This window comes from Kordiimonas lipolytica, assembly GCF_001550065.1.
In genome coordinates, this window is the sequence record NZ_LRUB01000002.1 from 462673 (window position 1) to 520343 (window position 57671).

Annotated in this window: 47 protein-coding genes (2 of these 47 only partly in view); 28 read left to right on the forward strand and 19 right to left on the reverse strand. The window is 57.4% G+C overall.

Annotated elements, in window-relative coordinates; genetic code table 11:
* On the forward strand, positions 1 to 486 hold the 3' portion of the coding sequence (locus KORM41_RS02345) for a trimeric intracellular cation channel family protein (RefSeq protein WP_068143962.1). Its footprint begins 126 nt before the window's first position; the window shows 486 of its 612 coding nt (coding positions 127-612); its start codon lies off the left edge, out of view; the stop codon is at positions 484 to 486.
* A 6-nt stretch (positions 487 to 492) separates the two neighbouring features.
* Here KORM41_RS02345 and KORM41_RS02350 read toward each other — a convergent pair whose 3' ends face one another.
* Positions 493 to 1569, reverse strand: coding sequence for a DUF2855 family protein (locus tag KORM41_RS02350; protein WP_068143964.1), 1077 nt, complete (start codon positions 1567 to 1569; stop codon positions 493 to 495).
* 140 nt (positions 1570 to 1709) lie between these two features.
* Between KORM41_RS02350 and KORM41_RS02355 the strand changes: the two genes are divergently transcribed.
* The 6 genes from KORM41_RS02355 to KORM41_RS22335 all read left to right on the forward strand — a co-directional run bounded on the left by KORM41_RS02355 (position 1710) and on the right by KORM41_RS22335 (position 7581).
* Positions 1710 to 2534 (forward strand): mechanosensitive ion channel family protein, encoded by an 825-nt coding sequence (locus KORM41_RS02355; RefSeq protein ID WP_082719680.1) that lies wholly within the window; start codon positions 1710 to 1712, stop codon positions 2532 to 2534.
* A gap of 183 nt (positions 2535 to 2717) precedes the next feature.
* Positions 2718 to 4814, forward strand: a complete 2097-nt coding sequence (locus KORM41_RS02360) for a M13 family metallopeptidase (protein ID WP_068143967.1) — start codon at positions 2718 to 2720, stop codon at positions 4812 to 4814.
* A 127-nt stretch (positions 4815 to 4941) separates the two neighbouring features.
* The gene (locus KORM41_RS02365; RefSeq protein WP_068143969.1) at positions 4942 to 5271 is read left to right on the forward strand and encodes a hypothetical protein; all 330 of its coding nucleotides are present in this window, start codon (positions 4942 to 4944) and stop codon (positions 5269 to 5271) included.
* Between the two features lie 121 nt (positions 5272 to 5392).
* Complete coding sequence (locus KORM41_RS02370; protein ID WP_156431860.1) at positions 5393 to 5719, forward strand: SH3 domain-containing protein; 327 nt, start codon at positions 5393 to 5395, stop codon at positions 5717 to 5719.
* A 203-nt stretch (positions 5720 to 5922) separates the two neighbouring features.
* Entirely contained in the window at positions 5923 to 7062 is a 1140-nt protein-coding gene (locus KORM41_RS02375; RefSeq protein ID WP_068143973.1) for an MBL fold metallo-hydrolase, read from the forward strand.
* 48 nt (positions 7063 to 7110) lie between these two features.
* Positions 7111 to 7581: a tetratricopeptide repeat protein gene (locus KORM41_RS22335; RefSeq protein ID WP_068143976.1), complete on the forward strand. Its 471-nt coding sequence runs from the start codon at positions 7111 to 7113 to the stop codon at positions 7579 to 7581.
* On the opposite strand, the gene KORM41_RS02385 is transcribed toward KORM41_RS22335, so the two are convergent.
* Positions 7571 to 8449: a LysR substrate-binding domain-containing protein gene (locus tag KORM41_RS02385; protein WP_068143978.1), complete on the reverse strand. Its 879-nt coding sequence runs from the start codon at positions 8447 to 8449 to the stop codon at positions 7571 to 7573. The two genes, KORM41_RS22335 and KORM41_RS02385, sit on opposite strands and share 11 nt — an antisense overlap.
* 128 nt (positions 8450 to 8577) lie before the next feature.
* Between KORM41_RS02385 and KORM41_RS02390 the strand changes: the two genes are divergently transcribed.
* Together KORM41_RS02390 and KORM41_RS02395 are read left to right on the forward strand one after the other, a co-directional pair.
* Complete coding sequence (locus KORM41_RS02390; RefSeq protein WP_068143980.1) at positions 8578 to 9753, forward strand: acyl-CoA dehydrogenase; 1176 nt, start codon at positions 8578 to 8580, stop codon at positions 9751 to 9753.
* A 27-nt stretch (positions 9754 to 9780) separates the two neighbouring features.
* Positions 9781 to 10998 carry a CaiB/BaiF CoA transferase family protein gene (locus tag KORM41_RS02395; protein ID WP_068143982.1) on the forward strand — a complete coding sequence of 406 codons (1218 nt, stop codon included), beginning with the start codon at positions 9781 to 9783 and terminating at the stop codon, positions 10996 to 10998.
* On the opposite strand, the gene KORM41_RS02400 is transcribed toward KORM41_RS02395, so the two are convergent.
* Together KORM41_RS02400 and KORM41_RS02405 are read right to left on the reverse strand one after the other, a co-directional pair.
* Positions 10995 to 11969 (reverse strand): carbon-nitrogen hydrolase family protein, encoded by a 975-nt coding sequence (locus tag KORM41_RS02400; protein WP_068143984.1) that lies wholly within the window; start codon positions 11967 to 11969, stop codon positions 10995 to 10997. The genes KORM41_RS02395 and KORM41_RS02400 overlap by 4 nt on opposite strands.
* Before the next feature lie 10 nt (positions 11970 to 11979).
* On the reverse strand, positions 11980 to 14352 hold the full coding sequence (locus KORM41_RS02405) for a S8 family peptidase (protein WP_068143985.1): 2373 nt from the start codon (positions 14350 to 14352) through the stop codon (positions 11980 to 11982).
* 181 nt (positions 14353 to 14533) lie between these two features.
* Between KORM41_RS02405 and KORM41_RS02410 the strand changes: the two genes are divergently transcribed.
* A complete protein-coding gene (locus KORM41_RS02410) occupies positions 14534 to 14992 on the forward strand; it encodes a YHS domain-containing (seleno)protein (protein ID WP_068143986.1) in 459 nt (152 codons plus the stop codon).
* A 2-nt stretch (positions 14993 to 14994) separates the two neighbouring features.
* Positions 14995 to 15489, forward strand: coding sequence for a VOC family protein (locus tag KORM41_RS02415; protein ID WP_082719682.1), 495 nt, complete (start codon positions 14995 to 14997; stop codon positions 15487 to 15489).
* Between the two features lie 3 nt (positions 15490 to 15492).
* Here the strand turns inward: KORM41_RS02415 and KORM41_RS02420 are convergent, their stop codons facing one another.
* Complete coding sequence (locus KORM41_RS02420; RefSeq protein WP_231727088.1) at positions 15493 to 16191, reverse strand: potassium channel family protein; 699 nt, start codon at positions 16189 to 16191, stop codon at positions 15493 to 15495.
* A 262-nt stretch (positions 16192 to 16453) separates the two neighbouring features.
* Between KORM41_RS02420 and ggt the strand changes: the two genes are divergently transcribed.
* Positions 16454 to 18202: a gamma-glutamyltransferase gene (gene ggt, locus KORM41_RS02425; protein ID WP_068143992.1), complete on the forward strand. Its 1749-nt coding sequence runs from the start codon at positions 16454 to 16456 to the stop codon at positions 18200 to 18202.
* 70 nt (positions 18203 to 18272) lie between these two features.
* Here the strand turns inward: ggt and KORM41_RS02430 are convergent, their stop codons facing one another.
* Positions 18273 to 21401 carry an efflux RND transporter permease subunit gene (locus KORM41_RS02430; protein WP_068143994.1) on the reverse strand — a complete coding sequence of 1043 codons (3129 nt, stop codon included), beginning with the start codon at positions 21399 to 21401 and terminating at the stop codon, positions 18273 to 18275.
* A gap of 12 nt (positions 21402 to 21413) precedes the next feature.
* Complete coding sequence (locus KORM41_RS02435; protein ID WP_231727089.1) at positions 21414 to 22601, reverse strand: efflux RND transporter periplasmic adaptor subunit; 1188 nt, start codon at positions 22599 to 22601, stop codon at positions 21414 to 21416.
* Between the two features lie 290 nt (positions 22602 to 22891).
* On the opposite strand from KORM41_RS02435, the gene KORM41_RS02440 reads away from it, so the two are divergent.
* From KORM41_RS02440 to KORM41_RS02455, 4 genes are all read left to right on the forward strand, one after another.
* Positions 22892 to 23569, forward strand: coding sequence for an ABC transporter ATP-binding protein (locus KORM41_RS02440; protein ID WP_231727091.1), 678 nt, complete (start codon positions 22892 to 22894; stop codon positions 23567 to 23569).
* Entirely contained in the window at positions 23566 to 25950 is a 2385-nt protein-coding gene (locus tag KORM41_RS02445; RefSeq protein ID WP_068143998.1) for an ABC transporter permease, read from the forward strand. Before KORM41_RS02440 ends, KORM41_RS02445 begins: the two co-directional genes overlap by 4 nt.
* Positions 25951 to 25980: 30 nt before the next feature.
* Positions 25981 to 27186 carry an efflux RND transporter periplasmic adaptor subunit gene (locus tag KORM41_RS02450; protein ID WP_068143999.1) on the forward strand — a complete coding sequence of 402 codons (1206 nt, stop codon included), beginning with the start codon at positions 25981 to 25983 and terminating at the stop codon, positions 27184 to 27186.
* A gap of 175 nt (positions 27187 to 27361) precedes the next feature.
* Positions 27362 to 28885 (forward strand): PAS domain-containing sensor histidine kinase, encoded by a 1524-nt coding sequence (locus KORM41_RS02455; protein WP_156431861.1) that lies wholly within the window; start codon positions 27362 to 27364, stop codon positions 28883 to 28885.
* 75 nt (positions 28886 to 28960) lie between these two features.
* On the opposite strand, the gene purD is transcribed toward KORM41_RS02455, so the two are convergent.
* Positions 28961 to 30241 (reverse strand): phosphoribosylamine--glycine ligase, encoded by a 1281-nt coding sequence (gene purD / locus KORM41_RS02460; RefSeq protein ID WP_068144001.1) that lies wholly within the window; start codon positions 30239 to 30241, stop codon positions 28961 to 28963.
* A gap of 125 nt (positions 30242 to 30366) precedes the next feature.
* On the opposite strand from purD, the gene xseA reads away from it, so the two are divergent.
* The 3 genes from xseA to KORM41_RS02475 are packed head-to-tail and all read left to right on the forward strand — an operon-like array spanning position 30367 to position 33402.
* A complete protein-coding gene (gene xseA, locus KORM41_RS02465; RefSeq protein WP_068144003.1) occupies positions 30367 to 31839 on the forward strand; it encodes an exodeoxyribonuclease VII large subunit in 1473 nt (490 codons plus the stop codon).
* A 54-nt stretch (positions 31840 to 31893) separates the two neighbouring features.
* Entirely contained in the window at positions 31894 to 32715 is an 822-nt protein-coding gene (locus tag KORM41_RS02470; RefSeq protein ID WP_068144005.1) for a M23 family metallopeptidase, read from the forward strand.
* 3 nt (positions 32716 to 32718) lie between these two features.
* Positions 32719 to 33402, forward strand: a complete 684-nt coding sequence (locus KORM41_RS02475) for a TorF family putative porin (RefSeq protein WP_068144006.1) — start codon at positions 32719 to 32721, stop codon at positions 33400 to 33402.
* A 9-nt stretch (positions 33403 to 33411) separates the two neighbouring features.
* Here KORM41_RS02475 and KORM41_RS02480 read toward each other — a convergent pair whose 3' ends face one another.
* The 4 genes from KORM41_RS02480 to KORM41_RS02495 all read right to left on the reverse strand — a co-directional run bounded on the left by KORM41_RS02480 (position 33412) and on the right by KORM41_RS02495 (position 38875).
* Positions 33412 to 35556 carry an ATP-binding protein gene (locus KORM41_RS02480; RefSeq protein ID WP_068144008.1) on the reverse strand — a complete coding sequence of 715 codons (2145 nt, stop codon included), beginning with the start codon at positions 35554 to 35556 and terminating at the stop codon, positions 33412 to 33414.
* A gap of 95 nt (positions 35557 to 35651) precedes the next feature.
* Entirely contained in the window at positions 35652 to 36506 is an 855-nt protein-coding gene (locus tag KORM41_RS02485; RefSeq protein ID WP_068144011.1) for a 3'(2'),5'-bisphosphate nucleotidase CysQ, read from the reverse strand.
* A gap of 29 nt (positions 36507 to 36535) precedes the next feature.
* Positions 36536 to 37879: a TldD/PmbA family protein gene (locus KORM41_RS02490; RefSeq protein ID WP_068144013.1), complete on the reverse strand. Its 1344-nt coding sequence runs from the start codon at positions 37877 to 37879 to the stop codon at positions 36536 to 36538.
* A gap of 108 nt (positions 37880 to 37987) precedes the next feature.
* On the reverse strand, positions 37988 to 38875 hold the full coding sequence (locus tag KORM41_RS02495; protein WP_068144014.1) for a dienelactone hydrolase family protein: 888 nt from the start codon (positions 38873 to 38875) through the stop codon (positions 37988 to 37990).
* A 191-nt stretch (positions 38876 to 39066) separates the two neighbouring features.
* On the opposite strand from KORM41_RS02495, the gene KORM41_RS02500 reads away from it, so the two are divergent.
* Entirely contained in the window at positions 39067 to 40770 is a 1704-nt protein-coding gene (locus KORM41_RS02500; RefSeq protein WP_068144015.1) for a U32 family peptidase, read from the forward strand.
* A 39-nt stretch (positions 40771 to 40809) separates the two neighbouring features.
* Here the strand turns inward: KORM41_RS02500 and KORM41_RS02505 are convergent, their stop codons facing one another.
* The 3 genes from KORM41_RS02505 to KORM41_RS02515 all read right to left on the reverse strand — a co-directional run bounded on the left by KORM41_RS02505 (position 40810) and on the right by KORM41_RS02515 (position 45765).
* On the reverse strand, positions 40810 to 43023 hold the full coding sequence (locus tag KORM41_RS02505; protein WP_068144016.1) for a toll/interleukin-1 receptor domain-containing protein: 2214 nt from the start codon (positions 43021 to 43023) through the stop codon (positions 40810 to 40812).
* A gap of 329 nt (positions 43024 to 43352) precedes the next feature.
* Complete coding sequence (locus KORM41_RS02510; protein WP_068144017.1) at positions 43353 to 44864, reverse strand: UbiD family decarboxylase; 1512 nt, start codon at positions 44862 to 44864, stop codon at positions 43353 to 43355.
* 58 nt (positions 44865 to 44922) lie between these two features.
* Positions 44923 to 45765: a sterol desaturase family protein gene (locus KORM41_RS02515; protein ID WP_068144019.1), complete on the reverse strand. Its 843-nt coding sequence runs from the start codon at positions 45763 to 45765 to the stop codon at positions 44923 to 44925.
* Positions 45766 to 45862: 97 nt separating this feature from the next.
* Here KORM41_RS02515 and KORM41_RS02520 point away from each other — a divergent pair, with 97 nt between their 5' ends.
* Entirely contained in the window at positions 45863 to 46582 is a 720-nt protein-coding gene (locus KORM41_RS02520) for a Crp/Fnr family transcriptional regulator (RefSeq protein WP_068144021.1), read from the forward strand.
* 17 nt (positions 46583 to 46599) lie between these two features.
* On the forward strand, positions 46600 to 47991 hold the full coding sequence (locus KORM41_RS02525) for a hypothetical protein (protein WP_068144023.1): 1392 nt from the start codon (positions 46600 to 46602) through the stop codon (positions 47989 to 47991).
* 9 nt (positions 47992 to 48000) lie between these two features.
* Here the strand turns inward: KORM41_RS02525 and hutI are convergent, their stop codons facing one another.
* The gene (gene hutI, locus KORM41_RS02530) at positions 48001 to 49203 is read right to left on the reverse strand and encodes an imidazolonepropionase (protein ID WP_068144024.1); all 1203 of its coding nucleotides are present in this window, start codon (positions 49201 to 49203) and stop codon (positions 48001 to 48003) included.
* 105 nt (positions 49204 to 49308) lie between these two features.
* On the opposite strand from hutI, the gene KORM41_RS02535 reads away from it, so the two are divergent.
* From KORM41_RS02535 to hutG, 5 genes are read left to right on the forward strand one after another with little or no spacing between them, the layout of a single operon-like run.
* Positions 49309 to 50685, forward strand: a complete 1377-nt coding sequence (locus KORM41_RS02535) for a formimidoylglutamate deiminase (RefSeq protein ID WP_068144026.1) — start codon at positions 49309 to 49311, stop codon at positions 50683 to 50685.
* Positions 50682 to 51407 (forward strand): histidine utilization repressor, encoded by a 726-nt coding sequence (gene hutC / locus KORM41_RS02540; RefSeq protein ID WP_068144028.1) that lies wholly within the window; start codon positions 50682 to 50684, stop codon positions 51405 to 51407. The genes KORM41_RS02535 and hutC overlap by 4 nt, the downstream gene beginning before the upstream one ends.
* A 37-nt stretch (positions 51408 to 51444) precedes the next feature.
* Positions 51445 to 53103, forward strand: coding sequence for a urocanate hydratase (gene hutU, locus KORM41_RS02545; RefSeq protein WP_068144030.1), 1659 nt, complete (start codon positions 51445 to 51447; stop codon positions 53101 to 53103).
* A gap of 17 nt (positions 53104 to 53120) precedes the next feature.
* The gene (gene hutH / locus KORM41_RS02550; protein ID WP_197420928.1) at positions 53121 to 54674 is read left to right on the forward strand and encodes a histidine ammonia-lyase; all 1554 of its coding nucleotides are present in this window, start codon (positions 53121 to 53123) and stop codon (positions 54672 to 54674) included.
* Entirely contained in the window at positions 54671 to 55465 is a 795-nt protein-coding gene (gene hutG, locus KORM41_RS02555; protein ID WP_068144032.1) for an N-formylglutamate deformylase, read from the forward strand. The genes hutH and hutG overlap by 4 nt, the downstream gene beginning before the upstream one ends.
* Positions 55466 to 55468: 3 nt before the next feature.
* On the opposite strand, the gene KORM41_RS02560 is transcribed toward hutG, so the two are convergent.
* Positions 55469 to 55924, reverse strand: coding sequence for a methyltransferase family protein (locus KORM41_RS02560; RefSeq protein WP_068144033.1), 456 nt, complete (start codon positions 55922 to 55924; stop codon positions 55469 to 55471).
* Positions 55925 to 55959: 35 nt separating this feature from the next.
* Positions 55960 to 56379 carry a VOC family protein gene (locus KORM41_RS02565; RefSeq protein ID WP_380084400.1) on the reverse strand — a complete coding sequence of 140 codons (420 nt, stop codon included), beginning with the start codon at positions 56377 to 56379 and terminating at the stop codon, positions 55960 to 55962.
* A 72-nt stretch (positions 56380 to 56451) separates the two neighbouring features.
* On the opposite strand from KORM41_RS02565, the gene KORM41_RS02570 reads away from it, so the two are divergent.
* Positions 56452 to 57018 (forward strand): PAS domain-containing protein, encoded by a 567-nt coding sequence (locus KORM41_RS02570; RefSeq protein ID WP_068144036.1) that lies wholly within the window; start codon positions 56452 to 56454, stop codon positions 57016 to 57018.
* A 3-nt stretch (positions 57019 to 57021) separates the two neighbouring features.
* On the opposite strand, the gene KORM41_RS02575 is transcribed toward KORM41_RS02570, so the two are convergent.
* Positions 57022 to 57671: the final stretch of an amidohydrolase gene (locus KORM41_RS02575; RefSeq protein ID WP_068144037.1), read on the reverse strand. Its footprint extends 682 nt past the window's final position; only the last 650 of its 1332 coding nucleotides appear in the window; its start codon lies off the right edge, out of view; its stop codon occupies positions 57022 to 57024.

Genomic DNA, 57671 nt, shown 5'->3' on the forward strand with positions numbered 1-57671 from the left:
GTTGGCGGCGGAACCCTTCGCGACCTGATGCTGGACCAGCCAGTTTTCTGGATCGAAGGCACGCAGACCATCTGGATCGCACTTGGCGCAGCTTTCCTGACTTTTCTGGGGGCACGCTACCTGGATGGCAAGCGCTTGAAGTGGCTTGCCTGGGCGGATGCGATCGGTCTGTCGCTCTTTTGCGTGGTGGGTGCGGAAAAAGCACTAGACGTCTCAGGCAGCATGCTTGTGGCAACCATGATGGGTGTTGTGACCGGCGTTGCGGGCGGTATCATCCGTGATGTCATCTGCAACGAAATCCCGTTCGTGATGAAAAGAGGCGAGATTTACGCCACGGCCGCCTTCTTTGGTGCCGGGGCTTTCTGCTTGCTGGTCTATGTCGGTGTTGCGGGACCCATCGCGTTATGGCTTGCCATGCTTGGGGCTTTCCTGATGCGCGCCGGCGGCATCGTTAAGGGCTGGACGCTGCCGCAGGCACTGCACTAGTGCGACCTAGAAGCTCAGTATCTGCCCGGCCTTTGGGTCTACGCGGCCATCGACCATGTCTGAATAGATGCTCAGCATCAGGCTGGGGCCTTTGTGGCGCTCAATCTCAATCCAGCTGGCGGCAGGTTTGATGAAGCTGAGCCAGGCTTCAGCCGTATTTTTCTGGAATCCTTCAGGGCCCCAGTCTGCCAGCCGTTTCTGGCCCTGGGACGGGGCAAAAAACATGGTTGGCTTGGCACCGGGCAGGTTCGAATTGTCGCCCATCTCATCCCAGTGGGACGCGCCAACCGCACAGCTATAGACCAGATTGTCGCCGAAATGCGTATGCACATCGGTCCGCACCTGGCCGCTACCGGCCATATCAATATAGATGGTCTTCTTTGACGCATCCAGGCTGGCTACGTCGCCGTATGCCACGGCCTTGTCGTAACAGCCAAGGCTTTCAACGAAGCCAATGTTGCCGGGGGACGTGAGCCCGATCACATGGGTGCCGTCCCGTTTGGCCAATTGGAAGGCTGCGCCGAATGCCGTTTTTGAGGAGGCGCTTGAAAGCACAACCTGCGTGGCACCGAAAAAATCATTGTCTGCCATGAAATCATCGATCAGAAAGCTGGTCATGAACAGGGGGCGGAAGATCATCTGCAGGTCTTCCATGCTTTCTACATAGCCCGGATCAGTGGCGGCATTGACATACTGGTTATAGACGATTGCGAGCTCTGCCCTGTGCGGGCTGCCGTCCAGGAAACCGCCGGGGGTGACTTTTGCGGGCCTCACTACCAGATGCGTGGACATCGGGTAGTATCCGTAGAAGCGTTCGCCTACTTTCACGCCAGGATGGTTGCTGGCTTCCACATCTGCAAAGCCCCAAACCGGGATACGGCCCCAGCCATTTTCGGCCGGGAAAAATTGCCAGTATTTCATCACGTCACCGAAGGCAGCGTATGTCACATTGTTAGCTGTGAAGGCGAACCGGTCCAGCTTCAGCAGCACTTCGCCATCCTTCAAATCAGGCAGGTCGTGGCTTCTGAACTCGGTCTTGTGGAGGTCCGCTTTGGCGACCAGAAAATCGGTGCACTGTGTCATGTGATGCTCTTTTGCCCATGGTTTTTATTTTGTCCGTTAGACATGACCTAGGGTGAAGCTTTTTGCATTCAACTGCTCTTGTCGCTGCCGCGCCAAAAAGGCATACTGCGTTCAATTGGGGATCCTGGAGGACGGATACTATGGAATTTTTCAATACTGACGAGCTTGATACCGACAAGCTGGTGGCGCAGGCCACGGACATGGGCCTTACGATTATCGCTGCCATCCTGGTACTGATTATCGGTCTTTGGCTGGCCGGCGTGGTGGAGCGGCGCCTGAACGCCATGTTCAAGCGAAGTGACAAGATTGATGCAACTGTTTCGACCTTCCTGGCGAGCCTTGCGAAATATGTTGTGATTATATTCACGGGTATCGCGCTTCTGGACCAATTTGGTATCGAAACCACATCGCTTGTGGCCGTGCTTGGTGCTGCGGGTCTTGCGATCGGTCTCGCGCTGCAGGGCACGCTTTCGAACCTGGCGGCGGGTGTGATGCTGCTGATTTTCCGGCCTTTCAAAGTGGGGCAATTTGTGGAGGTGGGCGGTCATGCTGGCACGGTAAAGGGTATTTCCCTGTTCCTGACCAAGCTGGATACCGGTGACAATGTGCGCATCACCATCCCCAACAATTCGGTATGGGGCAGCTCCATCCGCAACTTCAACCATCATGATACGCGCCGCCTTCAAATCGTTTACGGCATCGGCTATGGCGACGATATAGACAAGGCGATGGCTATTATCAAAAGCTGTATCGAGGCAGACGAGCGCTGCATGAAAGACCCAGAGCCGGTGATCGCAGTGACGTCTCTTGGCGAGAGCTCCGTGGATATCATGGTGCGGGTGTGGTGTGCGTCTGGGGACTATTGGGCGCTGAACTGGCATCTTCTGAAAACCGTCAAGGAGCGGTTCGACGCTGATGGTGTCTCGATCCCCTATCCTTGTCGCACCATCTATCAGGGCGAATAAGGCGCAAGACTACATCTTTCGTTTAAAAAAATCGTTCAGGGCAGCCTGTGGTCAGTCAAAACCATTTCATTGGTTGACTGCGCCCGGGCTGCCCTGTTTTATGTCGCGGGTGGGCCCTGCGGCTGGGTGGTGCAGGGCCTTAGGAAAATAAGAATATCTCGTTACAGCTCCTGGAGGGGATCAATGATTAAAGCAGTACTCAAGTCGTCCGTTGCGGCGACGGCTCTGTTGCTTGCGGCGTGCGGCAACAGCGAACAATCGAATGACGCACCGGCGAACGAGCAGGTCGTTGCTAAAGCAGACGTGACGCCTGAACTAGGCAGCTTCGGTGTTGACCTGACCGCACAGAAAACCAGCGTCAAGCCGGGCGACAACTTCTTCGAATATATGAACGGGACCTGGCTCGACACGTTTGAGTTGCCGGCTGACCGCACCAACTATGGCGCCTTCACTGTGTTGGCCGAACGGTCCCGCGACCGGACCAAAGCCATCATCGACGAAGTGACCGCGGGTGATTTCCCGCAAGGGTCCGTCGAACAGAAGATCGGCGACTATTACAACAGCTACATGGATGTGGAAGCGATCAATGCGCGTGGCATTGAGCCCCTGCGTCCGCTGTTGGATGAAATCGCGGCTGTCGAAGACGTGACGGGACTGACCCGCATGTTCGGTCGTGAAGGCATGGACAGCATGATTTCGCCAGTATCCGGCGGCCTTGGCATCGATCGCGAAAACCCGGACTATTATATCCTGAACCTCGGCCTTGGCGGCCTTGGCCTGCCGGACCGCGACTATTATCTGGACGACAGTGAACGCTTCCAGGGCATCCGTGACGCCTATAAAGCCCACATCGCAGAGATGCTCGGCTTCGCGGGCGTAAGTGCGGAAGACGCAGCTGCACAGGCAGAAACCATTCTGGCACTTGAGACCAGGCTGGCTGAGAAACAGTGGGAACGTGCAGACCGCCGCGACCGCACCAAGAACTTCAACCCGACCACCATGGAAGAGCTGAAGGCGAACTACACAGGGTTCGATTGGGACGCTTTCTTCGCGGCAGGCGGCATTGAAGGCCTGGCGAAAGTGAACGTAAGCGGCCCGCAGCCGCTGAAGGATGCTATCGCGCTGGTGAACGAGATCCCGGTGGCTGATTGGAAGGCCTACCTGACCTATCATACCATTTCGAACCACGCGGCGATCCTGTCCGAGGAAATTGATACGGCTAACTTCAACTTCTTTGGCAAGACACTGCGCGGCCAACAGGAACAGCAGGACCGATGGAAGCGTGCAACGGCACGTGTCGGCGCCCTGAATGCCCTGGGTGAGGCTATTGGTCAGGTATATGTGAAGCGTCATTTCCCACCTGAAGCGAAGGCCGAGATGGTCAAGCTGGTGGAGAACCTGCGCACGGCCATGGGCCAGCGGATCGACGGCCTTGACTGGATGGGTGAAGAAACCAAGAAGGAAGCGCATGCCAAGCTTGCCTCCTTCAATCCGAAGATCGGTTACCCGAACAAATGGAAAGACCTGTCGAAGATCGACATCAAGGAAGGTGACCTGTTCGCCAACGCCAAAGCGATCGACGCCTTCAATTATGAAGATCTGCTGGGCCGCTTCAAGCGCAAGACCGACAAGGACGAGTGGTTTATGACGCCACAAACGGTCAACGCCTACTATAACCCGCAGTTCAACGAGATCGTATTCCCGGCGGCAATCCTGCAGCCTCCGTTCTTTGATCTGGGTGCAGACCCGGCTGTCAACTATGGCGGCATTGGTGCAGTGATCGGCCACGAAATGGGTCACGGCTTCGATGACCAAGGGTCCAAATCTGACGCCACAGGCGTGCAGCGCAACTGGTGGACCGACGAGGATCGCGCGGCGTTTGAGAAGCTGACGTCCGTGCTTGGCGCGCAGTATGACCAGTATGAGCCGGTACCTGGCAACCATGTGGACGGCACTTTCACCATGGGTGAAAATATTGGTGACCTTGGTGGCCTGCGCATGGCTTACACGGCCTACAAGCTGTCTTTGGGCGGCAAGGAAGCGCCAGTGATTGACGGCCTGACCGGCGACCAGCGCTTCTTCATGGCCTGGGCGCAGGTTTGGAAGCGCAAGTATGCAGAAGAAGAACTTCTGAACCGCCTGAAGTCTGACCCGCACAGCCCGTCTGAATACCGGACCAACGGCATCGTGCGTAACATGGATGAATGGTACGAAGCCTTCGACGTGAAGGAAGGCGATGCGCTTTACCTGCCGCCGGAAGAGCGCGTGCAAATCTGGTAATCCAGTATCACGAGAAGATTGGGAAGGGCCGGTTTTCCGGCCCTTTTCTTTTGGGCTGTTCCGGGTTTTCACAAACGGCTGATTTCGGCGTCTTTTTTGCGAGACTGATCAAGAGCAGGAGGGAGATATGTCAGGAAAATCACCAGTCACCATCACCGTTGTTACAGAGAACAATACAGGCGGGAATATTTCTGAAGTGAAAGTTACCGTGGGCGGAGAAGTGATCGACAATCTGACCGGCCTCGGCAAAGGCGCAAGTTCGCTGCCAAACCAATATAGCGGCCCTTCCGGCGATTTGGCCTGGACAGTGTCTTTCAGGGATGATGACGGAAACAAGAAAGCTGGCTCTGTCGATAGCGGCGCAACCAAGGCTGACCACAGCGCAAAGGTCATCCTGAATGCAGACGATTTCAATGTTAGTAAGCCAAGCGGTGATGCCACAGGCGACTATGACTAACGCTTTCCAAGCAATGACAGAATGATTGAAGGGCCGGTTTTTCCGGTCCTTTTTCTTGTTCACAAAATCCAAATTGACGCGTCTGCCCGTTAGCGAGCATTTCGGTTAGACGGAGGGCGTCGTGCGACGGCACAGAATGGTCAATATGATCCTGGTAGCGGCCAACAGGACAGGCGGCCCAATAGAACAGGTCAAGATTGCGATTGGAAGCAAGATGCTGGTGTGTCTGCCGAAGCTGGCGGCGGGGGAGATGTCCTTGCCAACGGAGTATAATGGGCCGACCGGGTCTCATGTCTGGCGCGTATGGCTGGTGGATGAAAACGGCAAACGCCGACGGGGCAAGGCCATTTGCCCGGTCACTCGCAAGGATGACAACAGGTGTGCTGTTGTTACCCTGCATCTGGGCGATTTTGTTGTTACCAAACGGCGTTGCCGCGCTGTTTCTTAAACAGTGCTGTTTTTTGAAGCTGAGTGAAAATTTTTGCTTCACAAACATAAATGCCGGGCGTCAGGCGTAATGGGGTATGTTTGTGCAGTATTCGGTTCAGTCGCGCTGTATGCACTTTTTGTCGCATTTTTCTGGTGCCCTCGGGCCTGCTTCCCATATGACTGCGGTTGAATTCAATGTCCAATCGTGGGGGAGGGGCACAGATGACCGATGCTGTTTTGGCGGTTGTTGCTGCAGTATTTCTTTTATCAGTTTCCGCTTTTTCAACAAACGCTGAGCCGAGGGAGCAACCGGAGGTGCGCATGCTGCCTGGCGGCACCTATATTTTATATGGTGGCGCTGACTTGGGGTCCTCCGTTGGAGTGGTTGAAACGCAGGACGGCCTTGTCTTGATCGACACGATGGAAGCCGGTGCCGCAGACCAGCTCGGGCAGGCCCTGCGTCGGCTTTCAAAGAAGCCTGTAAGTCATATATTCAACACGCACGGACACCGGGATCATTCAGGTGGTAATGACGTCTTCCTTCGCCAGGGCGCTCGCCTCATGGACTATCAGGTGCTGATGGCAAGCCGCGATGAGGTGAGTGGATTGGGTGATGCGCTTACGCTTGCACTGGGCGGTGTGCGGATTGAGATTCATGCAATCGCCGCCCACACGTCAGGCGATATCGTTGTTTTTTTGCCGGATCAGAATGTTATCTTCATGGGGGATACATTCACAACAAACTGGCATCCCACCTTTTATGCGGGTGGTGAAACAGGGCAGCTTGCGGTGATCGACAAGGTGCTTCAGCTCGCAGATGAACACACGGTGATTGTGCCGGGGCACGGCCGGGCGGGGAACCGTGACAGCCTGCTTTTGTATCGGTCTGCCTTCCGTCGCTGGATGGAGAAAATACGGGCTCTTTCGCACAAGGGCGCAAGCGTGCATGACATGCAGGCGGACCCCGAGTTGCGGCAAATCTCAGTGCGTTTCCTGCAGGATGGCAGTACCCAAGCGTTGCCTGAATGCGCATACCAGCGCTTCGTTGAGCGTACAATCTCAACCGAGCTGATGCCGACTGACCGGGAAGTTCTTGCGCATCTGGAGGACTATATCGGGGCGTACCGATATGAAGACGGCATTATCCTGCGGATCGAACGCGCTGATGGCGGCGTGCGCGTGACCGAAGGCGGAGCCCTGTCTGGTCTCGCTGTCCCACTATCAAAAACCCGGTTTCATTTTCGCGGGCGACTGGAGGGCGAAGGACACCTGACTTTCCAGATTGACGCCGAAGGCAAGGTTTCAGGTGTCACCTATATGGACGACGCAGAGAGCTGGTCGGCGGTCCGAATCCACAACTAGTGGGGCGCCTGCTTGTCTGGTATCCTTCCCTAAACAATTGGGGATGTTATGACGCGCTCTGCTGTGTGCCGGTTGGCGATGGTTTCAATGTTTCTGCTGCTTTCCGGATGCGCGGGAAGTGGCTTTTTCTGTAAAGCGGACCATGATGATCCGAAAGTCGCCAGCTTGATGCGCGATAGCTGCGCGGGCAACCGTGGTGCCAGCATGCAGTTGGGGTTGTGGTTCGAAGGGCATGATGACTATGAGATGGCGGTGCGCTATTACCGCGTGGCAGCCACGCCGGATATTGGCCAGACCTTTATCTGGGTACCGCCGGCGGGTGATGTTGGCGGGTATGTCATGCCCATCAGCACAGGGCCGGGGACACCCGGTAACGCCGAAGCGCAATATCGGCTGGGGCTGATGTACCGTGACGGCAGGGGCGTGAAGCAGAGTGTTGCGAAAGCGCGCAGCTATTTCCAGCAGGCCGCTGAACAGGGCCACGCTGACGCGAAGGCGATCCTCGCGGCTAACGGCTAGCTTCGCCTAAAAGCCAATCGGTGAAGGTTTTTACCTTCTTCAAGCTGCCTCGCCCTTCGGTATAGGCCAAATAGTATGCATTCCGGCTTTTCACTGGCCCGCCAAACGGGGCAATCAGGCGGCCTGTCGCCAGATCATCCGCCACATACATCAGCGGCAACACGGCCACCCCCAGGCCGGACCGCGCGGCCTCGATCATCATGGTGAAATTCTCGAACTGGGCGCCGCCGCGCGCGCCGCTGTCCGCCAGGCCCGTGCCCTCCAGCCATTCGGTCCAGGCGGTGGGGCGGGTGGTCATCAAAAGCCGGTCATAGTCATTGATGTTGGCGTCTTCCTTGCCTTTCATCAGGGCAGGGGCGACGACAGCGATGATCTCCTCACTCACCACCTTGTGGCTGGTCATGCCTGGCCAATTGCCGTCGCCATACTGCACGGCGACATCCGCGTTCGCGGCCTTGAAGTCATCTGGCGTCAGGCCCGTGACGATGTTGAGCTGGATGTCAGGGTAGGCGGCTGTGAAGTCGCCCAGCTTCGGGATCAGCCAGCGTGAGCCGAATGTGGGCAGAAGCCCCAAGGTCAGCACGCGGTCATCTGCGCCCCAGGTGATAAGTTTCAATGTCTCATTCTCTAGCCCGGCCAGGAGGGGAGCGACCGCAGCGGCATACTGTTTGCCCGCTTCCGTGGGCACAAGGCGTTTGCGCTCGCGCCTGAAAAGGCTTTGGCGTACGAATTCCTCCAGGTTGCCGATCTGGCGGCTGACCGCGCTTTGCGTCAGGTTCAGGGCCTCGGCGGCGCGGGTGACCTGGCCGGTTTTCATGACCTGCTCAAAGCATTCAAGGGCGATCAGGCTGGGAATTCTGCGTTTCATGGCTCAGATTCATGATTATTTGTAATGATAATAGTCCGAAATGTTACTTTATGAGGCCAGAAATTACTATATACATTCACTAAATTCATTAAGTGCCCGCCCGCGCGGGCGTAGTTGAGGGAAGAATAATGTCAAAGCCAGCATTCAATTGGGAAGATCCGCTGCTCCTGGATGAGCAACTCACCGAAGACGAGCGCATGATGCGCGATGCCGCGCGTGCGTACTGCCAGGACAAGTTGATGTCCCGCATCCTTGAAGCCAACCGCCACGAGCATTTTGACCGCGAGATCATGAGCGAGCTAGGCGAGATGGGCCTTCTGGGCGCAACCCTGCCTGAAGAATATGGCGGCGCTGGCGTATCCCATGTGGCTTATGGCCTGATTGCGCGCGAGGTTGAGCGCGTGGACAGCGGCTACCGCTCTGCCATGTCTGTGCAGTCGTCGCTGGTGATGCATCCGATCTATGCTTACGGCAGCGAAGAGCAGCGCAAGAAATACCTGCCGAAGCTCGCAAGCGGTGAGATGGTTGGCTGCTTTGGCCTGACCGAGCCAGACCATGGTTCTGATCCGGGCGGCATGAAATCCCGTGCGGAAAAAGTGGACGGCGGCTTCAAGCTGACCGGCAACAAAATGTGGATCACTAACAGCCCGATCGCGGACATCGCCGTTGTGTGGGCGAAGCTGGATGGCAAGATCCGCGGCTTCATCCTTGAGCGCGGCATGGAAGGCTTCTCCACGCCGAAGATCGAAGGCAAGATGAGCCTGCGCGCATCCATCACTGGCGAGATCGTGATGGACAATGTGTTCGTGCCGGAAGAAAACCTGCTGCCGAATGCAAGTGGCCTGTCTGGCCCGTTCGGGTGCCTGAACAAAGCGCGCTTCGGCATCGCCTGGGGTGCGCTTGGTGCCGCTGAGTTTTGCTGGCACGCTGCCCGCCAATATACGCTGGACCGTTCCCAGTTCGGTCGCCCGCTTGCACAGAACCAGCTGGTCCAGCAGAAGCTCGCGAATATGATGACTGAAATCACGCTTGGCCTGCAAGCCTGCCTGCGCGTTGGTCGACTGCTGGATGAAGGCAAGTCCGCGCCAGAGAATATCTCGCTCATCAAGCGCAACAGCTGCGGCAAGGCGCTGGATATCGCCCGCATGGCGCGCGACATGCACGGCGGCAACGGCATCTCTGACGAGTTCCACGTGATCCGCCACATGGTTAACCTGGAAACAGTGAATACTTACGAAGGCACGTATGACATTCACACGTTGATCCTGGGTCGCGCACAAACCGGCCTCCAGGCCTTTATGTAAGCAAGTCCGAGTTCGGAGTAAGCGATTATGGCAGGCCCTTTAACCGGCATCCGTGTTCTTGATCTCAGCCGCATCCTGGCCGGGCCCTGGGCAACCCAGTGTCTGGCCGATCTGGGCGCGGAGGTGATCAAAGTGGAGCGCCCCGATGTGGGCGATGACACGCGCACCTGGGGCCCGCCATTCTTCGAGGACGGCGACAAGCCGGTCTCGGCCTATTTTATGTGCGCCAACCGGGGTAAGAAGTCTGTCACTATCGATTTCACCAAGCCCGAAGGGCAGGCGTTGATCAAAAAACTGGCTGAAAAATCCGATATCTTGGTTGAGAATTTCAAGGTTGGCGGGCTGGCGAAATATGGTCTGGATTACGATAGCCTCAAGGCAGTCAACCCCGGCTTGATCTATTGCTCGATCACTGGCTTCGGCCAAACTGGCCCCTACAAGGACCGGCCGGGCTATGACGCGCTTATCCAGGCGCTCGGCGGCCTTATGAGCATCACGGGCGAACCTGACGGCATGCCCGGTGGCGGACCACAAAAGGTCGGCGTGGCGGTGACGGACCTGTTTACCGGGCTCTATAGCACCATCGGCATCCTGGGCGCGCTGCACCATAAGGCGCGGACAGGCGAAGGCCAGCATATCGATATGGCATTGATGGACACGCAGGTGGCTGTGCTGGCGAACCAAAGCATGAATTATCTGGTCTCAGGCAAGGAGCCCAAGCGGCTTGGGACCGCGCATCCGTCGATTGTGCCGTATCAGGTGTTCGCTTCCGCCGACGGCCATATGATGCTTGCGGTGGGCAACGACGGCCAGTTCGCACGCTTTTGTGAAGCAGCTGGCATGCCCGAGGTGGCGGCAGACCCACGCTTCAAATCGAATCCCGGACGGGTTGAGAACCGGGAGGTGCTGATCCCGATGGTGGCGGAAGCCATTGCCCGCAAAACGACAGACGAATGGATCGCGCTTCTTGAAGCCCACAATGTGCCGGGCGGCCCGATCAACACCATGGAACGCGTGTTTGATGACCCGCAGGTGGAAGCTCGCGGCATCACGCTTGCGCTCAAGGCTGAAGACGGCTCTGTCATGCCGTCCGTGGCTAATCCCATACATTATTCCGGAACCGAAATAAGCTATGACAAGGCCCCGCCAGCCCTGGGTGCGGATACAGATGCGGTGTTGGCTGATGTGCTTGGCATCACGCCTGAAAGCCTCAAACTTGTGAAAGCCACAAAGGTCCTGGGCTAGTCTTCGCCGAATGTAACACCCGGCATCGCCCGGGTGTTGACCTTCAGCTCAAATACATCAGGGCGGCTATAGTGGCCGTCTGTATCCAGTGCCTGGCATTCCTCAAGCTGCTTTGCCATATCAACTTCCCCCATCACAAGGCCGGTGCGACCATAAACCGGATCCGCGATATAGCTGCCATCAGCGGCAATGATCGCGCTGCCGCCGGTGTGGATTTGTGTGTCATCGTCTCCCGGCATGGAGGCCAGCAAAGATTCGGCTTCAGGGGCGTTTACGGCCAGCGAGTGAAACCCCGCCATCACATCTGCCTTGGTGATCACGGCACCCGCGGCGGCCACGGCGCAGCGGCCCTCAAACGCATAGTGGCGGCTGGCCACATGGTTCATTTCCTTCACCATGGGCCACTGGGCAATATGGATGGCCTCGCCTTTCGCATGCATGGCAGCGCGTGCAAGCGGCATCCAGTGTTCCCAGCATATCAGCCCGCCAAGGGTGCCCCACGGCGTGTCGACGGTGGCGAGCGTGGAACCATCTCCCCATCCCCACACCAGCTTTTCGGTATAGGTGGGCATCAGCTTGCGGTGCGGCACTGGGTTTCCTGCGCCCGGCATGAAATAGAGCGTGCTGTTATAAAGCGTGTTGCCGATCCGCTCATGCGCCCCCATGACCATGTAGGTACCTAAGCGGTCGCAGCTTTCCTGCAGGCGTGCCAGATGGTCGTCGCCAAGCTGGACGCTGTTTTCCGCCAGCAGGCGAAACAGGGTCTTGGCGCCCGGGTCATCCCAGAGGCCTGCGCCAGGCGCAAAATCAAGCCACACTGGGTAGCCGGGCAGCCAGGTTTCCGGGAACACGATGATGTTGGCGCTGGCCTTCGCGGCCTCTTCCATATGTGTGATGGCTTTTTCCACACTGGCGGAAAGGTTCAGGAAAACAGGGGCTTCCTGCACGATGGCGATGGTTGGGTTGGTCACAATGTTTTCCTTAGAATGATTTGGACAGGCCAATAAGAAGGAGGGTGTCGCTAACGTCCGCGACGTGGCCTGCATTAAAGCGCTGACCCGCGTTGGCCTCAAGGAACCAGCCGCCCAATTGCGTGCGGTAGGCCAGTTCAAGCGCCAGTTCGCGTGATGAGGGTGTCAGCGATAGCTGCCGTTCCTTGAATAGCACATTGCCATCAATGTCCAGCCTGTCGCCGACAGTGAGGTGCGCGTTCGCACTTTCAACCCTGAGGGGCTGATGCAGGGTCAGGCTCAGCTGGTCGGTGTCTGTCATAACATCCATGGCTGTCAGCCGCGCCGTGAAGCTGGTGCCCAAAATGGTGCCAACATCGTCAAAAAGGCTACCGGTATGTGCACTGGTTCTGGTCATCGTCGCGGTGCCGCTCACGCTGGCGCTGATGCGGTCCGAGACAAACCATGTGCCGCTTGCGCCAAGCCAGGTGGTGTCTGCGCCGCCTGCAAGTGCCAGGCTGCCTGCTGACCGACTGCCGAGCACGCTGCTGTCCTCATGCGATAGCCCGGCTTCAAGCGCCCAGCTCGCGCTGGTGGTGAAATGTTCGAACCGTGCGCCCACGGACTGTGTGCGGCTATCGTCTCTGAAGGCCTTGACCGGATGACGGTCCGTGCCGCTATCCTGATCGAGCGACAAGCCAACCCATACCATGCTGTTCTTGCCCACCGGCTGGCCGACTGCCATGTAGCTGCCACCGCCACCAGGTAAGGGGCTGCTGTTTGCATCGGTAACCGACAGGGTTTGTCCCGTGCGGTAATCCACCGGCTGACGCCGGAGCGCGTCAGTAAGGCTGCGACCTGTGCCGATGACCCAGGTCGTGTTGCCCAGCGTGCCTGTAAATTCAAAGCTGGCGTCGATGGTGGGATCGAAGCTCTGTTCGGCCTGACCTGTCAGGGCAAAGGTGGGCGCAAAGTCCCTGTCGCGTGCCAGTGAATAATTCAGCGCCATGCCGCCAAGGCCCAGGCTGCTGGCCTGCTGGTCACGCCGCAGGTTCAGTGCGCCCTCCAGTAGACGCTTGTTGGTACTGGCCTGCACGAGGCCTGACGCGTCCATCTGGAAATCGCGGCCGTAGCTATCAAGGATCATGATGTCTTTAAGCCCGGCATGCAGCCCAGCTGCGTCACCGAAAGCACTGCCCAGCAGGATGGCGGCGTCGGCGACAGGTTGCGCACCTGCCTTGACAGCAACCTTGGCTTGCCCCACAGGCTGAAGTGCCGCATCCAGGTTCAAAAGCCCTTGGCCGTATATATTGTCGACCCCGGCTTCACCCAGGTCGGTGGCTGTCTCAAACAGAATGTCCGCAACTTCACGGCCAGTCAGACTGGGCCAGCGATCAAGGATGAGGGCCGCGGCACCTGTGATGTGTGGCGCGGAAAAACTTGTACCGCTTAGAAAATAGAGCCCGGGGCCATTGGCTTCCGTATTCCATGGTGCAACGATCTTTTCGCCTGGCGCAACCAGATAGTGAAAGCGGGCAATGCCGTCACCTGCACGGTCAGAGAAGTCTGAAATTTCGAGGTTTTCATCCACTGAACCCGCAAGGATCAGCGCGCCCTTGCCATTGTTCAGGATGCCCCTTTCCACAAGCCGGTCAATGGCGTTGAGGTTTGATAGTGACGGCTCTGGATCATAGTTGTTGCCAGCGGAACTGACAATCAGCGCACCCGCTTCGATGGCGGTGGTTTCAAATTCAAGGGTATAGCGCTCATCCACGTCCGGTAGGTTGCTCACCACGTCATCTTCATCGAAACCAAGCGATTTGTTGATCACTCTCGCGCCATTTTCATAGGCGTAAAGATAAGGGTTGGAAACGGTATAGAGAATGCCGTTCGACCTCTCCTGATAGCTGCGAACGCCCGAGAAAAAGTCCACCGCGATCACTTCGGCGTCATAGGCCACGCCGTGGGTGTCAGCATCGTTCTTGATACCGGCCGCCACTACAGCCACGGCTTGGCCATGCGGTTGAGTGGATGCGGGCTTGTCAAACTGGGCTTCGTAGATTGCGCGTAGGTCTGGGTCTATGCCGCGGCTGGCACTGTGGAAGTTCACCTCATTTGAGGCGAAATTGAAATTGAAATCCACCAGCCCGATGGTGACACCGTCGCCGGTGTAGCCCTTGGCATAGGCGCTGGCTGCGTTGATGGCCTCAAGTCCCCAGGATCGATCATATTCCTCAGTTTTAAAGTCTTCGGGGTTTCCGTCCAGCGGGGGCTGTTCGGGTGGCTCTACAATCGTCGGAATGACGGGAACCAGCCTTGGCGAGCTGGACCCTCCACACGCTGCCAAGGTTGTGGATAAGGCTATAAGCCCGACCAGATTGAGCCAACTGATGCGACGCAGCATACGGTTCCCCTTTAACCCGCTTCCTACCCTGTAACTTTAGATGAATAAAAGCCTTGCACAAGCCAGCTGAACAAAATTTGAATGAACTCCAATGCCTACTACACGAATAGTTGACGCTGTCTTGAAGTGCGCCTCCGCATCTCCGCTGATAGACAAACAAAAGCACAGACAGGAGCATACCATGAAGCGCATTATACCATTATTGGCCGCGATCATATTCGTTACAGCCCGTCCCGCTTGGGCCGGGGAGGACCCCATCTATACCGGCATTTTTAATAACCGGGCCGCGGGCGGCTATGATGTGGTGTCCTATTTTACGGACGGCACGGCGGAAAAAGGCAGCAAGAAATATCAGACAGACTATATGGGCGCAGAATGGCGGTTCACATCAGAAGACCATCTCAATGCGTTCCTGGCTGAGCCCACAAAGTATGCGCCGCAGTATGGTGGATACTGCGCCTGGGCCATGGCACGTGGGTACACAGCGAAAGGGGACCCCGAGCAGTGGCGGATCGTGGATGGGAAGCTCTACCTGAACTATGACGCGTCAGTGAAGGCCAAATGGGAAGCCGACATACCGGGATTTATAACGAAAGCTGATGTGAACTATCCCAAGCTCGTGGACCTGGAGGAGAATTGAGAATGCGGATTTCGCACTATCTGGCCGGTATCTGGCTCCTGGTGGCAGGCGCTGCCCCAATTGTGGTCGCCGAGGCGCCGACCCTGGGGGTCAATCATATCGGGCTTGCGGTGTCAAAACTTGATGCGTCGGCATCCTTTTTCGTCGATACGCTCGGTTGGCGCCGGGCCGGTGGCGACCCTGACTATCCAGCGATATTCGTCACCGACGGCAAGGCGTTTGTTACATTATGGCAGGTGGAAAATCCGTTGGAAGCCGTGCCATTCAACCGCATGAAAAATGTCGGCCTGCATCATATGGCCATGACCATGGAAAGCCTGGAAGCGCTTCATGCCCTGCATGCGAAGCTTTTGCAGACAGAGGGTGTCACCATAGAGTTCGCTCCGGAATTCATGGGGCAGGGGCCCACCACGCATATGATGATCCGCGATCCTTCGGGCCTGCGGCTGGAGTTTGTTGTACCCGCCAGCCGGATGCCCAAGGCGGAAGGCGAGTAAACGTCAGGTCCATTCACCTTCGGTTGGGATCTTGATTGTCGTGCCGCAATGTTTACAGTGCACGGCGTCCGGGTCATGCCGGTTCAGACCGCAGGTTTCGCAAGCATATTGCACCTTTGTAGGCCTGAAGATTGTTTGTACCAGGCGCAGGAACAAAGCCACGCCAAACACCATGATGATCACAGACACCATGCGGCCCAGTGTATCGTCCATGGTGATGTCGCCAAAGCCTGTGGTCGTCAGGGTCGCAACTGTATAGTAAAGCGCGTCCAGATAGTTGTTGATGGACGCGTTCCGCCCCGCTTCTAGCACATACACAACGGCAGTGATGACAAACACGAAAATGGCAAGGTTGACGCTTGAAAGGATAACCTGCTCATTCTGCCGGAACCAGGAGGATTCCTGCCGTATGGTCTTCAGCATATGGTAGCTGCGCATCAGGCGGAGCATGCGCACCACGCGCAGGAAGCCAAGGTTGTCGATGAAGAGCGGGGCAATCAGCGAAAAGATCACGATCAGGTCTGCGAGCGAACTGAAGCTGACAAGGAAGCGCAGCTTACGGCGCGCGATATAAAGCCGGGCGGAAAACTCCACAAGCAGGAATAGGGCGATACTGTAGTCGATGATATACGTGGCGAGGCCACGCTCCAGCAGCGATGACAGGATGAAAAAGGCGATTGTCAGCAGATCCAATGCCAACAAGGCCAGTCGAAAGCGGTGAGCCCGTTGATCTGCCCCGAAATATAGATGTGCCAGTTTTTCTTTCACCCTGGTTCCTCCCTTGGACGAGCTTGTGCGGGCTGTTCGCGCTAGCAGAAACCTGCCCCATCAGAGCGAACCCTGCAAGTGTCTTGGCGCTGTCCTAGTGCTGCGATTGACGGGCTGCGGCATTGAACGATACACTCCCAACACATCTGGGAAGTTCGTCAAATATACGGGACAGCCGTATCAGAGGGAGTTTTGTATGCGTATGCTGCGTATTTTTGTGGCCCTGGTAGCCGCGTTTGGGGTGATGGCTAGTGCCACTTGGGCCGACACAAGTGCCCCTATCATTGTTTATGACACCCAGTTTCACCCAACCATAGCCCGGAACGGGATGGTGGTGAGCCAGGAGACTTTTGCTTCTGAAGCAGGCAGAGAAATCCTTGAAAAGGGCGGTAATGTGGTGGATGCGGCGGTGGCCACGGGGTTTGCCTTGGCCGTTACCCACCCACAGGCCGGTAACCTGGGTGGCGGCGGCTTCATGATGATCTACCTTCGGGCGGAAGACCGGGTGATAGCGCTGGATTACCGCGAGATGGCGCCCGCGGCGGCCCACAGGGATATGTTCCTCGATGAAAACGGCGATGTAGATGACAATCTCGTACAATACACGATGAAGGCCAGTGGTGTCCCAGGGACAGTGATGGGCCTGACGACAGCCCTTGAGAAATACGGCACCATGTCCCTCGCGGATGTGATGGCCCCGGCTATCAGACTTGCGGAAGAGGGCTTCCCGATGACATGGGCTTTGAATGAGTCGCTCGGGCGCTATGCAAAGCGCCTGAAGGCAGACCCGGAAAGCGCCAAAAACTATTTTAAGCCGGATGGCTCCCTTTATGAAGCTGGGGAGATTTTCCGCCAGCCTGATCTGGCAGAAACGCTGAAAATTATCGCAGCCAAGGGTGCTGCCGGGTTTTATGAAGGCCCGGTTGCCGACAAGCTCATCTCGGCAATGGAGGCGCAGGGCGGCATCATGACCCATGAAGACCTGAAGAAATATCGCGTGGTCGAGCGTACGCCACTCACGAGCAGTTACCGCGGGTATCAGATTGTTTCCATGCCGCCGCCATCGTCTGGCGGAGTGCATGTGATACAAATGCTGAATGTTCTGGAAGGCTGGGACATGAAATCGCTTGGCCATAATAGTGCGGCCTATATTCACCGGCTGACGGAAAGCATGAAATATGCCTATGCGGATCGTTCAAAATATCTGGGAGACCCGGACTATTTCGATGTGCCGGTCAAGACGCTAACCAGCAAAGAATACGCAGCTGATATCAGGGGCAAGATCAATCTCGATCGCGCAACACCCTCGACAGAAATCGCACCCGCGCAAAACCTTCCGGAAGAAAGCAACGATACCACGCATTTCTCGGTGATGGACAAGGCAGGCAACATGGTTTCCAACACCTACACGCTGAACTACACCTACGGCAACGGTCATTCGGTGCCAGGTGCGGGGTTCCTGCTGAACAACGAGATGGATGATTTTTCTGCTAAGCCGGGTATGCCGAACGGCTATGGCTTGCTGGGTGGGGAAGCCAATTCCATCGAGCCGGGCAAGCGCCCCTTGAGTTCCATGACACCGACTTTCCTTTTCAAGGATGGAGAGCCGGTTATGGCGACCGGCAGCCCAGGCGGGTCTACTATTATCACAGTTGTTTTGCAGACAATCCTGAATGTGATGGAGTTTGACATGAATGTGCAGGCCGCAGTCAACATGCCGCGCATTCACCACCAGTGGTATCCTGACCGTTTGTTCCTGGAACCGGGTCATTCGGTTGATACTCGCCGCATGCTGGGGCAGATGGGGCATAAGGTGAAGACGGGGGCCAATGAAGCTTGGGATACCGTTCTTGGCTCTGCCCAGTCCCTCGCCCGTTCGGTGGATGGCCTGATCCTGGGGGCCGCTGATCCGCGCAGACCGGGCTCCTTTGCCGCTGGGTACTAGCGGCAGCTTCACAAAGAGAAAGGCCACCGGACATCCGGTGGCCTTTCTTTGTTTCGCCATGCTGTGCAGCCTATTCGGCCTGTGCAGGTGCTTCTTTCTTGGGTTTGCCCTGGAAAATGCGTTTTATCGCCGCCCATAGGCGCCGGAACATGGCACCGATGTCCAGCCCGATAGCGAACAGGGCCGGTACCATCAGAAGCGTCACAAAGAAGGCAATCAGGACGCCGCCTGCCAGTGCAACAACCACCGGCTTCAGGAAGGCCGCCTGGATCGACTGCTCCAGCATCATTGGTACCAGACCAACGAAAGTAGTGACAGACGTCAGCAGGATTGGGCGGAAGCGAGCAACGCCTGCTTCCACGATCGCCTCAATTGGCTTCATGCCTCGTTCGCGTAGCTTGTTGCAATAGTCCATCAAGACAAGGTTGTCGTTGATCACAACCCCTGCAGCGGCCGCAATACCGAAGTAGCTGAAGATGCCCAGTGTCATGTCCGTTGCAAGGTGGCCCAGGAATGCGCCCACAATCGCATATGGGATCGCGATCATGATCGCAAAGGGTTGCCAGTAGCTTTTGAAGGCTACCGCCAGCATCATATACATGATGAAGAAAGCCATGCCGTACAGTTTGGCGATCTCGATCAGGAATTTCTGCTGTCCTTGCGCCTGGCCAATTGGCTCACGGTTCACGCCGGGATACTTCTTCTCCCAAGACGGGAAGAAATTTTTCTCAAGGTCCTTCATGATGTCATCACGAACGCTTGTCTTGAGATCGGCACTGACACGGGCCGCACGGCTCATGTTCCAGCGGTTGATCGCGGTAATGCCTGGGGCATATTCGAGATCTGCAATTGCCAGCAGCGGCACCTCTTTACCATCAGACGTCCGAACACGGAAATCTTTCAGGCTTTCAATGGTGCGACGGCTTTCCCGTGGATAGCGAACCATGACTTTTACGTCCTGGCCCTCACGTGGGATGCGCTGTGCTTCAACGCCATAGTATGCCTGGCGAACCTGTGTCGATACATCCGCAAGTGTCAGGCCAAGCTTTTCGGCGCCGGGCTTGAGTTCAAGGCGGATTTCCTCAGACGCACCGGAAAGGTTGTTCCGCACATCATAGAGGGCATCATAAGTGCGCAGCTGTGATTCAAGATCGTCAACCGCATCGCGCAGGATGTCGAGGTCAGGGTGACGAACCGACAGCTCAAAGCCCGGGCTGTTGTTGCCGTCCTGGTATTCCACGGAAACAGACTTGGCATCAGGTACATCGCCCATCAGTTCGCGAAGGCGGATAGCAGCCTCTTTTGTCGTCATCTCCCGTTTTTCTGGTGGAGCCAGCTTCACAATCGCCAGAACGCTGTCACGGCGAGACCGGGTATACCAGTTCTCAATAAGGTGGCCTTCCCCATCGCTCAGCTGTTCAACCTCTTCCACCAGAGCCTTTTCGGCGTTCTGAAGCTGTTCGAGGATTTCCAGTGCCCGATTATAGGACGCCCCTTCCGGCATGGTCACATTGACCCTGATTTCGTCGCTATCGAATTCCGGATCCCAGCCTTGCTTGATATAGCCTAGGCTGTTGAGCGCGAAGCCGACGATCAGGACAAAGATGAAGATAGAGAACGTCAGATACCGGCGATTTACAGCCCACTCGCCGATGCCGCGATAATGGCGTTGGGCGAAGTTGGTGATGCCACCGGAAATCTTCTTTTGGAAGCGGCTGAAACGACCCAGATTGGTGCGGGGTTTCAGGTGCGACAGGTGAGCCGGCAGGATCAAGAGCGATTCAACCAGCGAGAAGGTCAGCGCCGTTACCACAACCCAGGTAATGTGCCGCGTGAATTCAGCGGTGTTGCCACCGACGGCAACCCAGGGCAGGAAAGCGATGATGGTGGTCAAAACGGCGAAAATCACCGGTTTGGCCACAAGCTGTGTGCCGAATACAGAAGCGGTTATGCCGCCTCCGGTTTTCTGGCTTTCAGAGTGAATGCTTTCACCTACGACGATCGCATCATCAACCACAATCCCCAACACCAGAAGGAAGGCAAAGGTGGACAGCATGTTGATGGAAACACCAAGCGCTGGCAGGAACACGAATGCACCCGCATAAGCGGTGGCGATACCGATGGATACCCAGAAGGCCACAATGGGCCGCAGAGTGAGCATCAGCACGATCAGAACGAGGATGAGACCCCAGAAGGCAGAACCGCCGATGGTTTCCATCCGCCCCTGGAAGGCTTCGTTATTGTCGGTCCAGAGTGTCAGTTTCGCACCCGTGGGCAGGCTTTCTGTACGCTCCTTGATCCATTTATTCACGGACTGTGACGCCGTCACGATGTCCATGGTTTCTGTGGTCATTACCTGCAGAAGCACAGCAGGCTCACCGTTCAGGGTTGCCAGGATTTCATTATCCTCGAACCCGTCAATAACGGTTGCCACGTCGCCAACGCGAATGGTGCCACCGTCATTGGTTTGGCGAACAATGATGGAAGCGAAGTCATGCTTGTTGTCAGCCATGTTCCGCGTCGTAATATTGAACTCACCGGCACTGGTGCGAACCGTGCCGCTTGAAGAATTCAACGAGTTATTGCGGATTGCGTTGGCAACTTGGGCAAAGCTCAGGTTGTAGCGGCGAAGCTGCTCTTCGCTCACCTCGATTGAGACTTCTTCGTTGCGAACGCCAAACAGTTCAACAAGGTTCACGGCATCAAGCTGAGCCGCTTCACGGCGTAGCTTTTCAGCCAGCCGTTTCAGTTCACGTTCCCCAAGGTCACCGTGTACTGCAATGCGGATATATTCGTCCCTGTTGACCCACTGCTGAACCCGAGGAGGTTCAATGTCACGTGGGAAACTGGAAATGGAATCGACCCGGATCTTCACGTCGTTCATGAACTGGGTGAAGTCGACATTCTCTTCCGCAAGGATGTAGATGCCGCCGAAACCTTCCTGGGACGTTGACCGCACCCACTGGATGTTATCCAGGTCGCGAACCGATTCCTCGACCCGCGCGACAATCTGTTCCTCAATCTCAACGGGGCTGGCGCCAGGCCAGGCCACTTCGATTTGCAGACCAGGAAAACGGACGGTCGGGAACATTTCCCGTTCCATGGAGAAGTAGCCAACGATACCGGCCAAGAAGATACCGATCATCAGCAGGTTGGCAGCAACGGAATTGCGTGCCCACCATTCAATAAGCTTATTCATGCTGGCCCCCTCTTAACGCGACGCGTTATCTAGGTTCTGTGCGCTACGCTCGATGGCCTGTACAGCCATACCTTCATACGCGGCGCGGACAGGCGACGTGACAACTTTATCGCCAGGCGCCACGCCTGCCGACACAAAGACACGATCCACAGATGTCGACAGGACTTCGACAGTCTTGATTTCAAGCTTGTTGTCTTTGATCACATAGACCTTGTCTTCGCTCCTGAGAGCGTCGCGAGGCATCACCAGAGCATTCTGTGGCACAACCCCTTTGATCTCGGCATTGACAAACAGGCCGACAGCCATTGGCATGCCTTTTTCGTCTACTGAAAGGCCATAAGGGTCCAATACTTCGGCGACCGCATACATCAGTCGGGTTTGTTGATCCACCGAGGCATGGGTGCGCACAATGCGGCCCGTCCAAGTGTGAGCTTCACCGCCCATTGTCGCGCTGAAAGTCACAGCGGGCGCGTTGTCAGCGGTTGCGACGAAGCCAAGTGGCAGGTCAAGCTCAGTCAGTTGGCTATCGGTCAGCGGCAGGCGAACTTCCACTTTATCTGTTGCGAACACGCGGCCCAGTTCAGTGCCGACATTCACGAATTGGCCAACACCGACCTTGCGTTCCAGAACGCGGCCCGCAAAAGGCACCTTGATCTGGGTGCGGTCCAAATTCAGTTTGGCTTTTTCAAGGTCAGCTTCAGCTGCACGCAATTTCGCCTGGGCTTCGGCAACCTGTGGCTGGTTCAGGGCGAGGGGCGTTGGCTCGCCATCCTTAACCCAATCCTGCCACTGCTTTTTCTTGATGCGCGCATCTGCGAGCTCTTGCTCAAGCCTTACGCGGGCTTCAGCAACCCGGGCTTCCGCGCTGGTTACTGCCAGGCGGTAATCTGAGTCATCAATCTGGATCAGTGTGTCGCCTGCATGAAACCCGGCGCCTTCAGCAAACGACTCTGAAATCGAAATGATGCGCCCCGACACTTGTGGTGTCAGGTCTACCTCTGTTTTCGGGCGAACCTCGCCCTGTGTGCGCACAGACAAGGCAACGCGCTCTGCACGTACTTCGTCAACGTGCAGCGAAACGGGTCGCGGCGCTTCTTGTTTCTTTTCCGGGGCATCTTTGGCTGCAGCAAGTACCATAACAGAACCAATGGCAGCCGCCAGCACCATTCCAGGTGCGGCAATCTTAAGAATCTTCCTCACGTCATCCTCGCGTTTTTTCTGTGTGACTTGCGTCACTTGTCGTTATTGTGTGGCTTATGCCACTTATATATCGTGGCTTATGCCACTTGTTCTATGGTTTCCCATATATACTAATAAGATATAGTTTGTCACGGCATTAATTTTAAGGGGAAAGCGGAAAAAGGGGCGAACTTTGTGCGACTTTTCGTCGTCTTTAGCAGGTGAATGCCATGCTTTAAGTCTGCTATGGTATGGAAGATTCAGAATGGGGCCAGATGCTGAATTCCGGGACATGCTTTGAAGTTACAGGCTTGACCAAGATTTATGGGGAAGGCTCGGCCCAGGTGCGCGCGCTCAGGGGTGTGGACCTGACAATCGAGATGGGCGAAGTGATCGTTCTTCTTGGGCCATCCGGCAGCGGCAAATCCACCCTTTTGAACATCCTTGGCGGGCTTGACACGCCAACGGACGGACACGTTCTCTATAAGGGCAATGATTTGACCACCATGACCGACCGGGAACTCACCAGCTATCGGCGTGACAATATCGGGTTCGTTTTCCAGAACTACAATCTGATGCCCGGGCTAACGGCCGAGGAAAACGTGGAACTGGTGACCGAAATCGCGGCCCATCCGCTGAAGGCCGCAGACGCGCTTCATCTGGTTGGCCTTGGCGAGCGGCTCAAGCATTTCCCCAGCGAGCTTTCGGGCGGCGAGCAGCAGCGTGTGGCCATTGCGCGCGCCATCGCAAAGCGCCCTAGTGTGCTGTTCTGCGATGAACCAACCGGGGCACTTGATTCGACAACAAGCCTGAAAGTGCTGAATGCGCTGAACCGTGTCGTGGAGGAACTTGGCACCACCATGCTGATGGTGACCCACCACCAGGGCATTGCGCCGCTGGCGCACCGGGTGCTGCATTTCAAGGATGGCAGCATCGACCGCGAAGTGGTTAACGAGACGCGCGCCAAGCCGGAGGATATCCATCTATGATCCGCAGCCGTCTCATCACGCTTTTCAAGCCACTGAACCGCAAGCTCCTGCGCGACATCAATCTGATGTGGGGCCAGGTGCTGGCCGTCAGCCTTGTGCTGGGGTGCGGGGTGGCCATCTATGTGATGATGAATGGCACGTTGGCATCACTCAAGGATACGCTGACGGCATACTATAGCCGCTACGCCATGGCTGACGTTTGGGCGCCCGCGCGTCGCGCGCCCCTGCAGGAGCTGGAGCATCTGAAGAACATCCCTGGCGTGCGGCTTGCCGAAGGCCGCATCGCTGTGGGCGGGATATTGGATATGCCGCTTGAGGCGGAGCCTGTGCGTGCAAAAATCGTGTCCCTGCCGGATGGCCGGATGCCGCGTATCAACTCGCTTTACCTCAAGGCTGGAAGCCTGCCCGAGCATAGTTCCGAGCAGGTGGTGATAGCGGACGACTTCGCCGAAGCTCACAATCTGCGTGTGGGTGATCAGATCGCGGCGACGCTCTATGGTGTCAGGCGAACGCTCAAGATTTCCGGCATTGCGCTGGCGCCTGAGTTTATCTACTCGATCGCGCCTGGCGAAATGATCCCCAATGCCCGGCGCTATGCCATCATGTGGATGGGGTATGAGGCACTGGGGCATGCCTACAATATGGATGGCGCCTTCAATGAAGCTGTCTTTCTGTTGGATCGCAGCGCCAGCGTGCCTGAAGTGCTGGCAAAAATCGACGTTGTTTTGGACCGCTATGGCGGTATCGGCGCCTACCACCGTGACGATCAGCTGTCGGACGAATTCCTGCAAAGCGAGTTTACCCAGCTTGATACGCTTGGCGGCTTGTTGCCGCCGATCTTCCTGGGGGTGGCCGCTTTTTTGCTGAATATGGTGGTGACCCGGATCGTGGAGCAGGAGCGCGAACAGATCGGCCTGATGAAGGCTTTCGGTTACCGCCCGGCGGCGATTGTCTGGCACTATTTGCGTTTTGCTGGAATCATCGTGCTTCTTGGCGTGCTCGGGGGCTGGTTTGCGGGATACCGCATGGGGGGCGGCATGGCCAGCATCTATCAGGACTTTTACAAGTTCCCGATTTTGATCTTCGATCCCGGTGTGGGGATTTATCTGCGGGCGGCTGTGTTCGCTGTCGTTGCTGGCGTGCTTGGTGTGCTGCTGGCTGTCAGGAAGACCATTTCGCTCAGGCCTGCGGTTGCCATGGCGCCGCCGCCCCCGACCGACTACAGCAAGCTTGGCTCGTTCGCCTCAAGGGCGCGCTGGATGGACCAGGGGATGCGCATGATTGTGCGTCACATCGCGCGCTGGCCCGGCCGTTCGTCCCTGACCTGCCTTGGGGTGGCCATGGGCATGGCTATCATGATCGGTGCGCAAAGTGGCCAGGATGCGGTTAACCTCATGATCGCGACACAGTTCGAACTTGTCAGCCGGCAGGATCTTACGGTTGCTTTCACCGAAAAACAGGACCCGGTGGTTATCAATGACCTGATGGCGCTAGACGGCGTGATCGCAGCGGAACCTTTCCTGTCCGCGCCTTCAACTATCAAATATGGCCACCGTTATCGCCACCAGGGGGTGATGGGGGTGGTGCAGAACGCTGATCTGAATGTGTTGATCAATGAGAATGACCAGGCTGTCAATCCCGCCCCCCGTGGGGTGACCTTATCCGACAGCCTGGCAACAGCGCTTGCTGCAAAACCAGGTGATATGGTGACGATTGATTTCAAGGATGGGCTGAGGAAATCAGAACGTCTGCCGGTGATGAAGGTGGTGCCCACCTATCTGGGCACACCCGCCTATATGGATATCGATGACCTGTCGGCGCTGTTGCGGGAAGGCGACCGCGTGTCAGGAGCTTATCTGATGGTGGATGCGCGCGAGCAGAACAGAATCTACAGCCTGCTGAAGGATATGCCCACAGTGGCGGCAGTGTCGACGAACCAGTCGTCGCGGAAGTCCATGGCTGACACGATGGATGAAACCATGGGCACCATGACCTTCTTCAACTCGCTCTTTGCTAGCCTGATCGCCATCGGCGTGGTTTTTTCAGGTGCGCGCATATCCTTTTATGAGCGCCAGCGAGAGATTGCGAGCTTGCGCGTCCTTGGTTTCACGGTTGGCGAAGTGAATGCCGTCCTTCTGGGTGAACTGGCGGTGCTGACCTTCCTGGCGCTGCCGATCGGTGCCTTCCTGGGGTATCAGCTTGCGCTCTTTATCCATTCGAGCATGAGCAGCGAGCTGTTCCGCGTTCCGACAACAGTTTCCAACTGGTCGTTTGCATATGCGACGACCGTGATTATTCTGGCAGCGGTCGTATCTGCCGCCGTGATTGCAAGACAAGTGGCCAAGCTGAATTTGGTTATGGCCCTGAAAACGCGCGAATAATGATAAAGCGTGAACGGAGAGGAAAATAAAATGGCTGCACCGCGTGCGCGCACAATCATGTTTACCGCCATGGGGGCACTTGTCCTGGCGTTTCTGATATTCGCTTTCCGGCCTGAACCCTTGCATGTGGAAGCGGGAGCCGCGTCACGTGGGCCAATGCAGATTTCAATCACGGATGATGGCCGCACGCGGGTGAAGGAACTTTATGTGGTTTCGGCACCGATTGCCGGGCGGGTGCTGCGGCTTGAGCCGGAAGTGGGTGACCGTGTGGTTGCCGGTGAAACGCTTCTGGCGACTATGCTGCCCTCAGGCCCTGCCTTCCTTGACGAACGCCGCCAGAAAGAGGCGGAAGCCGCAGTGGAAGCCGCGCGCGCGGCGCTTGAACTTGCGCAGGCCAGCGTCAGCAAGGCAGAGGCCGAGGTGGATTACGCGCAAGCTGAAATCAAACGCACAGAAACGCTGGTGGCCAGCAATACGGCTAGCCCGGCAGCTCTTGACCGCGCGCAGCTCGCGTTCCGAACGGCGGCTGCCCAGCTTGATACTGCCAAATCCAGCGTCCGTATGCGCCGGGCCGATGTCGCGGTGGCGGAAGCCGCGCTCATTGGGCCGGACCAGGCAGACGGCGCGGGTGGCGGTGTGGTGCAGATCAATGCGCCGATTAGCGGAGCTGTTCTGGCGCTAAGCCATGAAAGCGAAGGTGTTGTCGCTGTCGGAACCCCGCTTCTGGAACTTGGCGACCCGCAAGACATTGAAATCGTGGCAGACTTTCTGTCGCATCAGGCAGTACAAGTTAAGCCCGGTGCGCACGTGATGGTGGAAGGCTGGGGTGGTGAGCCACTGTCGGGCCATGTGCGTCTGGTGGAGCCCAAAGGATTCACAAAGTTTTCGGCGCTCGGCATTGAAGAGCAGCGGGTGAACATAATCATCGATTTTGACGATGCGTCACGGGAACAACTGGGCCAGCTCGGGCATGGGTTCCGTGTCGAGCCACGCATCATTTTGTGGGAAGGGGAGAATGTCCTCCAGGTGCCCACAAGCGCCCTGTTTCGCAAGGGCGAAAGCTGGGCGGTTTTCCGTATCATCGACGATACGGCAGTGCTGACCGAAGTTGAAGTTGGTCGCATGAACGACCGCGAGGCTGAAATAATGGGTGGACTAACTGACGGGGAAACCGTGGTCCTGCATCCTGCGGATGTCCTCGAAGACGGCATGTCGGTAACTATTCATGTTCAATAACAGATGGTTACTGGGCATTCTGTTCAATGATAAAGCCTGTCAGGCAAATGAACTTAAGTAACCATTGTCATTGCAATTTTCTGCCCTGAATCTATGATTTCTGGTGAACCAGTTGTGAGGATTCAGGGTGACGACCAGTTTTCAGAACAAAAAGGGCCAGCCGAAGGAGGCGCACTTGGACACAGACCAGGGCGTAACGTCGTCTGACGACCTCTCCGCAGTAATGGATTTGCTGACGGAAGGCGTGATCGTACGCCGCGAAGCAGAGGTCCTTTTTGTCAATGAGGCCTTGCGAAGGCTAATGGGCTTCGAAGGCCCGAAAGAAGACATGCTGAAAGAGCCGATGGAACATTGGCTTCACCCCGAAGACTATAAGCGGATCGAAGACTATTACGCCCAGCGCATTGGGGGCGGTGATGCGCCTGATAGCTATGAAGCCCGGATACTGAGGGCGGATGGTGAGGTTCGCTGGTGTTCCTTTCGCGCAGCCCAGATCATATGGGAAGGAAAACCGGCGGTCACAGCATCGCTGACCGATATCACCGACAAGCGTGAAACCGAACAGGCCTACGCCCAATCTGAACGCAAGTTCCGCAACATCTTCAACCTGACGCCCGAGGTGATGATCATATCAAGCCTCGTGGACGGGAAGATACTGGATGTGAACCCGGCATTCCTGAATGTTTTTGGGCGTCGGCGCGATGATGTGATCGGCAAGACATCGGCTGAGCTGGATATCTGGGCAGATACTACGTTCCTTGGCCGCTTTGTCGAGGAACTGAAGATGAATGCTTCGATGACTGACGTGCCCACCACAGTAAAAACGCGTGGCAACCTGATCCGTCATTTCCGACTGTTTGCGCAAAAGATCGAGCGCGACGAAGAGCCGATGCTGTTGATGATTGGTCGGGATGTCACTGAAGATCTGACGCAGGCACAGGAGCTTCAGCGCAGCAAGGATTCAGCCGAACTCGCGAACCGCGCCAAGTCTGAGTTTCTCGCGAACATGAGCCATGAGCTGAGAACGCCCCTGAACGCGATCCTTGGGTTTGCGGAGATCATCAAGGAAGAGATGATCGGCCCTTTGGGGACACCGCGATACGCTGAATATGCCAAGGATATTCACGAAAGCGGCACGCACCTTTTGTCAATCATCAACGACATCCTTGACCTGTCGAAGGTGGAAGCTGGACGCCTTGAAGCCTACCTGACCTGGGTTGACCCGCTTGAAAACCTTGAGATGTGCATCAACCTGGTGCAGCAGCGCGCCCGCGAGGCGGAACTGAAGCTGAGCTATGAATTTGACGATGACATTCTTCTGGAGGCTGATGATCGGCTGATCAAGCAGATCGCCCTCAACCTTCTGTCGAATGCGATCAAATTCACAGAACCTGGCGGCAGTGTGGTGATGAAACTTGAGAAAACGGCCCCCGGTGGTCTGTGCCTCAGTGTTGAAGATACGGGCATCGGCATGACGGGGGAGGAGATCAAGATCGCAAAACGCCCGTTCGGCCAGGTGGACAGCAGCCTCAGCCGCCGTCACGAAGGGTCGGGTCTTGGCTTGCCGCTGATCTCTGCTTTTGCAGAAAAGCTTAGCGCCACCATGACGATTGACAGCCAGCCCGGTGTCGGCACGCGCGTCAGTATTGTCTTCCCGCCTTTCAAAGTGCGCTCGAAAGGCAAAGACAAAGACGATTAAGGCGCTTTTGCGTGGCAATGCAGCAATTTAAAAAGCCGGCTTCTGAGGCCGGCTTTTGTGTGTTTTGGATAGGGGCTACTGGGCCTTTTCGCGCTCAACCGCCCGCCAGCCGATGTCGCGGCGACAGAAGCCACCGGGCCAGTTCACGGTGTCGACAGCTTCATAGGCTGTTTTCTGCGCTTCGGTCACAGTTGCGCCAAGGGCTGTCACATTCAGCACACGGCCACCGTTTGCCACCAGGATACCTTCTTCAAGCTTGGTGCCCGCATGGAACACGGTGGCGCCGGTTTTCCGTTCGGCTGCCTTGATGCCGCTGATCTCATCGCCCTTTTGGTAGCTGCCGGGATAGCCCTTGGTGGCCATCACCACGGTCAGCGCTACATCATCGCGCCATTCTACTGTACAGTCGTCCAATTCGCCCTTGGCGCTTGCCAGCAGCAGCGGAACGAAATCACTTTTCATCCGGGACATCAGCACCTGGCACTCAGGGTCGCCGAAGCGTACGTTATATTCGATCAGTTTCGGGCCCTCTGCTGTAATCATGAGCCCTGCGAAAAACACACCCCGGAAGGGATGGCCCATGTCGGCCATGGCCTTGACGGTGGGGTTGATGATCTCATTCATCACACGGTCGCACATATCGTCTGTCATAACCGGTGCCGGGCTGTAGGCGCCCATGCCGCCGGTGTTGGGGCCTGTATCGCCTTCGCCCACGGCCTTGTGATCCTGGGCGGTTGCCAGCGCCAGCGTGTTTTGCCCGTCGCACAGCACGAAGAAGCTGGCTTCCTCGCCGGTCAGGAATTCTTCTACCACCACTTCGGCACCGGCATCACCAAAAGCGCCGCCGAAAATATCGTCGATAGCAGCAAAGGCTTCTTCAACTGTTTGCGCCAGGATGACGCCCTTACCCGCCGCAAGGCCATCTGCCTTCACGACAATCGGGGCACCCTGTTTTTCAACATAGGCCTTCGCGTCTGCAGCCGATTTGAACCGGCCATAGGCGGCGGTAGGGATGTCATATTTGGCGCACACGTCCTTGGTGAAGCCTTTGGAGCCTTCAAGCTGCGCGGCCCCTGCGGTGGGGCCGAATGCCAGGATGTCGGCCTCCGTCAGTGCATCCACAAGGCCTGCGACCAGTGGGTCCTCGGGGCCGACCACGACAAAATCAATCGCCATCTCGCGGCAGAAACTGATCACAGCGTCAAAGTCTTTGGCGTCCAGCGGTACGCAGGCAGCTACATCGGCGATGCCGCCGTTACCGGGCGCACAATAGAGCGTATCCACCAACGGGCTCTGGGCAATTTTCCAGCAAAGGGCATGTTCGCGGCCACCTGAGCCGATGACGAGAATGTTCATTTTTTATCCAGTCATATGATGGTTGCTTGAAGGCTGCCCCCTTGTATCATAGGTTCCTGAGCACTCAAGCCTGAACTGGGGCAAATCCATCAGGTGCGGCAAAAAAGTAAGGGAGCATCGCGGCAATGTCGAATGACGACACGCCAGCTGGCGCGCCATCAGGCGCACGCAACGTCTTTGAATATAGCGTCTCGGAACTTTCGGGCGCCTTGAAGCGTTCGGTTGAGGACCAGTTCGGCTATGTGCGCGTGCGCGCTGAGCTTTCAGGCGTCAAGCGCCCGGCTTCAGGGCATCTCTATTTCGCGCTGAAGGATGATAAAGCCGTGCTGGATGGTGTCTGCTGGCGTGGTGTGGCTGGGCGCTTTGCCTTCAAGCCGGAAGACGGACTTGAAGTCATCTGTACCGGCAAGCTGACAACATACCCGGCGCGCTCCAAATACCAGATGGTGGTGGAGCATATGGAGCCCGCAGGCGCGGGTGCGCTGATGGCGCTTCTGGAAGAACGCAAGAAGAAGCTAGCGGCTGAGGGCCTGTTCGATCCAGCGCGAAAGAAGCCGATTCCCTACCTGCCGCAGGTGATTGGTGTGGTCACGTCACCTACGGGCGCAGTCATCCGCGATATCCTGCACCGCCTGAATGACCGTTTCCCACGCCATGTGCTGGTCTGGCCTGTGTTGGTGCAGGGCGAAGGTGCCGCGGACCAGGTGGCCAATGCGATCAAAGGGTTCAATGCTATCGACGGTTCGCGCGACATCCCACGGCCGGACCTTCTGATCGTGGCGCGCGGTGGTGGCTCGATCGAGGACCTGTGGTCCTTCAACGAAGAAGCCGTGGTACGTGCCGCGGCAGAGAGTGATATTCCGCTGATATCCGCCGTGGGGCACGAAACTGACACCACGCTGATTGACTATGCGTCTGACCTGCGCGCGCCAACGCCGACAGGGGCGGCAGAGAAGGCCGTGCCGGTGCGTGAAGACCTGCGCTTCACGGTGGCAGACCTTGGGCGCCGCCTTGCAGGACTAAGGGTAACCATGCTGCGGGACCGGGAAGAACGCCTGCGCGGCCTTGCCCGTGGTCTGCCAAGCCCGCGTGATATCCTGGGGCTGGCGCAGCAGCGCTTCGATGATCTGTCGGACCGTTTGCCGCGCGGTCTTGTGGCGGCTGTGCAGCAAAAATCCATTCAGCTCAATCGTCTTGTGGGCGGCTTGAGCGTGGGGCGCTTGAAGCAGCTTGTGACCTTCAGGGGTAAGGAACTGGAAAGCACATCAAAACGGTTGACGCCAGCCTATGCCCGGAAGCTGGAAGATCTGGGATCGCGCCTTGCAGCCAGTGGCCGGATGCTGGACAGCCTGAGCTATGAGCGGGTGCTTGAGCGCGGCTACGCACTGGTGGAGGACGCAAGTGGGACACCGGTTTCGAAAGCGGCAAGCCTTGCTGCAGGGGATCAGGTGACCGTGCGCTTCGCGGATGGCACCAGCGACATGCAGGTTCTTGGTGGCGACGCGCCCAAGCCGGTTCAAAAGCCGAAGCCTGCGCCAAAGAAAAAGCCTAAAGCAAAAACGCCGGGCGGCGATGACCGACAGGGCTCGCTACTTTAAAAATCGGCGGCAAATGCCCAACTTTTGCCGTCTTCACAAGAGAAACAGGGTCTCATGATCAAGATTGTCCAAATATGTGTTGCCGTCCTTCTGTTCACCGTGCTGTCGCCGCTCGTGCACGCGGTTGAGCTGCAGGGGCAGCTGGTGCAGGGCGGCCTTGTTTGGGGGCAGCTTTCCCCAGGCAGTGAAATGAGCCTTAACGGCGAGCCCGTGAAGGTTGGCCAGGAAGGTCATTTTGTTTTCGGCTTTGGTCGGGATGAGGGGCCAACGGCATCGCTTGTGATCCTGCACCGCGACGGCAAGCGCGAGGAACGTACGCTCAGGATCGAGAAACGCGAATTCGATATCGAACGCGTTGACGGCCTGCCGCCCAAAACGGTTACGCCGCCGCCTGAATGGCGCGAACGCCGTAAGGTAGAAACCGGGAAGGTGCGTGAGGCCCGCAGCTTCCTGGCGGACAATATGCATTGGTCGCGGGGGTTCATCCGGCCCGCTGAAGGTCGGCTCTCCGGCTTCTACGGCAGTCAGCGCATCTTGAACGGCAAGCCCAGAAGCCCCCATTACGGTCTGGATATCGCGGGGCCCACTGGCACGCCGGTCCATGCCCCGGCGGGAGGTGTTGTGCGGCTCGCAGTGCCTGATTTTCTTCTGGAAGGCGGTATCGTGATCATCGACCACGGGTTTGGCGTTACCTCCACCCTGTTTCATATGAACAGCGTGGATGTTAAAGAGGGCGCCTGGATACACCAGGGTGACCTGATCGGCACCATCGGAGCCACCGGACGCGCGAGTGGCCCCCATGTGGACTGGCGGGTGAACTGGAAAAATGTGCGGCTTGATCCGCAACTACTGATTAGTGACAGCATCGAGGACTAAAAAATGAAAAAGACAATCAGCTGCCTTGGATTATTGCTGGCGGCCTCAACCGCAGCCACCGCGCAAGACGATGAAAGTCTTGCGATTGACGGCTATGTCGGCGTTCTGAGCGACTATCGCGATAGGGGGCTGAGCCTTTCTGACAAGGACCCTGTCCTTGTGGCCTCCGTGGGCGCCTTTCATGATAGCGGTTTTTACGGCGGCGTTGTGGGTGGCATCCTTGGGGACGGCTTTGCCGGCGAAACCAAGGCCGAGTTTTATGCCGGTTACCAGATGGACACCGGTACATACATCTATGATTTCTCGGCAGAGCTCGACAGCTTTCACGGTGATGGCAACAGTCGTTTCTTCCCCGAGTTCAAGGCAACCATGGCGCGGGACTTTGGCCTGGCCTTCATTCGCGGCGGTGTAGCTTACGCGCCGGATGGCCGCTGGAGCGACCCAGACCGCGACAGCTTTTATGTCTACTCGGACCTTGAAGTGCCGATCCCATCCGTGCCGGAACTGACGCTTATCGGGCGACTTGGCTATGACATGCGGCAGGACCGGTCGAATGTATGGGACTGGGGGCTTGGGGTCAGTGCGTTCATCGACAATGTCGAGCTCAGCATCATGTATGAAGACAGCGGCCGTGAGCATGACCTGGGCGAAGGGGCCTTGGTTTTTGGTGCGCGCTTCTATTTCTAGTCTGAGCAGTTAGCTGGCGGCTTTGGAGCGCATGCTTGCGAGCGTGCGCGACGCCGGGAAGCGCATGGTCACCGTTGTGCCCACACCTTTTTCCGACGCGATGTCCAGTTCCCCGCCGTGCAGTTCCATCAGGCTTTTCACCAGTGGCAAGCCAAGGCCTGTGCCTTCGTGGCTGCGTGTCATGGTTGATCCGGCTTGCCCAAAGGGCGTCAGGGCGATCACCACTTCGTCCGGGCTCATGCCGATGCCGTTGTCTTCAACCGCAACATAGAGGCAGTTGTCCTTGTCAACTCCCGCCCGCATGTTGATATGGCCATTCGCATTGGTGAATTTGGTAGCATTCCCAACTACGTTCAGAAGGACCTGCTTAAAGAGCCGCCTGTCCCCGTGCAGGATCGGTAGGTCTGCAGGAACATGAGTTTCCAGAGTGATGTTTTTGGCTGTAACCCTTGGCGTCATCAGTTTGGAGATATCGTCAAGTAATGCGCTGATATCGACCGGCTGTTCCTTCAGGACAAGTCGGCCCGATTCCACTTTCGACAGATCGAGGATATCGTTGATGATATCGAGAAGAAGCTTGCCGCTTTCATTGATATGGTCGACATATTCTTCATATTGCGGCGCGCCCAGCTTGCCGAAGACCTCATGTTCCATCATCTCTGAAAAGCCGAGGATCGCGTTCAGGGGCGTTCTGAGCTCATGGCTCATGTTCGCCAGGAATTCTGATTTGGCCTGGTTGGCCGCTTCTGCCTGAAGCATGCTGCGCTTCAATGCCCGGTTGTGGCGCTGCTGCATTACCAGAACGGTCACCGCCGCAATGGCCACCAAAAGCGCGAGTGCGATGGCAAGCCGGGTGTAGGCTTCTTCGGCGTCCGCGAGTGCTGCTTCGGCTTTTTGTTTCGCCAGCATGGTCTCCAGGCTGGACCGCAAATCTGTGATGCTGCTCTGGAACTGATTGAACTGGGAGTTCAGAAGTTCCCGGCGCGCTTTGTTCAGGAGCTCAAAACCTTCTTCATATCTGCCTTCCGCCTGAAGAATATAGGCGCTGGTGAGCATGTCCTGCCCGCTGGGGCCATCCTGGCTGTAGTCGGGGTGCTCCTTGTAGAAGTCCTGTACCATCTTCTGGTAGGATTTGGCGGTTTCTGCGTCTCCCAGTCGGGCGTAGCTGACAGCCAGCAGGTCATAGAAAGAGGTATCGAAGCCGGAATCGCTTGAATAATTGTTCAGCGCTTCCTTTGCCAGCGTTATGCTTTCTTCGTAGTTTTCCTCGTCATAGGCAATCCAGGCAAGGCCGAACAATACATAATAGTGTCCGGAGTCCCGACCGGTTTGCTCAATGACTTTCTCAAGGCCCCGATAATACTGCTTCGCAAGCTGGTTTTCTTTCAGGTTATTCAGTGTAGAGGCGATATTGAAAAGCGCGCTTTCGCGGTCAAAGGCAATGCCTTCTTTCTCGGAAATCTCCAGCGCGTTGCTATAGTTTTCGATAATGGCGTCAATTTCATCTACGCCCGAATATGTATAGGCCAGCACCAGATAGGCCAGCATGCGCATGCGGTTGCCGCGCGGTGTGTCGGGCAGCGTTTGTGCAGCCTGCGACATGGTGGAAAGCCCCTCCAGGAAGTTGCCCAGCTCGGGGCCTAGGATTGCCAGCGTTGCATCGGCGAAAAAGACGCCAAGGTCATCGCCCTCTTGCTCTGCAAAGGCCCGGGTTTCAAGAATCTTGTCGCGTGCCTGATACAGCTCGCCTATTAGTGAAAGGTAAGTGGCGTGAGCCAGGTCGCCATAAATCTTGAGCTCCGTATCCTTCAGTTCGGCAGCCAGCGCCTGAGTCTCCCGCGCCGCTTCTTCAAGTCCATCAGGTTCCGCGATGTCCATATAGTGGAAGACCAGCTCTTTCAGGACCTCAGCGCGGTCATAGGGGGCGAGGTCCTTTTCAAGGCGGTTTTTCAGAAGCGCAAGGTGCAGGTGGGCATCGGATGACCGCGCGGCCACGATTTTAGGAAGCAAAGTTTCAGCACGGGCGCGGGCCTCGTCGCTCAGTTTGCTGGTTGCCAGGGATGGCACAGCCAGAATAACGATGGCCGTAAAGATCGCTGCAAGCCAAAAGCTGAAGCGTGTACCAAGCCAGGATCTAAAGAAGAATTCTGTCATCCAGCACCAAATTCCAGCGAGCCCCAAACCACCATACCTACCTGCATACACAAAAAAAGGAAATTGAAGGTTAACGTGGCCGAAAGATTCAGAGATCAGGCGGCGACATGGCGCCAGGCGGCAAGGGCCGGTTCCACACGTTCCATGATGGCGCCCCTCAGGCCCGGGGTGCTGGCCACGATATGGTCATGCAGTGGCTTTTTTCGGTTGAACAACAGGCCTTTGCCTGTACCGGTTGTCAGTTGTCCGCCTGCTTCCGACAGGATCAGGTCTGCGGCCGCCACGTCCCAGTCGTTCTTGGGCCTGAGTGTCACGCAGCAGTCAAACTGCCCGTCCGCGATCTGGCAAATCCTGAGAGCGATGGAGTTGGCCTGTTCTGTGTGCATGGACTTCGGCCATGGCTCCGGCCATATTTTTTCCGACTTGAAGGCGCATGGGTCGCCCATCATACGGGCTTTTGTCAGGTCTGATTGGCCGCTCACACCAATGTTCATGCCGTTCTTCGTGGCGCCGCGCCCTTCCTCGGCAAAATAGAAGGCGTCTTTCACCGGCGCATAAAAGGCTGCCAGAATAGGCTTCTGGTCCTGCACCAGGGCAACGGATATGCCCCAGTCGTCACCGTTCCTGAGAAACGCGCGGGTGCCGTCTATTGGGTCAACAACCCACAGGCGGCCACACCTGAGCCGCTCCGGGTGGTCTTCGGTTTCTTCCGACAACCAGCCATAGCCCGTGCGGTTCTGCATCAATGTGGTGCGCAAAAACTCATCAACAGCCATATCGGCTTCGGATACCGGGTTGTTGGGTGATTTGTCCCAGGCGTGACAATCGCGCGAGAAATAGGATAGGGCGATCCGGCCTGCCTCTTCGGTCACAGAGCGGATAAGCTTTGCATCGTCCGTGCGGTCCCACGGACAGGTATCTTCGTCAAAAAGTTCGCTACTTGTGCTCACACTCTGTCTCGGCTTGGCCTCAGCCTGGTTTATCCTGCCCCCGCGACGGTCATTCCTTCAACCCGAAGGGTCGGCGCGTTGATGCCGTAACGGAATGACAAGTCTGATGCTGGCACAAGATGCCTGAACATTTCCTTAAGGTTCCCGGCAATGGTGAATTCGCTGACAGGCTCCGCGAGCTCGCCATTCCTGATGCGGAAGCCCGCGGCTCCCCGGCTGTAGTCTCCGGTCACGCCGTTCACGCCCATGCCGATCAGTTCGGTCACATAGACGCCATCCTTGATGTCTGCGATCAGGTCCGACGGGCTCACCTCACCGGGCGCCATATAAAGGTTGCTGTGCGAAATGCCGGGTGCCGAAGACGTGCCGCGGCTCGCGTGCCCCGTGACCTCAAGCCCTAGCTGGCGTGCGGTGGCGGAATTCAGCATCCATGTCTGCAGGATGCCGTCTTCCACGATGGCACATTCGCCGACACTTACACCTTCGCCATCAAACATGCGCGACGAAAGCCCGCGTACCTTCAGGGGATCATCGATTATGGTGATGCCAGTGGCGAAAATCTGTTCGCCCATCTTGTCCTGCAGGAAGCTGCTTTTGCGCGCGATGGCACTGCCGTTCACGGCGCCGGAAAGGTGGTTGACGAAGGATTTGGAGATGCGCGGGTCGAAGACAAGCGGCATGCGGCCGCTGGCCATCTTCTGCGCGCCCAGGCGTTTCACTGCACGCTGGCCGGCTTCTGTGCCTACCCAAGCGGCGCTCTGAAGGTCGCTGAAATGCCGTGCGCTTGTGAATTCATAATCGCGCTCCATGCCCGTGCCTTCCCCTGCGACGGCGGAGGAGGAAATGGAAAAGCTTGACCCCTGATAGTGGCCGGAAAAGCCATGGCTGGTGACAAGCGAAATGGCCCAACTGCTTGTGCCCGCGCTTGCGCCTGAACTGTTGGTGACACCTTCGACCGCACGGGTCGCGTCTTCCGCTTCGCGGGCCAGGTCTGTCAGCTGTTCGGCGGAAACGTCTGTGGCGTCATAGAGATCCAGCTCCGCCAGGGGGCCGGTGTGCAGCCTGTCCTCGGGTGCCAGGCCGCAATATTCGTCGTCCGGCACGGCTTTGGCCATGGTCACCGTGCGTTCCACCAGTGCCTTCAGGCTGGCCGGGCGCCGGTCACTTGTGGACACCATTGCCTGCTTCTTGCCAATCATGACCCGAAGGCCGATGTCTTCGCCTTCCGACCCGTCCACATCCTCCAGTTTGCCCTCGCGCCAGGACACGCTTTTCGACCGGGCATCGACCGCGACGGCATCGGCGGCATCGGCACCCGATTTCATCGCGCTTGAGACAAGGTCCTGAAGCAGGTTGAGGGTTGTATCGGTCATGAAAAATCCTTGGGAAATAAGATCAAAAACATGGCCGACACTAAGCCATAGAACGCGCTGGCGTTCAATGTTGTTTTGGGCTGTTTTAGGTTGATGCGGGCGAAAAGCCTACACTAGGTGCTCTGCGAAAAACGCCAGCGTGCGTGCCCAGGCAAGCTCGGCGGCCTCTGCGTCATAACGGGGCGTGGTATCATTATGGAAACCATGGTTCGCGCCTTCATACATATGCATAGTGTAGGCCTTATTGTTTGCCTTAAGCGCCGCTTCATAATCCGGCCAGCCCGCGTTCACGCGTTTGTCCAGTTCGCCAAGGTGAATAAGGAGCGGGGCGTTAATGTTTGGCACGGCCTCGGCGCTCACGCCGCCGCCATAAAAGGGCACGGCCGCCTTCAAGCTGGGCACTTCCGCGGCAAGCCGGTTTGACACACTGCCGCCGAAGCAGAAGCCCACACAGCCGACATTGCCGGTGGTGTTGGGGTGTTTCTCAAGGAAGCTGACCGCGGCCTTGAAATCCTCGACCATCTCGTCGCGGTCGCGCTGGCGCTGCATCATGCGGCCATCGTCGTCATTACCCGGATAGCCGCCAAGCGGATAGAGCGCGTCAGGCGCCAAGGCCACATATCCCGCAACCGCCAGCCGCCGCGCCACATCGCGGATATAAGGGTTCAGGCCGCGGTTTTCATGGATCACCACCACGCCGGGACGGGGGTTGGTGTCGCAGGCGTCAATGGGGCGCACCAGATAGCCCATCATGGTGCCCGCCCCGTTCGGGGACGGGTAGAGAATGTCTTCGCCCACAATGCGCATGTCGTCTGGCTTCACCTGTTCGGCCAGCGCATAATTCGGGAGCAGGCTGTTCGCGAGAGCCGTGACCGTGAGGCCGCCGACGGCGAAGCGGCCCAGCCGGTTCATGAAGGTGCGGCGGTCGATAAAGCCGTGGGCATATTTGTCATAAAGATCCAGCACTCCCTGCTGTGGTGTTATCTGGTCGCTCATTGTTCTGTCCTCCCATCCCTGTCTCGAGGGGTAGCATATCATACAATCCCTGATATGCGGTACGGTGTCGCGCATGGGTCTGGATCAGCCAAAAAGCTGGAAAATCTGCGGAAAATGGCGTATGACGCGCCCCAACCGGCTCCTTGGGGTGCCAGAAAGCTAACGTGCGAGCGATGAAGAAGAGTGACCAAATGAAACTGAAAACAGCTACAGGACGCCGGTCTGAACTGTTGATGCCTGCGGGCAACCTGGAAAAGCTGAAGGCTGCTGTTCTCTATGGCGCTGATGCGGTTTATCTGGGCACGCCGGATATGAGCCTGCGCACCAAATCCGCTTTCTCGCTCGAAGACGTGGTTGAAGGTGTGAAGTTCGCGCACGAACACGGCAAACGGGTTTACCTCACGCTCAACCTCTTCTCCCATAACAAGGACATCACCAAGCTGCCGCAATATCTGGAGACGGTACGCAAAGTGGCGCCTGACGGCCTGATCGTGGCAGACCCCGGCGTGTTCATGTTTGTAAAGGAACAGGCGCCTGAGCTTGAACTGCATATCTCAACGCAGGCGAATGTGTGTTCCTGGCAGTCGGTCAAATTCTGGGAAGACCTGGGCGCGGGGCTTGTGGTTCTGGGGCGTGAAGTGTCGTTCGAGGAACTGAAGGAAATTCGTGAAAAATGCCCCGGCATCAAGCTTGAAGCCTTTGTTCACGGCAGCATGTGCATGACTTATTCGGGGCGTTGCATGCTCTCTAACTTCATGGCGGAACGCGGCGCCAACCAGGGTGCATGCGCCAATTCCTGCCGCTGGAAATACAAGGTGCATATGCGCCTGAAGGACGGCACAGTAAAGGAACTGCCGCTCACTGAAGAAAACCTGGAGCTGTTTGAATTCCTCATTGAGGAGGAGTACCGACCGGGGGACCTGCTGCCGATTGAGGAAGACCAGCGCGGCACCTATATTCTGAACAGTAAAGACCTGTGCATCATGCCGAAGCTGAATGACCTGCTTTCCATCGGCGTCGACAGCCTGAAGGTCGAAGGGCGCGGCAAAAGCCCCTACTATGTGGCCATGGTGGCGCGGGCTTACCGCATGGCGATTGATGCCTGGTACGAAGACCCTGAAGGCTGGTCCGCTGACCCATTCATGAAAGAGCTGACCACCGTGCCATCGCGCGGCTACACGCTGGCGTTCCACGACGGGCGGCTCACGAACTATGCGCATGGGTTCGAAGATACCTACACGCTTGCGGACCATGAATATGCGGGTCTTGTGGAAGACGTGACCGACGATGCCTTTATCGTACGGGTCAAGAACAAGCTGGTTGCGGGTGATGTGGTGGAGTTTGTGCCGCCAAGTGCGCGAGAGCCCATGCTCCTTAGGGTCTATGAGTATGAAAATGCCGAAAACGGCAAGATCACCACAGAGGTGCACGCGGGCAACACGCCGCTTATCCGCCTGCCGTTTAATCTGTTCGATCAGGAGACAGTGGAAAGCTTGCAGGCGGATTTCCCACCCATGACGATCCTTCGGAAAGAAAAGGCGTTGACGGACGATCAGTGGGCGCGCTTGAAGCTGGACGCCGAGGCGAGAGCGCTTGAGCAGGGCCGGGGCAATGCAGCGGTGTATGAGCAAAAGCGTGGGGCGCTGCAGGATGCGCTGGATGAGCGCCGGTCGGAACTGCGCCTCCGCACACCGCGGCGCGGTACTGAAGGCTGTTGCGGCAAGGGCTGTAATGGCTGTCTGGTGTTCTGGCACGACGACAAATACGCCAAGGCTCGCGAGATTCTGGCGAAGAAAAAGCAGGGTGAGATGCTGGCCCGCAAGCTGACGGACGAAGATATCGCCGCGCTTGAGGCGGAGCAGGCCGCAGATGAAGCCCAATTGGCTGCAGGCTGACCCAAGGACGGGCAGAGTTAGGAGAGCCCGCTGGGGGCGTTATTCGCGCCTGTCCAGTTGCGGGTTGTTAACCACATATTTGGGGCTGCCGACCTGGAAAAGGATAGGCTCATCATACCCCATGGCCTCCAGCTCTGCTTGAATCCCGCGTGCCATGTCGCGCATGTTGGCGCCTTCATAGCATTGGGCCAGCATCGCCTTGGTCGGGGGCGATAAGCTTGCGGGGCTGTTTTCGGCACGGGAGGCAAAAGCAAGCCAGGTTTCCTGAGCCTTTTCAGGGCCGCCTAAATCCTGCTGTAGCCACCCCGAAAGGAAGGACACTTTCGCTTCCAGTTCAAGGGACTGCGGCATCCGGTGGAAATGATCAGCTTCCGCGTTCAGGCTTTCACGCACTTTCGCCAACAGGTTATTGGCTTTTTCAGGCCTTCTTTCTGCCAATGCCAGCTGCGCTTCAAGATAGTGCCCTTTATAAGAGGCCAGTCGCCGCTTGCTTCTTGAATTGTCCCGGTTCAGTGCTTCCGCCAGTTGCTTTTGTCCAACAGCCAGGGGGGCGACCGCCTTGTAATGTTGCCCAGTCTGAATATAGAAAGCCGCCAAATTGATATAGGCTTCACCGGAGTCAGCAAGCCACATGGTGTTTGCAGGATCTGTGGTTGTGAGCAGGTCAAAGCCTGATGCACCCGCTTCCATCAGATGCTGGCTCTCCACGGTCTTGCCCTGCTGCAGCAGCAGTTTTGCGATATATTGTTTGGTCATCAGGCCGCGCCTCTTGAACCGGAGGTTTTTCGGTTCGCGCTCTATGAGCATGTCGAATATGGCCTGCCGTTCTCTGAAGGCCTTCAGGGCAGCATCATACGCGCCCCGAAGCATGTGAATTTTGCCGAGATAATGATAGCTGCTGGCAAGGTCAACATAGGCGCGGTTGCTGTGGGGCGCTGCCTCGGCCAGTTCTTTTCTTGTGGCCAGGCTTTGTTCTGCTAATGGGAGTGCTTCTTCAATGTTGCCAAGCGGGCCAGCCAACAGGTCGGCCAAAACGCCCTGGGAATCGGCCACTTGTTCGCGGGCGTTGGCGCGCCTCTCGGCCTCCGTGTCAGGGCCGTTCGGATGAGCCGGTATGATGTCCTGCTGTGAATGAAGCCTAAGTCTCTCACGGTAGTCTGCTTCCGCGAGCTGGTAATCTCCCGTTCGGGCAGCTAGATAGCCGCGAAAGAACAGGATGATACCCATGCGAAATTTCAATAATTCCTCATCAGGCCTTTGTGCGATCAATTCACTGACAATGTCGAAAGCCTGGTCAAACTGTTCCTTGGCTTTGTCGCTGTGCCCCTGGCGGTCATAGGTCTGTCCCAGCCGCAGCATGGCACCAGTCAATCTGATAGCTTGCCCGGGAGAGAGCGTGTCAAAGTCCTGTTCGGTATAATAGTTTTTGACCTTGGTGACGATTTGTTCGGCAGATTTCAGGTGCCCAACTTTCAGCAGATCATAGTAGGCGGTTTCCAGCATGAAGAAAGCCATGCTTTCGGCGTCAGAACGCCGCATTTTCGATATTTCGCTCATTTCCTCGGCAATGGTCTGGAGCTGTTCTGCTTCCTGCCGCGCCATGCTCGCTTCATAGGTCAGGGCGCCCATCACTGACATGCCAATGAAAGCCGCTGCTGTGACTGCGATCATGTTTCTTTGTCTGTGCTGTTCTTCCCGGCGCACAAGGTCATTGAGGCCCACGCCGATCATGCCTGCCACAATCTTTTGCAGTCCCAGTTTCTTGCCGTCACCTTCAGCGCGCAGGTCGGCGGCAAGCCCTTCTGCTGACAGTCCCGCTTTTTTACCGTCTTCTGTGAAGCTGTGCAGCAAGGCTTCCGGGAAGCATTCTTGTTCGGGATTGTCCGCGAAAGGCATGCCGTCCACGATCATGCACAGGACCTGTCCATCGCCGTGAGTTTTCTTGAACTCAATGATCTCGCGATTAACGAGCTTTGACTTTGCGGCCCTTGGAGAACACAGCACGATCAGGAACTCGGATGCCTTGAGCGCTTCAGACAGCCGGTCTGTCAGGCGGTGTGCAGCGGGTAGTTCATCCCGGTCACGAAAGATGGGGGCCAGGCGTACTGGCACTTCGCCCAAGTCTGTTTTTTGGCCAACGAGGGACTTCGGAACCTTATAGGATTCGAGCGATTTCAACAGCCATTCGGCCCAGACCTTGTCGGCGTGACTGTAGCTGATAAAAGCCTTGTACCGAAATTGTGATACAGACATTGCACCCCCATGCATGTGCGTTTTTAAGCGCTTATCGGTCGACCGATAAAAACAACCTTTGCGGCCTTTTAAGGGCCTGCTGCACTTATTGATGACAGATTAGGGCGTGTGGCTCAATTCAGGATTGCGCGAAGAATGGCAGTTTTTTGCGCCATAGAGCTTATATTGTTCGTTTACCTAAAAGTTTACCTTGTTTTCTGCGGTTTTCCTTAAGGCTGACGGATAAGATGAATCAAGATAATCTATTGGTGTGTCAAAAACGGTAAAAGGCTTTTGAACTGGTGGTGCTGGGAAGGGGCGTGCGAATCTGCTGAATTGAGGGGCAAAGGCTACTTCTTCCAGATTTTCGGGTTTTCGCCTGGGATGCCAAGGCTGTTCCAGATGGCGTCGACCTTGTCGACCACCTTATCTTCCATGTAAATCTCGGTGCCCCATTCGCGGTGGGTTTCATTGCCCACCTTGTTGGTGGCGTCCATGCCCAGCTTGCCGCCAAGGCCGCTTTCAGGGCTGGCGAAATCAAGATAGTCGATCGGTGTGTTCTCCACCGTCACGATATCGCGCACCGGGTCCATCCGGGTTGAAATCGCCCACATCACGTCTTTCCAGTCGCGCGCGTCGATATCATCATCCACCACAATCACGAACTTGGTGTAGACGAACTGGCGTAGGAAGGACCAGACCCCCTGCATCACGCGCTTGGCGTGGCCGGCATAGGCCTTCTTGATGCTGACGACCGCGATCCTGTAGCTGCAGCCCTCCGGCGGCAGCCAGAAATCTGTTATCTCCGGGAACTGCTGCTGCAGAAGCGGGATGAACACTTCATTCAGCGCCTCGCCCAGAATCGCAGGCTCATCCGGCGGCCGACCTGTGTAAGTGCTCAGGTAAATCGGGTCTTTCCGCATGGTGATGGCGGTGATGGTGAAGACCGGGAATTTCTCAACGCTGTTATAGTAGCCCGTGTGGTCGCCATACGGGCCCTCATCGCGGTAGTCATCCAGGCTTACAAAGCCCTCAAGCACGATCTCCGCCGTCGCAGGCACTTGCAGCGGCACGGTCTTGCAGTCCACCAGCGGCACCTTCTTGCCCCTCAGAAGCCCTGCGAACTGATATTCCGAAAGCGTGTCCGGCACCGGCGTGACAGCCGCCAATATGGTGCCTGGGTCCGCGCCGATGACAACAGCGGCAGGCACGGGCTCGCGCTTTTCATCTTTCCAGCGCTGATACTGCTGGGCACCGCCCCGGTGCTTCAGCCAGCGCATCAGGGTCTGGTTCTTGCCCAGCTTCTGCATCCGGTAGATGCCAAGGTTATAATTGTCTTGGGCTTTGTCAGACGGGCCTTTGGTCACCACCAGCGGCCAAGTGATCAGCGGTGCGGGCTCGCCCGGCCAGCAGGTCTGGATCGGCAGCTTGTCGAGGTCGATATCGTCGCCGGTCAGCACCACTTCCTGCACGGGCGCTTTCTTGACGCGCTTCGGCTTCATCGAAAGCACCTGCTTCGCCAGCGGCAGCAGGTCAATGGCGTCCTTGATACCGCGCGGCGGTTCCGGCTGCCTGAGGAAGGCCAGCGTTTCACCCACTTCGCGGAGCTCATCCGGCTCGCGGTTCATGCCCCAGGCCACGCGCTCAACGGTGCCGAAAAGGTTCACCAGCACCGGCATGTCGGATTTTTCACCGCGTTCGTTCAGCACATTTTCAAACAGCAGCGCCGGCCCGCCAGCGTGGAGCACGCGGGTTTGGATTTCCGTCATCTCCAGTTCGGTGGAAACGGGTTCCTTCACGCGTACCAGACGGCCTTCGGCTTCCAGCCTGTCGATAAAATCTCTGAGTGAATCATAAGCCATAGAAGGGCTTATAATAGAGCTCGCAAAAAAGCGCTATGGCGAAATTGTCGCGCGCCTTCTATTCCGCGGGCGTTGGCGCTGTGGGCGCTGTTTCCTCAAACGGCGTGGTCTCATCCCGCACCAGGGGCCACAGAAGCTGGGCACCGGCGCTCATCGGCGTAAGGTTTTCAACGCCATATTCCCTGGGGTAGCTGCGGGTGATTTTGGCGGTGCCGAACAACACGTCCCAGAAGAACAGCAGGTTGCCGAAATTGCCCTTGTAGTTGGTCGCCGGGTCGGCGGAGTATTTGCCGTGGTGGGAAAAGTGGGTCGATGGCGTGCTGATGGTGCGTTCCACCACCCACATCAGGGGCGACAGCCATTTGATGGCATAGAGCTTCTTGTCCCAGCAGACATTCGAATGGGCACCATAGATCACCAGCAGCTTGAAGATGATATAGACGGCATAGATATGGCCAAGGCCAAGGTAGATCAGCGCGCCCGCGAACCACAGCGACGGCATGAAGGCGTAATAGAGGATATTGTTCCGGTACACGATACGGATGCTCATATATTCCGCGTTATGGTGCGACCGGTGCAGGCCATATAGCCACGGGAAGGTGTGCGAGGCACGGTGCCACCAATATTGCATCAAATCGTCAAACACCAGAAACAGGGCGACGCCTGCGTATATGGGCGCGTCTGCCAGCGCGCCGGCGGCGTCTGGCGCGATCCAGCCGCTCACATATGTGGAGGCCATCAGCACAGCTGGCTGTGTGGCGGCCAAGAGGAATATGCTGCCAATGATTTCCACCCACTTGTCTTCGGGCTTTTCATTGGCGTGAGAAAAGAACGTGGAGCGTAACGCTTCAGCCGCTGCGAAAGCGAAAAAAATTGCAAAAAGAATAAGCCCGTATGGCATGTGTCACGTCCCTTCCAATGCGGCCAGTGGCCTTCCCCTGATGTGCACAATAACCTTTATTCTTGGCCAGGAATGTTAACTAGTTTACATTCTGTGCATGAGCTTCATTTTCAATTTCGGCATTCCCGGCCTGATGGAGGTGCTGCCGCCTGAGATGCGGGCGCGCTTCGATGCCATTGGCGCCGTAAAGCGCTATCACCACAAGCAGCATATCCAGAGCAGGGGGGACCGGACAGCCGGCTTTTCGGTGATAAAGTCGGGATCGGTTGTTTTCGGCAAAAGCGACAGGGAAGGGCGTTTTATCACGACAGCCGTTCTGGAAGCCGGGCAGTGCTATGGTGAATTCACCGTGTTTGGCGGCTTGCCGCGCACCCATGACGGCTACGCCGAAGGCGAGACGGTCATCAGCCATTTGTCCAAGGCCCAGTTCGACCAGCTTCTTTTGGATGAACCAACGCTTGCAGCACCCATCATCTCGCTTCTGACGGTCCGGCTGCATCACATGCTGGAATGGGTCGATGACCTGAGGCGCTATCCGCTCAAATACCGGCTGGGGAAGGCGCTCTTGTCGATGGTGAAGGGCTCGGGGGATGCTTTTATCGCCGCAACTCAAAGCGCCCTTGCGGACCTGATGGGCGTTAGCCGTGTGGCTGTCGCGCAGGTGCTGGCGGACTATAAAGCCTTGGGTTTTGTCGCCACCGAATATGGCGGCGTGCGAGTGCTGGACAGGGGCGGCCTCAGGGCTTGGCTGCAAGGGTTTGAAACCATAGACCCGGTTGTGCCGACAACGCCCCTCTTTACAGACGCAGCGCTTTAGCTTGCGGTGATGATCCTGTGAGGGGGCACGCCGCCAACATAATAGGCCAGTTCGGCGGGCTCGCTGATATTCAAGGCATGCAGGTTTGTCCTGTCTGCGCCGATCTGCTACATGTGGCTGAAGTCAGACTGATGGGGGATATGATGCGATCACTGTGGTTGGGCTTGAGCCTGATATTCGCAGGTTTCTCTGCATGCGCTGCAGATGAGGCCATCTTTGAGCGCAAGGTACCGATGATGATCCGGTTGACTGTCTACGTGGCTGGAGGGTCGGTCACGCTGAGCCAGCCTGCTTCGTGCCAGATGGAAAAGAAGCTGTTGCGGAATGGTTGGGTGCAAAGCGGCAGAGATACATTTGACGCCCCTCCCATTGAGCATGAGTTTGCAGATGGGTCCGGTTTAATCATCGATTTCCCCCATAACGTCTGTAACTGGGAAGTAAAGTCGGTTCGATCAGCCTTTCATCATACTCCAAAAGGAGCCAAGCGGAGCATTGGCCGGATTCTAGCGAATGTACGTTGGGTGGATAATATGTATGCACCCAGAGAAGTGGAGATATTGACCCCGCACAGGGTGGATGGTGTGCCGCCCGGACATTTGTTGGGTGTTGATGTTTCTTTCGAGTGGGATATTGATGGCGATCCCGAAGGGGCCGATTTCAAGAAAATTGCGGACAGATTTTTGGAAACTGGCGAGGCACCACAAGAAAAATCTGTCCAAGCTTTTAAGCGACCTCAGGTGCCGGTGGTTGTAACGCCAGCCTTGCGTCCAGCACTAAAGCCTTATCTGGCTCTTCGCAATTCGGCAGACGCATGCAAGGCGATGGAGTTAGGATTCTTCTCGCTGCCGCTTGTCGTATATGAAGATTATATCTGGCGTCGGAATGAGCCGTTCTCTGAGGCGCTCTCGCGTATTACGGGCGATGTCTGGTTGACTCCAGAGCGCAATCCCGCCTTGTTCAAAGGGCTGGCTGCAGTACAAGAAGGGAAAAGAGGGCGCCCTAATTATTATGTAGATTTTGGGCTGCTGCGTTTATTGATGGATCGTCAGAAAGAAGGAAAGGAAACCGCTTTGCCATATGTTTGGCCACGTTATGACGCAGATGTATGGCTGGTGGAGCAACGCACCCGAAACGAACGATTTTTCAAAGTATCCGATCAGCCACTTGTTTCACGCAATAGTAGGATGACCACCTACAAAAAATTCCCGAACCATTTGTCGTGTACCGCTCCGCTAGATGCGCTTCCTGGGCGGGAAATAGTATTCGGTGGGCGCGAAGACCCGGTGATAGGCCTGAAGGCGCATCTGGCCGAGCCGCACCAGAAAATCTGGTTCTATGAGGCTGGAAGCAGGCGACTGTTCCAGCTCACAAATGCCACTGCAACCGGTGTCGGGGCTACCCTACATTAGGTGGGCGGCCTAAGATGCCCGGATAATCTTTTCGGGCGGCACGCCGCCGACATAATAGGCCAGTTCTGCGGGCTCGGAAATGTCAAACAGCAGGATGTCAGCCTGTTTGCCCACTTCAAGGCTGCCAAGTTCAGCTTCCAGACCCAAGGCCCGTGCGCCATTCAAAGTGATGCCACGCAGAGCTTCTTCTGGTGTCATGCCAAAAAGTGTACATCCCATGTGCAGCATCAGCTGCAGCGACAGCACAGGTGAACTGCCGGGGTTGGCATCTGTTGCCAGGGCCATCTTCACGCCGGCCTTTCGCATCATCTCTACCGGCGGGCGCTTGCTTTCCTGCAGCACATAGAAGGCGCCTGGCAGCAATACGGCAACGGTGCCACTGTCCGCCATGGCGCGTACGCTTGTCGCACTTGCATATTCCAGATGGTCGGCTGATAAGGCCTGATAACGGGCAGCCATTGCGCCGCCTGAAAGGTCTGATAGCTGATCCGCGTGCAGCTTCACCCTGATGCCATGCTTTTTCGCGGCGTCGAACACGCGCGCCGTTTGCTCCGGGCTGAAAGCGATGCCTTCGCAGAAGGCGTCGACCGCGTCGGCCAGCCCTTCTTTTGCGATCGCGGGGATCATCACATCGCACACATGGGCGATATAGCCGTCTTTATCATTCCTATATTCCGGGGGCAGGGCATGGGCGCCCAGGAAGGTGGTGCGCAGGCGCAGGCCGACCTCTTTCGCGGCAGCCCTGGCGGCCCGCAGCATCTTGACCTCGTCTTCAAGCGTCAGGCCGTAGCCGGATTTGATTTCAACCGTGGTCACGCCGTCTGCGGCCAGCCGTTTCAGGCGCTTCACCGCAGAGGCTGTCAGCTCTTCCGCGCTTGCAGCACGAGTGCCCTTTACAGTCGAGAGGATGCCGCCACCCCGGCGCGCGATCTCTTCATAGGACACACCGTTCAGGCGTTCTTCGAATTCGCGGGCGCGGTTACCGCCATAGACAATGTGGGTGTGGCAATCAACAAACCCAGGGAATGCCCATATGCCGTTACCGCTGATTTCCTCAACAGCAGACGCGCCAGCGGGCAGGTCAGTCACCGGGCCAACGAAGGCGAGTCGGCCATCCTTGACACCAATCGCACCATCCATGATGGCACCGTAGGGCGCGCCGCCCTCTGTCATGGTGGCGACGTTGATGTTGCGCAACAGCGTGTCAAACATAGGCTTTCCCTTAACCTTCCTCCCCCAGCCTTTTCGAGTATCACAAGATTCGATTGACAGAAAGTATCACTTGTATGAACTTGTATATACAAGTTGGAGAGGGCGATGCAAAAACATTATTTTTCCGAAGGTCTGGTGGGCAAGGATTGGCTTTTTGATATCTGCCTGACCGTGGCGCCGGACGGCATGATCACCGCGCTTGAAAGCGGGGTGAAGGCCCCTGCGGGCACGCCTGTACACGGCCCTGTGCTGCCGGCCATGCCCAACCTCCATAGCCACGCCTTCCAGCGCGCGTTCGCTGGCCTTGCCGAATTCCGTGAAGCCGGCGCGTCTGACTTCTGGAGCTGGCGCACCGCCATGTATCATTTCGCCCGCCACATGACGCCCGAGGCGGTCGAAGTGATCGCAAGCGCCTTGTATGTGGAGATGCTGAAGGCCGGCTATTCCGCGGTGGGCGAGTTCCACTATTTGCATAACGCGCACGAGGACCAGTCGCTTGTGATGTCCGAAGCGGTCCTGAAGGCGGCGGACAAAAGCGGTATTGCGCTCACACACCTGCCGGTTCTTTATCAGGCGTCCGACTTCGGGGGCGAGCCGCCGCTTTCCGGGCAGGCACCCTTTATCCACACCACTGATGATTTCACGCGGCTCCTGAAGGTCCTGAAGCCGCGCTTTGATGGCCGCCACAGGCTGGGGCTGACGTTCCATAGCCTGCGTGCCGTGCCAGAGGAAAGCTTCGCGCCCGCGATTGACGCAATCGAGACGCTGGATATGAAAGCGCCTATCCACATCCATATCGCCGAACAGACCCGCGAAGTGAATGCCTGCATGGACTGGGCGGACAAGCGCCCGGTTGAGTGGCTGCTGGACACCCAGAATGTGGACGAGCGCTGGTGTCTGGTGCACGCAACCCACGTGGTGGAAGCCGAGTGGCGCGGCATGGCCGAACGTGGCTGTGTTGTGGGCCTGTGCCCCACAACGGAAGCCAATCTGGGTGACGGCATTTTCCCGGCGCATGAATTCATCAAAGCGGGCGGTCGCTTCGGCGTCGGGTCCGACAGCCACATCAGCATTGATGCCCGTGAAGAACTTCGCCTGTTGGAATACGGCCAGCGGCTGGCGCGGCAGGCCCGCACGGTCCTGACGGGCGCGGAGGGCGGCCATACGGGCGAGCATTTGTGGCGGCAGGCGGCAAAGGGCGGCGCGCAGGCGTTGGCGCAGCCGATTGGCGAGATTGCTGTGGGCAAGCGCGCAGACCTGATCGTCCTTGATCGGTCCGCCCCCATGTTCGCGGGCGCGGCCTACAGCCAGATTGTGGATGCTTTAGTGTTCAGCGGCCAGTCGAACCCCATCACGGATGTGATGGTGGCGGGCGACTGGATTATCCAGGATGGCAAGCACCCGCAAGAAGACGAGATCTTTGGCCGCTACAATGAGACCGTGGGCCGCATCGCCCGCCTGATGGAAGAGGAAGGCGCATGATCCCGGTCCCTCGTTACGAGCAGGTCAAGCGCCATATCATGGATGCCATCGAGGCAGGTGATTATGATGCGGGCGACAAGCTGCCGAGTGAAAATGAGCTGGTGCGCGAACTGAGCGTATCGCGCATGACGGTCAATCGCGCGCTTCGGGAACTGACGGAAGAGGGCCATATCGTTCGCCGCGCGGGCATGGGCAGCTTTGTCGCTGACCGCCGCATGCGCGGCCATGCCGCCGATATCCTATCGATCCGCGGCGAACTGGAAGCCCGCGGTGAGGAATGGTCAGCCACTGTTCTGTTCCAGGAAGAAATCGCGCTGACAAAGGATGTGGCCGTCGAGATGGGCCGAGCCGCGGGCGACAAGGTTTTCTACCTGCTGATTGTCCACAAGGGCGACGACATGCCGATTGAGCTTGAAGAGCGCTGGGTAAACCCCGAGATCGCGCCCGAGCTTCTGGCACAGGATTTTACGGCTTCTACGCCAACGGATTATCTGCTCGCGGTGGCACCGCTTCTGCGGGCAGAGCATGTGGTGCGGGCGGTTGCACCCACAAACAAAGAACAAAGGCTGCTTGAGATTGAGGCAGGCATTCCCTGCCTTGAAATCAGCCGCCGAACATGGACCGGGGAGCGGGTCGCGAGCTATGCGCGGCTACTTTACCCCGGTGACCGCTATGAACTGACGGCGCGATTCTCCCCCGTGGGTGCGCCGGCAACCCAATAACAACGAAGAATATCCGTTCAAAAGAAGGGACAAGAATATGAAAAACCGCCCTGATATCCATGCGCCGCACGGCGCGGAGCTGACATGTAAAAGCTGGGCTACTGAAGCGCCCATGCGCATGCTGATGAACAACCTGGACCCAATGGTGGCCGAAAACCCAGAAGAACTTGTGGTTTATGGCGGCATCGGCAAGGCTGCGCGTAACTGGGAATGCTATGAGGCCATCATCGCCACCCTGCGCGGCATGGAAGAAGATGAAACGCTTCTGGTGCAATCGGGCAAGCCGGTGGGCGTGTTCAAAACCCACACAGATGCACCGCGCGTCTTGATCGCCAACTCCAACCTGGTGCCACACTGGGCGACGTGGGAGCACTTTAACGAGCTCGATAAAAAAGGCCTGATGATGTACGGCCAGATGACGGCGGGATCGTGGATCTACATCGGCAGCCAGGGCATCGTTCAGGGCACCTACGAGACGTTCGTTGAGATGGGCCGCCAGCACTTTGGCGGCAGCCTGAAGGGCAAATGGATACTTACGGCGGGCCTTGGCGGCATGGGCGGCGCGCAGCCGCTTGCAGCCACCATGGCGGGCGCAAGCTGCATGGCTATCGAATGCCAGGAAAGCCGTATCGACTACCGCCTGAAGACTGGCTATCTGGACACCCGCGCCGACACGGTCGAGGAAGCGCTGGCGATCATTGAAAAATCCCACGCGGAAGGCAAAGCCATCTCTGTTGGTGTGCTTGGGAACGCCGCTGAAATCCTGCCAGAGATGGTGAAAAAGGGCATTCGCCCGGATGCGCTGACGGACCAGACATCGGCGCACGACCCCGTGAACGGCTACCTGCCGATTGGCTGGACGGTTGAGGAATGGTTCACCAAGCGTGAGACCGACCCTGCGGCTGTGGCCGCTGCGTCGAAGCCGTCGATGGCGATCCATGTGAAGGCGATGCTTGAGTATCACGCGATGGGCGTGCCCACCGTGGATTACGGCAACAACATCCGCCAGGTGGCGTTCGACGAAGGCGTGAAAAACGCATTCGATTTCCCGGGCTTCGTGCCGGCTTATATCCGTCCGCTTTTCTGTCAGGGCATTGGCCCGTTTCGCTGGGCCGCGCTTTCGGGTGACCCGGAAGATATCTACAAGACCGACCAGAAGGTGAAGGAACTGATCCCGGATAACCCGCACCTGCATAACTGGTTGGATATGGCGCGTGAGCGCATCCAGTTCCAGGGGCTGCCAGCACGCATTTGCTGGGTCGGCCTCGGTGACCGCCATCGTCTGGCCCTCGCGTTCAACGAGATGGTCAAGAATGGTGAGCTGAAGGCTCCTGTGGTGATCGGCCGCGACCATCTGGATAGTGGTTCTGTGGCGAGCCCTAACCGCGAAACTGAAGCCATGATGGACGGCTCTGACGCGGTAAGCGATTGGCCGCTTCTGAACGCGCTTCTGAATACGGCGTCGGGCGCTACGTGGGTCAGCCTCCACCACGGCGGCGGCGTGGGCATGGGCTTCAGCCAGCATTCGGGTGTCGTGATCCTATGTGACGGCACGGAGGCTGCCGCCAAGCGCGTTGGCCGTGTACTGTGGAATGACCCGGCGACGGGCGTGATGCGCCACGCGGATGCGGGCTATGACATTGCCAAAAATTGTGCACGCGAGAAGGGCCTGAACCTTCCGATGCTCGACAAGTAGAGAGTGGGGACACGAACATGACAGTGCATAAAATGATCCGCAAGGCAGGCCATTTCAGCCTGCAGGACCTACGGCATATCTATGAGAAGCCAACAGAGCTGACGCTCGATAAGTCCGACCAGGCGCGCATTGATGCCGCCCGGCAAACGGTGACCGACCTGATCGACCGGGGCGACACCGCCTACGGCATCAACACCGGTTTTGGTCTGATGGCCAACACGCGCATCAAGGCATCGGACGTTGAGAAGCTGCAGGAAAACCTGGTACTTTCCCACGCGACTGGCACGGGTGAGCCCTTGAAGGACGGTGTCGTGCGGCTTGTACTCGCGCTGAAGTCCACCTCTCTTGCGCAGGGCCATTCCGGTATCCGCGGTGAGGTGATCGATGCGCTCTTGAAGCTTCTCAGCCACGGTGTGTACCCTGTGATCCCAGCGAAGGGGTCTGTGGGCGCATCGGGTGACCTGGCGCCCTTGGCACACATGTCTGCGGTACTTCTGGGGTACGGTGACGTGCGCCATGAAGGCAAGGTGATGGACGCGAAAAAAGGCCTGGAGATGATCGGCCTCAAGCCGCTGAAGCTTGGTGCCAAAGAAGGCCTCGCGCTTTTGAACGGCACGCAGGTGTCGACCGCACTTGCACTTTCGGGCCTGTTTGAGATCGAGAATGTCTTCGCTTCAGCTATGATCGCGGGCGCCATGAGCGTGGATGCCATGAAGGGCTCTGACGTGCCGTTCGATCCGCGCATCCATGCGGTCAGGCGCCAGCAGGGCCAGATCGACACGGCGGCCATGTACCGCAGCCTGTTGGCTGGCAGCGATATCCGCACCAGCCATGAAGACTGCGAGAAGGTGCAGGATCCATACAGCCTCCGCTGTCAGCCACAGGTGATGGGCGCGGCCCTTGGTGTGATGCGCCAGGCGGCGGACACGCTGTTGACCGAAGCCAATGCCGTGACCGACAACCCGCTGATCTTCCCGGACGAGGGGGATATCCTCTCTGGCGGCAACTTCCACGCTGAACCGGTGGCCATGGCGGCCGACATGCTGGCGATTGCCGCATGTGAGATAGCAAGCATTTCCGAACGCCGCACGTCTCTTCTCGTGGACCCGAAAATGTCCGGCCTGCCGGCGTTCCTGGTGGAAGACGGCGGCCTGAATTCGGGCTTTATGATCGCGCAGGTAACAACGGCTGCGCTGGTGAGCGAGAACAAGACGCTGGCGCACCCCGCAAGCGTGGACAGCATCCCCACATCGGCGGGGCAGGAAGACCATGTCTCGATGGCAACTTTCGCCGCTCGCCGCCTGCATGACATCGCTTTCAACGCCAGTGCGGTGATTGCTGTGGAGCTTTTGGGTGCGGCGCAGGGGATCGACTTCCACCGGCCACTCAAGTCCAGCGAGCCGCTTGAGGCGGTCTATGGGCTCATTCGTGAACGGGTAGATTTCTACAAGGAAGACCGTTACTTTGCCCCTGATATTGAGGCCGCGCGGGAATTGGTGGCCTCCGGTAGCCTGAATGGCTATGTGGAGACGCTCCTGCCGTCCGCAAGCTTTGGGAGCCAAGCGCTTTGACGCAAGTCTTTGACCTTAAGAGGGGGCATAGCCCCCTCATTATCTCCATGCCGCACAGCGGTGAGGAGCTCGGGCCGTACGCAAGCCGGATGACAGCCGACGCGCTCAAGATCGCGGATACGGATTGGCACCTGCCTGCGCTCTATGGCTTTCTGACCGGCATGGACGCCACGGTCCTGCATGCGCATTATTCGCGCTATGTGATCGACCTCAACCGCGATCCATCGGGCAAAAGCCTGTATCCGGGCCAGAATGTCACCGAACTGTGCCCCACCACCACGTTTGATGAGCAGCCTGTCTATCTGCCTGGGGAAACCCCGCATGAGGCGGAACAGCGCGACCGTGTGGACCACTATTGGAAGCCGTACCATAATGCGCTCGCTGCCGAAATTGAGCGGGTGCGCCATATCCACGGCTATGCGCTTTTGTGGGATGCGCATTCGATCCGCTCGGAAGTGCCGCGCTTCTTCGATGGCCGCCTGCCGGACTTCAACCTGGGCACTAATGACGGCCTGTCCTGCAGCCCGGATCTGGCTGAGGCCGTGTTCGCGGTGGCGCAGCAGGCTGAGGGCTATAGCGCCATATTGAACGGCCGTTTCAAGGGCGGTTTCATCACCCGCAAATACGGCCAGCCAGCGCACGGCGTGCATGCCATCCAGCTTGAACTGTCGCAGATCACCTATATGGAAGAGGTCTTCCCTTACAGCTATTTGCCGGAGCGCGCCAGAAATGTGGCCCAGCCCATTCAGGCGATGCTTGAGGCCATGCTGGACTGGAGGCCGCAGAGTTAGGGACTAAAGCCAGCGGCGCACTTTCTTTTTAAAGGTGCGATAGTCTTCACCAAATAATTCCTCGAGCCGTCGCTCTTCGGGCAGGATGAACCTGATGGTGATGATGCTGATGAAGAGCACAAAAGGCGCCACAGGCCAATAGCCACCCGTCAGCGGCCACAAGCCGACAAGGGCAAGCACCATACCCAGATACATAGGGTTGCGGCTGAAGCGGTAGGCGCCTTCTGTGATCAGCTTGTGGGCATCCTCCCCCGGATAGAAGCTGGTGCCTGCAGCCACAAAGCGGTTCTTTTCCCGCAGGGCCAACCAGATGCCAAAGGCTGTCAGGGTTAGTGGCCAGAAGCGCACGCCTATGCTGCCGGTCTCCATGTATCCGATGCCTAACATCAGTATAGCTGTCAGCAGAAACAGATGGGGCGGCAGAATGCGTGGCACATTGGATTTCTCTGACAGTTTCATTTAACTCCCCCGGGGTTTTGTACATTGATTGCGCGCTATTTCGCGAAAAGCTGGGATGGGTCCTTGAAGGCCTTCAACTCGATGGCGTTTCCGGCGGGGTCGAGGAAGAACATGGTGGCCTGCTCGCCTACTTCGCCTTCGAACCGGATGCCGGGTTCGATTACGAACTCAATCTCCGCTGCAGCAAGCTTGGCCGCCAGAGCGTGCCAGTTATCCCAGTCCAGCACCGCGCCATAATGGAAGCTGGGCACCTGCTTACCGTCCACATCATTGGTGTCTGCCTGCCCAAGAGGCGTGCCCAGATGAACCACGAACTGGTGGCCGAAGAAGTTGAAATCGATCCATTTGTCGCTGGAGCGGCCTTCCGGGCAGCCCATCAAATCGCCATAGAAAGCGCGGGCTGCGGCAAGGTCGTCAACCGGGACGGCAAGGTGAAATGGCGGAATCATTAAAATGCTCCCTATAGCGTGACTTGTACCATAAGTTGTGAGACTATCAGCTGTCTCTGGGGGAAGAGAATAGCAGCAATGATCCGAAGTCAACAGAGCGTGGAGCTTGAAAATCGCTGGCGGCTATGGCCGAAGGCGGATGGTGCGCGTGTGCCACACAGGAACGAGTTCAAACCTTATGAATTGCCGGCGCTTGTGCCGAACCTTGCCGTGGTCAGGCTGAAGGGGGAACGATGTGTCGTTTTGATGGCGGGCACCAACATCACAGAGCGAATCGCGGCCGAAATCACAGGCCTGGATTACATGGCCTTCATTGCCCCAGCGCAACGGGGCCAGGTGCTGGATGTGTTGAGAAAGGTTTGTGGCCAACCGGCTGGTTGCTGCATGCACCTGGATAGCGATTATTCGCGCGGGTATACGCTCAAGCTGGAAATCACGCTTTTGCCGGTGGCGGGAGACGGCGGTACAGGGGATTGCATCTTGGCGCTTTCGGTGTCGCGTCCCGGAGCTTTGGAAACACCAGCCCCCCATTTCCTGGGCGACCCGATCACAGCCGACTGGCAAGAGCCGGGAGAATGGATCGACCTGGGCTACGGCCTGCCGGCAGAAGCCGGCAAGCTGGGTGAGTTCAAGGTTACCATCTAGGGGTTATTTCCCAAGGAGATCCAGTGCGATTACTGTCATAGCCTCCACGCCTGCCTTGATAGATGGTTCAGGCGCAATCTTGAACAGCGGCGAATGGTGCCCGGCAACAGCTGGGCCGCCATTCTTTTCCGCGTCAAAGGCTTCCTGCGGTGTGCCGCCCACGATGAAATAGAAGCCCGGAACGGCTGGGTCTACCTGGCTAAAATAGGCGAAGTCTTCTGCGCCCATATTCTTCTGCTCGTAATAGGCCACCTGGTCTTCGGGGAAATGGCCCCGCAGCACATCATCTAGGCGGGCTGTCAGCGCCTTGTCGTTCACCGTTGTTGGTGTGCTTTCAATCGAAAGTTCAACTGTTGGCAGCTTGTCTTCCGGCAGGCCTGCCACACGGCCTGTGTTTTCCGCGATGCGCTTGATGCCCTGCAAAAGCTTGTGCCGGACTTCCTCGTCGTTCGAGCGCACGGTCAGCGTCAGCTCTGCCTTGTCGGAGATGATGTTGTTCTTGGTGCCCGCGTGGAAGGTGCCTACGGTAACAACGCCCGGCGAGAGGGGTGAAATTTCACGTGCCACCAGTGTCTGCAGCGCATTCACGATCTGGGCGCCGATCACGATCGGGTCCTTACCCAGATGCGGGGAAGCGCCGTGTGTGCCCACGC

Bases quoted from the DNA above. Each gene is read 5' to 3' on its own strand.
- KORM41_RS02350 (WP_068143964.1), bottom strand. From the start codon at position 1,569: ATGACACAGTGCACCGATTTTCTGGTCGCCAAAGCGGACCTCCACAAG.
- KORM41_RS02355 (WP_082719680.1), top strand. From the start codon at position 1,710: ATGGAATTTTTCAATACTGACGAGCTTGATACCGACAAGCTGGTGGCG.
- KORM41_RS02360 (WP_068143967.1), top strand. From the start codon at position 2,718: ATGATTAAAGCAGTACTCAAGTCGTCCGTTGCGGCGACGGCTCTGTTG.
- KORM41_RS02365 (WP_068143969.1), top strand. From the start codon at position 4,942: ATGTCAGGAAAATCACCAGTCACCATCACCGTTGTTACAGAGAACAAT.
- KORM41_RS02375 (WP_068143973.1), top strand. From the start codon at position 5,923: ATGACCGATGCTGTTTTGGCGGTTGTTGCTGCAGTATTTCTTTTATCA.
- KORM41_RS22335 (WP_068143976.1), top strand. From the start codon at position 7,111: ATGACGCGCTCTGCTGTGTGCCGGTTGGCGATGGTTTCAATGTTTCTG.
- KORM41_RS02385 (WP_068143978.1), bottom strand. From the start codon at position 8,449: ATGAAACGCAGAATTCCCAGCCTGATCGCCCTTGAATGCTTTGAGCAG.
- KORM41_RS02390 (WP_068143980.1), top strand. From the start codon at position 8,578: ATGTCAAAGCCAGCATTCAATTGGGAAGATCCGCTGCTCCTGGATGAG.
- KORM41_RS02395 (WP_068143982.1), top strand. From the start codon at position 9,781: ATGGCAGGCCCTTTAACCGGCATCCGTGTTCTTGATCTCAGCCGCATC.
- KORM41_RS02405 (WP_068143985.1), bottom strand. From the start codon at position 14,352: ATGCTGCGTCGCATCAGTTGGCTCAATCTGGTCGGGCTTATAGCCTTA.
- KORM41_RS02410 (WP_068143986.1), top strand. From the start codon at position 14,534: ATGAAGCGCATTATACCATTATTGGCCGCGATCATATTCGTTACAGCC.
- KORM41_RS02415 (WP_082719682.1), top strand. From the start codon at position 14,995: ATGCGGATTTCGCACTATCTGGCCGGTATCTGGCTCCTGGTGGCAGGC.
- ggt (WP_068143992.1), top strand. From the start codon at position 16,454: ATGCGTATGCTGCGTATTTTTGTGGCCCTGGTAGCCGCGTTTGGGGTG.
- KORM41_RS02430 (WP_068143994.1), bottom strand. From the start codon at position 21,401: ATGAATAAGCTTATTGAATGGTGGGCACGCAATTCCGTTGCTGCCAAC.
- KORM41_RS02445 (WP_068143998.1), top strand. From the start codon at position 23,566: ATGATCCGCAGCCGTCTCATCACGCTTTTCAAGCCACTGAACCGCAAG.
- KORM41_RS02450 (WP_068143999.1), top strand. From the start codon at position 25,981: ATGGCTGCACCGCGTGCGCGCACAATCATGTTTACCGCCATGGGGGCA.
- purD (WP_068144001.1), bottom strand. From the start codon at position 30,241: ATGAACATTCTCGTCATCGGCTCAGGTGGCCGCGAACATGCCCTTTGC.
- xseA (WP_068144003.1), top strand. From the start codon at position 30,367: ATGTCGAATGACGACACGCCAGCTGGCGCGCCATCAGGCGCACGCAAC.
- KORM41_RS02470 (WP_068144005.1), top strand. From the start codon at position 31,894: ATGATCAAGATTGTCCAAATATGTGTTGCCGTCCTTCTGTTCACCGTG.
- KORM41_RS02475 (WP_068144006.1), top strand. From the start codon at position 32,719: ATGAAAAAGACAATCAGCTGCCTTGGATTATTGCTGGCGGCCTCAACC.
- KORM41_RS02480 (WP_068144008.1), bottom strand. From the start codon at position 35,556: ATGACAGAATTCTTCTTTAGATCCTGGCTTGGTACACGCTTCAGCTTT.
- KORM41_RS02490 (WP_068144013.1), bottom strand. From the start codon at position 37,879: ATGACCGATACAACCCTCAACCTGCTTCAGGACCTTGTCTCAAGCGCG.
- KORM41_RS02495 (WP_068144014.1), bottom strand. From the start codon at position 38,875: ATGAGCGACCAGATAACACCACAGCAGGGAGTGCTGGATCTTTATGAC.
- KORM41_RS02500 (WP_068144015.1), top strand. From the start codon at position 39,067: ATGAAACTGAAAACAGCTACAGGACGCCGGTCTGAACTGTTGATGCCT.
- KORM41_RS02505 (WP_068144016.1), bottom strand. From the start codon at position 43,023: ATGTCTGTATCACAATTTCGGTACAAGGCTTTTATCAGCTACAGTCAC.
- KORM41_RS02510 (WP_068144017.1), bottom strand. From the start codon at position 44,864: ATGGCTTATGATTCACTCAGAGATTTTATCGACAGGCTGGAAGCCGAA.
- KORM41_RS02515 (WP_068144019.1), bottom strand. From the start codon at position 45,765: ATGCCATACGGGCTTATTCTTTTTGCAATTTTTTTCGCTTTCGCAGCG.
- KORM41_RS02520 (WP_068144021.1), top strand. From the start codon at position 45,863: ATGAGCTTCATTTTCAATTTCGGCATTCCCGGCCTGATGGAGGTGCTG.
- hutI (WP_068144024.1), bottom strand. From the start codon at position 49,203: ATGTTTGACACGCTGTTGCGCAACATCAACGTCGCCACCATGACAGAG.
- KORM41_RS02535 (WP_068144026.1), top strand. From the start codon at position 49,309: ATGCAAAAACATTATTTTTCCGAAGGTCTGGTGGGCAAGGATTGGCTT.
- hutC (WP_068144028.1), top strand. From the start codon at position 50,682: ATGATCCCGGTCCCTCGTTACGAGCAGGTCAAGCGCCATATCATGGAT.
- hutU (WP_068144030.1), top strand. From the start codon at position 51,445: ATGAAAAACCGCCCTGATATCCATGCGCCGCACGGCGCGGAGCTGACA.
- hutH (WP_197420928.1), top strand. From the start codon at position 53,121: ATGACAGTGCATAAAATGATCCGCAAGGCAGGCCATTTCAGCCTGCAG.
- KORM41_RS02560 (WP_068144033.1), bottom strand. From the start codon at position 55,924: ATGAAACTGTCAGAGAAATCCAATGTGCCACGCATTCTGCCGCCCCAT.
- KORM41_RS02570 (WP_068144036.1), top strand. From the start codon at position 56,452: ATGATCCGAAGTCAACAGAGCGTGGAGCTTGAAAATCGCTGGCGGCTA.